We start from the raw sequence: 57,012 nt of genomic DNA, 5'->3' as shown, positions 1-57,012 counted from the left end.
GCCGCCACGGGCCTGCACCTCTTGAAGGTTCGATTTGAGCTTTTCCAGCAGTTCGTTGTTCGGCGCAACGGCCACAACCGGCATCTCGGCATCGATCAGAGCAAGGGGACCGTGTTTAAGCTCACCGGAAGGATAAGCCTCGGCGTGAATATAGGAGATTTCCTTCAGCTTCAGCGCGCCTTCCATCGCTACCGGATAGTGGGCGCCACGCCCCAAATAAAGCGCATGTCGTTTTTCGCCGAAACGCTCCGACCATTGTTGGATTTCATCTTCAAGGAGCAATACACGGGTAATCTGGTCCGGCAGACTTTCAAGCTCTTTGACGATTCGCGCTTCCTGCTCGGGAGGAAGCCCGTTACGCTTGCCTAAGGCAACGACCAGAAGGAGCAGGGCGGCCAACTGGGTGGTAAACGCTTTGGTGGAGGCGACGCCGACTTCCGGACCGGCTCGGGTCATCAGGGTTGATTCGGATTCCCGGACAATCGAGCTTTCCGGCACATTGCAGATCGCAAGAGTATGCGCATAGCCCAGCTTTTTAGCTTCCTTCAACGCCGCCAGAGTATCGGCAGTCTCACCGGATTGCGAAATACTGACAAACAAGGTCCCTGGGGGGACTACGTTTTTGCGGTAACGAAATTCGCTGGCTACTTCCACGCTGCACGGAAGACCGGCAATCGACTCCATCCAGTAACGCGCCACCATGCCGGCGTGGTAGCTCGTACCACAGGCGACGATTTGCACGGATTTGATGTGATCGAATGCTTTTTCGGCATACGGTCCGAAAGCCGCATCGAGCACTTTTCCGGCCCGTATCCGGCCATCTAAGGTTTTCTCAATAGCCACCGGCTGCTCGTGAATTTCCTTTTGCATGTAGTGGCGATAGTCGCCACGCTCCACGGCATCGGCCGCCAATTTCGTTTCATGGACTGGCCGCTGCACCGAGTTCCCGTGTTTGTCGTAGACGCTGACCGTTTCCGTGGATAAATCGGCAATATCGCCGTCTTCGAGGAACATAAAGCGCTGCGTTTCACCGACTAGGGCGAACACATCGGACGCGATAAAGTTCTCGCTCTCACCGAGGCCCACCACTAAAGGGCTGCCGTGACGCGCGGCTATCAGCCGCTTCGGTTCGTTGATACTGATAACGCCGATGGCATAAGCGCCATCCAAAATCTTGCAGGTTTCCTTGACGGCCTGGAAAAGAGACAGACCTTCTTCCAGGAATTCATGGATCTGGTGAACGATAACTTCGGTATCCGTTTCCGACAGAAAATCGTATCCCTTTTGCCGGAGCCTTCTTCTGAGGTCCTCGTGGTTCTCGATGATCCCGTTGTGAACCACGGCCACGGTTTCGCGGCAGATATGTGGGTGGGCATTGTGTTCCGAGGGAACGCCATGAGTCGCCCAGCGGGTATGGGCAATGCCGACCTTGCCTTCGACCAAAGACGTTTCTAAAGCATTTTCCAGCTCTTTGATTTTCCCTTTCCTCCGTACACGCTGGAGCTGCTCGGAATCGTCCAATACGACAAGCCCTGCCGAGTCGTAGCCGCGATATTCCAACCGGCGTAGGCCTTCCAAAAGGACGGGGGTAACGACTCTGTGTGCGATGGCACCAACAATACCACACATGTTTTCAACTCCTTTTCTTGGTGGGTCGTTGCCAACCCTCGATGGTAACTTGTTTGGCTCGGCTGAGGGTTAAAGCATTTTCGGGCGCATCTTTCGTGACGGTTGCCCCGGCACCAATGGTTGCATTCTTGCCGACTCTGACCGGCGCGACCAACTGGGTGTCGGAACCTATGAACGCGCCATCTTCGATGACGGTTTGATGTTTATTGGCGCCATCATAGTTGCACGTGATCGTACCGGCGCCAACATTAACATCCCGGCCTATGATCGTGTCGCCGATATAGCTGAGATGGTTGACCTTGGAACAACTGGCTATCGCGGATTTTTTGATCTCGACGAAATTGCCGATATGGACTTGGTCTTCGATCCGCGTTTCCGGCCGGATGCGTGCAAAGGGGCCGATACGGCAGCCCTGGCCGACGGAGGCGTCTTCGATTACACAGTTTGCGAGGACTTCCACATCGTTGCCTATCTCGCTATCCTTGATCAGGCAATTGGCGCCGATTCGGACATTATCGCCGAGTCTTATCCGGCCCTCCAGAATAACGTTTACGTCGATCTCTACGTCACGCCCGATCGACTCAATTTGTCCCCTTACATCGAAGCGAGACGGGTCACGCAAAGTGACTCCATTCCGCATCAAGGTTTCGGCGAGTTTTTTCTGGAAAACCCTTTCCAGATGAGCCAGCTGCTCGCGATTATTAACCCCCAACACTTCGTCCGAATCCCGCGGCTGAACCGTCTCAACCCTAACTCCATCCGCAACCGCCATGGCAATTACGTCCGTAAGGTAATACTCCCGTTGGGCATTGTTGTTTTCCAACCGGCTTAGCCAGGTTTTGAGATGGTTGCCCTTAATGGCAAGTATCCCGGTATTAACCTCACTGATATGACGCTCCTCCGGACTGGCGTCTTTTTCTTCCACGATCCTAACTACTCGGCCGGTGCTATCCCGTATGATGCGACCATAGCCGTAGGGATCGGCCAGGTTAACGGTGAGCAACCCCATTTGGTCTGCTTGTGCCAGGGGAATCAGCTTTTCGACCGTCTCATCGCCGAGTAAGGGCACGTCCCCATAAAGAATAAGGACCGTTCGTTCTTCATCGATATCATCGGCAACTTGCATTACAGCGTGGCCCGTGCCAAGTTGCTCCCGCTGCTCGACCCAGATTACGTTTAAGTGCTCGAGAGTCTGGAGAACCCTCTCACCTCCGTGCCCGTAAATCACCGTGACTTTATCGGGACGCAGCCGGGACGCCAAGGCATGCACGTGCTCGAGCAGCGTTCGATCGGCAATTTTGTGGAGAATTTTAGGAAGGGACGAACGCATTCGCGTTCCCTGGCCGGCGGCCAGGATGACGATTTCCAAAGGCATCTTCCGTTATTCCTGATTGAAGAAGCGGAAAACAAAGGCTCACACGATCCGGACGGCAGCGCTGGCCGAATCCTCGCGTTTATATTAGCCTGAAAAACTGAAAAACCCAGCAAAATACCAGAGCGTATGCTCCGTACTTTGCTGGGTTCGGAGAACCCCGGAGCTTACGCGCGGCCTTTCCGATACTTCTCCAAGGTTCTCAATTGCATGACGGCTTCGGCGAGCTGCGCCTGCGCCAGAGCGTAGTCGATTTTGCCGGATTTGTCCGACAGCATCTCTTCCGCACGCCGCTTAGCTTCCAGCGCTGCTGCTTCATCAATGTCTTTAGCGCGAATTGCGGTGTCGGCGAGTATGGTCACGACATGGGGTTGGACCTCAAGCATGCCACCCGAAATGAAAAACGGATGGATTTCGTGGTCGTTGACCTTTACCCGCACCTCGCCCGGCTTCAAGCGGGTAAGGAACGGCGCGTGCCGTGCGGCAATACCCACTTCGCCCATTTCGGCCGGAGCCACCACCAATTCCGCGAGCCCGGAATAAATCTCCGCTTCCGCGCTCACGATATCAACGTGGATCGTCATAGCCATAATGCTTTTTCTCTTTGAATTACGCGGCTATCCGCTTCGCTTTTTCCAAGGCTTCGTCGATGCTACCGACCATATAGAATGCCTGCTCGGGAACATCGTCGAATTCGCCTTCAACGATCCCTTTGAACCCCGAAATCGTATCCTTCAGAGATACGTATTTGCCCGGCGAACCGGTGAACACTTCGGCGACGAAGAAAGGCTGAGACAGGAACCGCTGTACTTTGCGCGCCCGCGAAACGGTGAGTTTATCCTCCTCGGAAAGTTCGTCCATGCCGAGGATCGCGATGATGTCGCGAAGCTCTTTGTAACGCTGCAAGGTACTTTGCACCTTGCGGGCCACCTGATAGTGATCCTGGCCGACAACCAGCGGGTCCAACTGGCGGCTGGTCGAATCGAGAGGATCTACGGCAGGGTAGATACCCAGTTCGGCGATCTGACGGGACAAAACCACGGTGGCATCCAAGTGAGCGAACGTGGTTGCCGGGGACGGGTCGGTCAAGTCGTCGGCCGGGACGTACACGGCCTGAATAGACGTGATGGATCCCACCTTCGTCGAAGTAATCCGCTCCTGGAGTACGCCCATTTCTTCGGCCAAGTTGGGCTGGTAACCCACCGCGGATGGCATGCGGCCCAGCAGCGCGGATACCTCGGTGCCCGCGAGCGTGTAGCGGTAGATGTTATCGATGAACAACAAAACATCGCGGCCTTCGTCACGGAAATACTCGGCCATGGTCAGGCCGGTCAGCGCCACGCGCAGGCGGTTGCCCGGCGGCTCGTTCATCTGGCCGTATACGAGGGACACTTTATCAAGAACGTTACTTTCGCTCATTTCGTGGTAAAAGTCGTTCCCCTCGCGGGTCCGCTCGCCGACGCCGGCGAACACCGAATAGCCGCTGTGCTCGATGGCGATGTTACGGATCAGCTCCATCATATTCACGGTCTTGCCGACGCCGGCCCCCCCGAAAAGGCCGACCTTACCGCCTTTGGCGAACGGACAGACCAAGTCGATTACCTTGATGCCGGTTTCCAGCAGCTCATTGGCCGCCGCTTGGTCCTGGAATGTCGGGGCTTTCCGGTGAATAGCCCAACGCTCCTTCTCACCGATAGCACCCTTTTCGTCGATCGGATCGCCCAAGACATTCATGATCCGGCCGAGCGTTTCCTTCCCTACGGGTACGGAAATCGGAGCGCCTGTATTCGTCACCTTCAAGCCGCGCATCAGCCCGTCGGTGCTGCCCATGGCGATCGTTCTGACAACACCATCTCCAAGCTGCTGCTGAACCTCAAGCACTATGTCTTTATCATCGACTTTCAGTGCGTCGTATACTTTGGGAAGAGTTTCCCGTGGGAATTCCGCGTCAACCACGGCGCCGATAATCTGAACGATTTTGCCCGAACTCATGACTGTCCTCGTAAAATCTCTTGAGTTTATTCTCTAACGATTCGATTAGACCGCAGCCGCGCCGCCAACGATTTCTGCGATCTCCTGGGTAATGGCTGCCTGCCGCGCTTTGTTGTAAATCAGTTGTAACTCTTTGATGAGCTTTCCGGCATTGTCGGAAGCGCTTTTCATAGCAACCATACGCGCGGCCTGCTCGCAAGCATTGTTCTCGACCAAACCCTGGAAAACGATGGACTCCACGTACCGGACCAATAACTGATCGAGCACTTCCTTGGCGTCAGGCTCGTAAATGTAGTCCCATAGTCCTTTCTGTTCCTCGCCAATATCTTCCGGTCGAACGGGAAGCAGCTGAACGAGACGCGGCTTCTGCGTCATCGTATTAAGAAACTCATTGTAAAGGACGTATAACTCGTCGATCTTCCCCTCGGAGTACTCATCGATCATCGTCTTTATGACGCCAATGATATCCTGCAAATGGGGACGATCGCCGAGCTTGGTGGCCTGCGCGACTACATCTGCACCGATTGCGCTGAAGAACGTGCTGCCTTTTTGGCCTATCGTGCTGAGACTTACAGCTTTATTTTCCTCATTCCAGCCGCGCATTCTACGCAAGGCCAATCGGAATAAGTTGGCATTGAGTCCACCGCACAATCCCCGATCGGACGAGATCAGAACGACCCCAACCCGGCTTACCGGCCGCTCGACGGTGAACGGATGCTTGTATTCCGGGTTGGCGTGAGCCAAGTGTTTAATGATTTGCGCAATCTTCCGGGAATACGGACGGGTTGCCTGCATTCTCTCTTGCGTCTTGCGCATCTTGCTGGCTGCCACCATTTCCATGGCCCGCGTGATCTTCTGAGTATTTTTGATACTCGTGATCTTTAGACGGATTTCTTTTCCGACGGCCATCGATTAGTCCCTACCAAGTGTGGGTTTCTTTATACTTCGTAACAGCCGCATGCAATGCCGATTGAATCTCGTCATTGTAATCACCGGTTGCGTTGATCTTTTCCATCAGATCGGCGTGTTCCGATTTCATGTAGTTTTGCAAGCCGTCTTCAAAATCTCGAACCTTGCCAACCTGAAGATCGTCCAAGAATCCTTCGTTGGCGGCAAACAAGGCCACGGCCATCTGCGCGACGCTGAGCGGCGAATACTGGCTCTGCTTCATGATCTCGGTAACGCGCTGACCGCGCTCGATCTGCTTCCTCGTGGCTTCGTCGAGATCCGACGCGAACTGCGCGAAAGCCGCCAACTCTCGGAACTGAGCCAAATCGAGACGTATGCCGCCGCCCAATTTCTTAATGATCTTCGTCTGGGCGGCACCACCGACACGCGATACCGAAAGACCGGCATTCACGGCCGGGCGGACGCCCGCGTTAAACAGGTTGGTCTCGAGGTAAATCTGACCATCGGTGATCGAAATGACGTTGGTGGGAACGAAAGCGGATACGTCCCCGGCCTGTGTCTCGATAATCGGCAACGCCGTAAGCGAACCGGTTTTGCCTTTGACTGCGCCTCCGGTCAGCTTCTCGACTTCAGTCGCATTGATTCGGGAGGCACGCTCCAGCAGACGCGAGTGCAGATAGAACACGTCACCCGGATATGCTTCGCGCCCCGGTGGCCGGCGGAGCAGCAGCGAAATCTGACGGTATGCCCAGGCTTGCTTGGTCAAGTCGTCATAGATGATCAGGGCGTCCTCGCCGCGGTCCCGGAAGAACTCGCCCATGGCGCATCCGGAATATGGGGCGATGAATTGCAGGGCGGCGGATTCGGAAGCGGAAGCGGCAACGATAATGGTGTGAGCCATTGCGCCGTGCTCCTCGAGTTTCCGGACCACGTTGGCGATCGAAGACTGCTTTTGCCCGATCGCGACGTAAATACACTTAACGCCGGTGCCTTTCTGATTGATGATCGTATCGATGGCGATGGCCGACTTTCCGGTCTGGCGGTCGCCGATGATCAATTCGCGCTGACCACGACCAATGGGGATCATCGAGTCGATAGCTTTCAGCCCGGTTTGCAATGGCTGGCTGACCGATTGCCGGGCAATAACCCCGGGAGCGATTTTCTCGATAGGTGAACGTTCTTTGGTTTCGATGGGGCCTTTACCGTCGATCGGCCGACCCAAGGCATCTACGACACGTCCGAGCAATGCTTCGCCCACCGGCACGTCGAGAATGCGCCCGGTGCATTTCACCGTATCGCCTTCCGCCAGATGCTCATAGGCTCCGAGCACTACCGCACCGACCGAATCGCGCTCCAGGTTCAAGGCCATACCAAAGGTATTTCCCTTGAACTCTACCATTTCGCCCTGCATCACGTCGGTTAAGCCGTGGACGCGAACAATGCCGTCGGTCACGCTGACGATCGTGCCTTCGGTGCGGGCCTCCGTGCCGATATCGAACTGCTCGATTCGCTTCTTGATTAGTTCACTGATTTCAGATGGGTTCAGCTGCATGATTCTTCTCGCTCTAATTCCAGAGTCTCTTTGCTAATCGTTCAACCTGGCCGCGGATGGATGCGTCTATTACCCGGTCTCCCGCCTTGACGTAGACACCACCGATCAAGGATGGTTCGACATTGACGCGCAAACGTGCTTTCTTCTGCAAGATGCGCTCGAGCACGGAAACCAGCCGGTTTTCCTCAGTTTGTTTCAAAGGAAAAGCCGTACTGACGTCTACCTCGACATAACCCTCATCGTCGGCCTTATATTGGTTAAATAGCGCGGCGATGTACTTAATCAAATCAAGCCGATGATTCTGGATCAACAGCCGGACGAAGTTTTGCGCCTCCGCATCCAGGTTATCCTCGCAGAGACCGAGAAAAGCCGCCGAGAATTGCTCGCGCTTAGCCATCGGATTAGCCGCGGCTCTAGCTAACTGCTCGTCTTCCATGAGCATAGTGACGAAAGCGAGCTCATCGCTCCACTTATCAGCCGTCCCCGTTTCTTTGGCCCTCTTGTAAACCGCGACGGCATAAGGCCTCGCCAACGTCGTAAACTCGACCATTATGATTGACCCAACTGCTTACCGAGGTTGTCGATAATGTCCCGGTGTTTTTTCTGATCCACTTCTTTCTGCAGGATTTGCTCGGCCGCAGAAATAGCCAGCACCGCTACTTGTTGACGCAAACCTTCTTTTGCCTGTTGTATCTCGCGGTCGATTTCGGCTTTGGCGGCGGCAACGATGCGCTCGCCTTCTTCCTTCGCCGATTGCTTGGATTCCTCGACCGCCTCGCTGGCTCGCTTTTGCGCGAGATTCACGATGTCCGCGGCCTGATCCTTGGCTTCCCGCAACAGTGCAGTCGCGCGTTTCTCAGCCAACTCCATCTCGTGCTTGCCTTTTTCAGCCGAAGCGAGACCGTCAGCAATCTTTTTCTTGCGCTCCTCTAGGGCTTGCATCAAAGGCGGCCACACGTACTTCATGGTGAACCACACCAGAAGCGCAAATGTGATCATTTGGCCGATCAGAGTGGCGTTAATACTCACAGCGCTTTCCTCTTTGATTATTTGCCGTTATTAGCGTCCGCAATCGCGGCTTCATTAGCCTTTGAGCGCCGACAGGAACGGGTTGGCGAAGGTGAAGAACAGGGCAAGACCTACGCCGATCATGGTTACGGCGTCGAGCAGACCGGCCACGATGAACATTTTCACCTGCAGCATCGGAACCATTTCAGGCTGACGCGCGGCGCCTTCCAGGAATTTACCGCCCAACAAACCGAAACCGATCGCGGTTCCCATAGCGCCGAGGCCCAGAATGATGCCCACGGCAATTGCGGTCATGCCAGATACAGATGCGATTTCCATTGTTCCTCCGAATTATCGAACGTTAGGGTTGATTGAAAGAGATTAATGATCTTCGTGGGCCAGACTCAGGTATACGATGGTCAGAACCATGAAGATAAAAGCTTGCAAAGTGATGATCAGAATATGGAAGACCGCCCACGGGAAGCTCAGCAAGGGTTGCACATACCAAGGCAGCAGCGCGATCAGGATGAAAATCAGCTCGCCGGCATACATGTTTCCGAAGAGACGAAGACCGAGCGATACAGGTTTCGCCAACTCCTCAACAAGCTTCAGGATCAGGTTGAACGGAATCATCCATACGCTGTGAAAAGGGGTCAGAACCATTTCTTTCCCGAAACCGATGGGTCCCTTCACTTTGAAGCTGTAGAAGAGGATTAGAAAGAACACCGAAATGGACATGGCAAAGGTGGCGTTCAAATCCGTGCTGGGAACTACGCGGAGATAGTCGAGACCGATAGCCTTGGCGATGTCCGGCAACAGATCGACCGGAATCAGGTCCATCGTGTTCATCAGGAAAACCCAGACAAAGATACTCAACGCCAAGGGTGCGATTAGTGCGCTACGCCCATGGAAACTGTCTTTGACCTGGGTGTCCACGAATTCGATGATCATCTCCGCAAAATTCTGCAGAGGGCCGGGCACGCCGGCAGTCGCCTTTTCAGCCGCCTTGCGGAATATGAGCAGAAAAACCGCACCTAAAAAAACGGAGAAAAACAGGGTATCCAGATGGAATGTCCAGAATCCTTCGCCGGTCGATAAAGGGGTCAGGTGGTGAACTATGTATCCTGTTGCCCCGCCAGAGCCGTGTTCTTCTGTCGCCATATTCTCTCTCGTTACCGTTCGATATCACGCATTAAAAGCGCAAACCAAAATACCATTAGTGCCGACACGAAGCCGACAAATAATGGTAGGAATAAAATGTTAGGCAATTGGAATATTAAAAAAAATAAACCGGCGGTTATGATTATTTTTATACTTTCGCCGATATAAAACGCTCTTACGATTTCCTTTGCCGTTCTTGTTTTATCGGAAAATCCGAATTTTGCGGCGAAATAGGCATTCGGCAGAAAGGCTATTAGCCCGCCGAACAACGCTGATCTGGCTTCCGGCCAACCCAAGAAGGTCAGCATGGAACCGGCGACCAGCGCAATCGCAAGAAGCTGCATCAGCAGAACCCGCTTGATGGCGAAAAACAGCTTTTTCGCACCCATTCAGGGCTCCAGGCCAAAACGCTTCGGAATGATAACAACCGAAATGCCGAAGATCAACGCTGCAGGTTTATTTCAGACGATCGAGCACGCCTTCCAATTGATCCAGGCTGTCGTAGTGAATGACAAGTTGCCCGGTGCCTTTTTTTCCGTGCTTGATCAGCACGGGAGCGCCGATTCGCGTGGCAATTCGCTCTTCGAGGCGGCGAATATCGGGGTCCTTTACACCCGGTTTTCGAGTCTTCTCCCCATCGCGCAGCCTTTGGATCAGCACCTCCGTCGTGCGAACGCTTAGCTTTGCCGCCGCAACTTTACGCGCGATTTCGGCCTGAAGCTGAAACTCCAGCGCGAGTATCGCTCGCGCGTGTCCCATTTCTATGGCGCCGGTAAGCAGCAGGCGCTTTGGTTCCGGGTGAAGTTCGTTCAGACGCAGCAAATTGGTGACGGTAGCTCGGGACTTGCCGACGGCATCCGCGACCTGCTGGTGAGTCATTTCGAACTCTTCGAGCAGACGCTTGAGGGCTTCTGCCTCCTCCAAGGGATTCAAGTCTTCCCGCTGGATATTCTCAATAAGGGCGATCGCCAGCGCGGTCTGATCCGTAACTTCGCGCACAACGACCGGTAAATTGTGCAGCCCGGCCAATTGAGCCGCTCGCCAGCGTCTTTCGCCCGCGATGATTTCATAATGACTATCCCCCATCGGCCGGACCACCACGGGTTGGACCACGCCCTGCGCACTGATCGAATCGGCCAACTCCTGGAGCCGCGCCGGATCGATGTCCTTACGCGGCTGGAAACGACTCGGCCTGAGCTGATCTATCGACAACGTTCTTAGCTTCTCGGTTTCGCTTTCCAGCTTAGCGCCGCCTAACAGGACATCGAGGCCTCGGCCGAGTCCGCGTCTTTTTGCCGTCATGTTTTAAATTTATGGAAGAAGTTAAGCGGTACTAAGCGACTTTTGATTGCGCCGCACGATTTCCCCGGCCAAGGCCAGATAAGCGATGGCTCCCCGAGAGGACTTATCGTACTTCATCACCGGCAAACCGTGACTCGGTGCCTCGGCCAGCCGAATATTGCGGGGAATGATGGTGCGGAATACCTTATCGCTGAAATGATCGACCAGTTGCGCGGAAACATCATTGGCGAGCCGGCTGCGAGTATCGTACATCGTACGAAGCAAGCCCTCGATACGAAGCTCCGGATTGACCGAGCCACGGATATTTCCCAGCGTGTCCATCAAATCCGAAAGCCCCTCCAAGGCGTAATATTCGCACTGCATGGGAATCAGAACGCTGTCCGCAGCAACCAAAGCATTGAGCGTCAGCACGTTAAGCGAAGGCGGGCAGTCGATGAGGATAAACTGGTAGTCGCCGCGGCAACTCTTGAGCGCCTCGGCAAGCGCGCGCTCTTTGCCCGGCTGCTGCATCAGTTCGACTTGGGCGGCGGTGAGATCGGCGTTACCCGGCAGAAGATCGAAGCCGAGCTCGGTTAAGGGTTTGATGGCCTCACGCGCTGTGACCTGACGAGTCAAAACGTCGTAAGACGAAATTTTTAGGCCTTTCTTGTCGATGCCGCACCCCATGGTCGTGTTGCCTTGCGGATCCAGATCCACAAGCAAGATGCGATGCCTGGTCGCCGCTAGAGACGCAGCCAAATTAATGCTGGTGGTCGTTTTACCCACGCCACCCTTTTGATTGGCTACTGCAATAATTTTGCCCATCGTTTCCTCAACCGATAGCTATTTCGATCAAATGACGTTCGACGTCCAGCCCTGGGATATTCAACATACGAGTCTCAACAGTGCAGTCTTTCAAGGTTTGGACTTCTTCTTCAGGTAGCTGCCCTTTCTGAGCCAATATCACGCCACGAGGAGCCAGCATTCTCCGCGTCGCGGCCAGTATTTCGGCGAGATTCGCGTAGGCCCGCGCCAATACCGTGTCGAAAGCGCGTTCCGGACGGTAGTTTTCCACCCGCGTCGTGACGACCTCTACGTTCGACAAGCCCAATTCGATCACGGCCTGCTGAACAAAGCGAGTCTTTTTCGCGTTGCTGTCCAATAGAACGAAATGCCTGTCATCACTCATGATAGCCAAGGGAATACCGGGTAAACCGGCGCCCGTTCCTATGTCGAGAACCCGGCCACCCCGCAAATACGGCCAGACGGTAAGGCTGTCGAGCAAATGCAAATCCACCCCTGTCCGTAAGTCGCGGATGGCCGTCAAGTTGTACACTCGGCTCCATTTCTGGATTAAACGCAGAAAGGCCAAAAGCCTTTCGTGTTGTTCCGAGGTAAAAGGTATTTTTAATGCGGTTATTCCGTCCGCCAGATGTCGGCCGAGTTCATTCACTTAGATCAGGCGCTTTTCTTTTTGAGGTGGACCAACAGCAATGAAATTGCTGCCGGCGTGACGCCTGGAATTCGTGCCGCCTGCCCGACGGTTTCGGGACGTTGTTGCTTGAGCTTTTCGCGGACCTCGTTGGACAACCCGATGACGTTTTGATAATCGAGTTTTTCCGGCAAACGCCAATGATCGTAACGTCGCGACCGCTCAATCTCCGCCTGTTGGCGATTGATGTAGCCCTGGTATTTCGCCTGGATTTCGACCTGATCGAGGACCTGCTCGTTTTCTTCCGCGGCCAACCGAGCGGATATCGCTTGCAGATGCTCGATGCGGATTTCCGGTCGCCGCAACAGCTCGACCAAGGATGAGTCGCGCAATAACGGCGTGCTCAGGAACTGGCCTAGGACTTCGGCTTCCGTCGTGTTCAGTTTGACATGCCGTTTCGCCAGGTCCGTTTGAATTTCCGCGATAGCCTGCTGCTTCATTTCGAACGCGCACCACCGTTCATCATCCACCAATCCTAGTTCGCGGCCTTTCCCGGTCAGCCGAAGATCGGCATTGTCCTCGCGAAGCAGCAATCGGTATTCGGCCCGGCTGGTGAACATACGGTACGGTTCGCTCGTGCCCCGAGTAATCAGATCGTCGATCAGTACCCCCATGTAAGCCTCGTCGCGCGTGGGCGACCAGGGTTCCAAATCCTTCGCCTTGCGTGCGGCGTTGAGTCCGGCGATCAAGCCTTGCGCGGCGGCTTCCTCGTACCCCGTCGTGCCGTTGATCTGGCCGGCGAAGAACAAGTTTTCAAGGTGCTTGGTTTCGAGAGAGGATTTCAAGTCGCGCGGGTCGAAGAAATCGTATTCGATGGCATAGCCCGGACGCGTAATATGGGCGTTTTCAAAACCGCGGATCGATCTCACGAGCTCGTACTGCACGTCGAAGGGCAGGCTGGTCGAAATGCCGTTCGGATAGATTTCATACGTATCGAGACCCTCCGGCTCGACGAAGATCTGGTGCGAATCCCTGTCCGCAAAACGCACGACCTTGTCTTCGATGGACGGACAATAGCGCGGCCCGACGCCTTCGATAACGCCCGCATACATCGGCGAGCGATCAAGGCCGGAGCGGATGACATCGTGAGTCCGCTCGTTGGTGCGGGTAATGAAGCAGGGCACTTGGCGGGGATGTTCCTCCCGCTTGCCGAGGAACGAGAATACCGGAACCGGTTCGTCGCCGGGCTGCTCCAGCATGACCGTATAATCGATGCTTCGCCCATCGATTCGCGGCGGCGTGCCGGTCTTCAGCCGCCCGACCCGGAACGGCAGTTCGCGCAATCGCGCCGCCAAAGCATTGGATGGCGGGTCGCCCGCCCGGCCGCCTTCGTAGTTTTCAAGACCGATGTGGATCCGGCCGGCCAGGAACGTGCCTACCGTAAGCACGACTGAACGCGCCCTGAATTTAAGCCCCATCTGCGTGATCACGCCGGCCGCGCGGTGGTTTTCCACGATCAGATCGGAAACCGCTTGCTGAAACAACGTCAAATTCGGCTGAGCTTCCAGCGCCCCACGTACGGCCTTTTTATAAAGCACACGATCGGCCTGGGCCCGAGTCGCCCGTACCGCCGGCCCTTTGCTGGCATTGAGCACGCGGAATTGAATACCGGCTCGATCCGCGGCGTGCGCCATCAGGCCGCCGAGGGCGTCGATTTCTTTAACCAAATGGCCTTTGCCGATCCCCCCGATGGCGGGATTGCAGCTCATCTGGCCAAGGGTTTCGATGTTTTGGGTAAGTAGCAGCGTCTTCGAGCCAGTCCGTGCGGCAGCCAACGCCGCTTCCGTACCAGCGTGTCCGCCACCGACCACGATGACGTCGAATTCGGTGGAAAAATCCATGAGAATTGAAAATTCAGGGAGATAGATCGATTTTGCACTTCATAGAAGTGAATCCATAGCTTACTACATCGAAAACCAAAATTGGCAGTGTGTTTAAGCCAAGGCCGGCCCGGTATTCCGATGCAGGGTCGAGCAATCGTTTTTCCTATACTATTGTTCAACACATTCTAAACAAAAATTTAACAATCGGACTCAGACAGCCCAATCAGTCCATATCGAAACTCCTATGACCACATTACTTTGGCTACAAACCGGCGCCTGCGGAGGCGACACCATGTCGATTCTGTGCGCCGACAGTCCGTCACTGGAAGAGATCGTGGATCAATATGGCATCGAGATCCTCTGGCAGCCGTCCCTGTCCATGGAGCCTAGAGGAAAACTGGACGCCTTGATCGATGCCATTCTCAAGGAGGAACTGAGACTCGATGTCTTGTGCATCGAAGGCAGCATCGTAACCGGACCCAACGGTTCCGGCCTGTACGATCCTTATCGCGGCCGTTCCAAAATGAGTTTGGTCAGGGAACTGGCGGAAAAATCCCATCACGTGGTTGCAATGGGCACCTGCGCGGCCTTCGGCGGTGTCCATGCTGCCCCACCCAATCCGACCGATTGTGTCGGCCTGCAGTTCGACAAGAAAACTCCCGGCGGCTTGTTGCCTGTGGAATGGCGATCGCGAGCCGGGCTGCCGGTCATCAATGTCTCAGGCTGCCCCGCGCATCCCAACGCGATGACCAAAACCCTGGCCATGCTCGCCTCCGGGCTCCCGGTGGAACTCGACCATCTCAACCGCCCCAAAGCCTTTTTCAACACCTTGGTGCATCAAGGCTGCACACGGAACGAATATCATGAATACGATGTCGAGGACAGCGCCTTCGGCGAAAAAGGCTGCCTGTTCTTCAACCTCGGCTGCCAAGGGCCGACTACTGTGGCTATCTGCAATACCGAACTTTGGAACGGCCGCAGCAGCAAAACCCGGGCAGGGGTGCCCTGTTTCGGCTGCACGTCGCCTGACTTCCCACTGGATCAGGATCTATTCCGCACCGAAAAGATCGGCGCCATTCCAGTACACCTGCCTTTGGGTGTGGAACGGGCCAATTATATGGCTTACAAAAGCCTGGCCCACGAGGCCGCGCCCGAACGGGTGCTGAACAAAAAAATGGATCCCTGATGTTTAGCCGGCATTTCTCACTCCCCTCCAATCGCAAACGGGCCTTTAGTCGGCCCCTTCCAATCGCAAACGGTCGCTTTAGTCGCGACCCTTCCAATCGCAAACGGCGTCTCTGGGAGTGCCAGAGCCGCCCTTCCACTCGCCGTGGCGCGCCGTACTTCCTCTCGCCGGCTCGACGTAGTATCGGCTACGCCTTCGCCGTCGCTCGGTCCGTGCGGCGCGCCACAACGGCGTCTCGACGCCCTCGTTTAGACGAAGGGGTGTGAGAAATGTCGGCTAAAAGAACTGTCCAAATCGATCTTAACCGCGTCGAGGGCGACCTCGAATTTCAACTGGAACTGGAAGGCCGCGAGGTGGTTGAGGCTCGCTGCATCGGCTCGCTCTACCGGGGATTCGAGCAAATCCTCATAGGCCGCAAGCCCAAGGATGGCTTGGTGATTACGCCGCGCATCTGCGGCATTTGCGGCACCGCCCATCTCTATTCGGCGGTTCTGGCCCTGGAGCAAATCGGCGGGATTTCCGTGCCGCCCAATGCTATCCGCATCCGCAATCTGTGTCTGATGGCCGAGACGGTACAAAGCGATCTGCGGCAATCCTTTCTGTTCTTTACCGCCGATTTTTGCCACCCCAAATACGCCGACCGGCCGCTTTACGATAAAGCACGCGACGCCTTCCTGCCCTTCAAGGGCCGGGCTCATCGCGGCACTCTCGAACATTCGCGCCACGTTCCCGGAATCGTTGCCATTTTCGGAGGCCAATGGCCGCATTCGTCCTATATGGTGCCGGGTGGCGTGACGGCGCCGCCCACCAGCCGGAGGATTCTCGACAGCTTGTCCATCCTCAACAATCTGACACGCTGGTTTGAGCAGGCGGTCATCGGAACGGATCTGGATTCCTGGCTGACACTCGAATCCAGCGACGAATTCTTTACCTGGCTCGAAGCCAAGGATGGTCACGCGAATTGCGCCATTGGCCTGCTCACACGGATGAGCCGCGACATCGGCCTGCACCGCTTAGGTTTCGGGACCCCACATATGCTGAGCTATGGCGCTTACTGCGATCCGACCGGCGGACAGCCTCTTTCCCAAAATCCCGAGCACTTGTTCAGATCAGGGTTCCTCAATGGCGACACGGGGGAGATCGAGCCTTTCGATCACACCGAAATCGCCGAACACGTGCGCTATTCCTGGTTCGAACCATACGAAGGCGGCCGCCACCCGTTCCGGGGACAAACCGTTCCGGACTATCAGCCTCATTCCGATCGTTATACCTGGTGCAAGGCGCCCCGCTATCGGAACAAGGTGGTGCAAACGGGTCCCATGGCCGAATTGCTGATCGATGGCGACCCGCTGATCGGCTCGTTGTACCGGGCGGAGGGCGGAAACGCCTGGCTGCGCCAGTTCGCCCGCCTGCGCCGCACGGCTTTGCTGCTGCAAAAGATGCGTGAAACCCTGCAAGAGCTGGCCGCTCATTTGGACGATCCGCATTTTATTTCGCCTGCCGAGGACGAAATCCCCGATGGGGAAGGCTTTGGGCTGGTGACGGCGGCACGCGGCGCCTTGGGCCATTGGGTGCAAGTCACCGACGGCGTCATTTCCCGTTATCAGGTCATCACGCCGACCGCCTGGAACGCATCCCCCAAGGACAGCGAAGGTCGGCACGGGCATTGGGAGAGCAGTTTGATCGGATTGACCGTTGACGATCCGGATGACCCGATGGAAATCGGCCATATCATCCGCTCTCACGATCCTTGCCTGGTTTGCACCGTACACCTGCTGGATACGGGCAAGCGGATGACGGTCTGGCCTTAGCCATGAGCGCCCGCCACATCGTTTGCTTCGGCAACGAATTGCACGGCGATGACGGGTTCGGCATCCGCGTGTACGAGCAGCTTCGCCGACTGACCTGGCCGAACGACGTCAAGCTGTTCAATGCGGGCATAGCCGGACTCAACGCCCTGGAATTCCTGGTGGATTGCCGTCAGGCGATTCTGGTTGACGCATTGGCCGATACCGGAAATGCCGGCGCTGTTTGCGTATTCAAACCCGATGATTCGGCCGGCCGGTGGGAAACACCCGTCGGTCACGGCCTGGGTATTCCGTACTTGTTGAAGGCCCTCGAGGTTGTCCGCGAATCGCCGCCGGACATTGTCATCGTGGGGGCCGAAGTCGAAAAAGAAGCTATCAAGCCTTTTTCGCCGGGCTTATCCGACAAATCGGAGCGGGCCGTCGAAAAAGCGATCCGCGCGATCCAAAGCCTTCTCCCGGTGTGAAGCCTTTAAACCCGCCCACCCGTTATATCACCGTCGAGTCGGTGACACTCGTCGAAACGGCTTGTCCGCCTCGGTGGACGGGACGCATGCTTTTTCCGGGCGAACGCCGTTTTACGGACATCCTGATTTTCAGCAATGAGGGCGAATTCTGGGCACTCCCCGCCCACTGTCCGCATGAAGGCCATGATTTGACGGATTGCCCCTTGTTCGACGGCGGCCAGCTGGTTTGTCCGGTCCACGGCCGGCGAATCGAATTGAACATGGCTGCGCTAAAGGTCGAGGTGGACAATGGCAGATTCAAGATTCCCCTGTCGGAGAACGGTCCCTATTGGATTTGTGATAATCAATACGAGCCGAATCGCGGGGACGAAGATTCCGAAGCCCTGCGGCAGATGCGGGAAGAAGCCGAAAAACTGCGGTTGGCCAATCTGAAACAGGAAAAACGTATCCTGGCCATCACCCAAAGCATGGACACCATGCTCAAAGAGTCCGAGCAGCAAAAGGCGAAACTCAAGGAAACCATGGGCCGCCAGCAGGCGCTCGGTCGCTTCATCCATCGCGTGCTGGATACCATGGACGATGTTTTGATCGTCATCGATGCGGAGGGTCGCATCCGTCAGATCAACAGGGCGGCGGAACGCCAGCTCGGGCTTTCCGAAGACACGTGGTCCGGCTCTCCGGCCGACGAACTGCTGTCTCCCGAGGACAGGCTATCCCTCGCCGCGCAATTGCCGCCTTTGCCATGGCCGTTGAAATCGGTGTTGTTGGAGACCATCCGTTTGCACAAATCCTATAGCGGCGAACACCGTTTTTCTGCTCCGCTTCGGGAGAATCCCGGCTCGATTTACTGGCTGAAGGGAAACCTGTTGCACTCGGAGCAGGGAAAACTGGAAGGCGCGGTCGTCACGGCGACCGATATCAGCGACATGAAAGAGAGGGAAACCCAGCTGCGGCTAAATGCCAAAGTGTTCCAGAACACCAGCGAAGCGATCTTCATCACGGATCTCGCGGGAACGATTTTGGATGTCAATGAGGCATTCTGTGCGATCAGCGGCTATCGGCGATCGGAGGTGGTGGGTCAAAACACCCGTCTGCTCAAATCGGGGCTGCAAGAGCAGGCGTTTTACGCCCGGATGTGGAAGACCCTTTTGACCGAGGGTTACTGGGAAGGGGAAATCTGGGATCGCCGGAAGAACGGCGAATACTTCCCGATGTTGCTGACCATCAATACCGTCACCGACGAGAAAAACAGGCCGACCCATTACGTCGCGATCGCCCGGGATATCAGCAGCTTGAAGCACGCCGAAAAGCAACTCGAACAAATGGCGTATTACGATTCGCTGACGGGTTTGCCCAACCGTTTTCTGTTCAAGGAGCGGTTCAAACACGAAAGCGTTCTGGCGCAACGCGACGGAAGCAAGCTGGCCGTATGTTTCATCGATCTCGATAACTTCAAGGACGTCAATGACACCTTGGGACACTGGGCCGGCGATTACCTGCTGAAGGAAGTCGCATTGCGCATCCAGAACTGTCTGCGCAAAACCGATACCGTGGCGCGGTTCGGCGGGGACGAATTCATCGTCATCCTGTCGAACATCGCCGAGCCCGCCGAACCTGCCGATATTGCGCAGAAGCTTATCGACGTGGTGGGAAACCCGATCCATATTCAAAATCATCAGATTTTCGTAGGCGCTAGCATCGGCATCGCGCTGTTCCCCGACGACGGCCGGGACTTCACGACCCTGACCAAACATGCCGACGCCGCCATGTACGTCTCCAAGGCAAAGGGGCGCCGGACGTTCCAGTATTTCGAGGCTCACATGAAGGAGGAGCCGCGCCAGCGTATTCTGATGGAAACCCAGTTGCGGCAAGCGATCGAGCAGGAACAGTTCGTACTCCATTATCAGCCCAAGGTTAACTGTGTTTCGAATCGGATCACCGGCGCCGAAGCGCTGATCCGTTGGCGACATCCCGAGCGCGGCATCGTATCACCCAATCAGTTCATTCCCATCGCGGAAGAAACCGCCTTGATCATTCCGCTCGGCCAATGGATCCTCAGGACAGCCTGTTTACAAGCCAAGGCTTGGGGGGACAGGCTTCCGGACTTCCGGATCGCGATCAATCTTTCGGCCAAGCAACTCCTGGCGGACAATTTCATCGATTTCCTGGACCGCATACTGGCCGAAACCCAGACCGATCCCCAGCTCATCGAATTGGAGATCACCGAAAGCCTGGTGATGCACGACATCGAAAAAGCGACCGAGCGGCTGAGTCGAATCCGGGACCGCGGTATCCATATCGCCATGGACGACTTCGGCACCGGCTACTCGTCCTTGTCCTATCTGCAAAAACTGCCCGTCCAAACCATCAAGATCGACCGTTCCTTCATCCACGCCTATGCCGGCGACATGACCTCGGAACAAGCGGCGCTGATCAAGACCATCGTGACTTTAGGGCAAATCCTCAATTTGAAGGTCGTGGCCGAAGGCGTGGAAACGCGGGAACAACTGGAACTTTTAAAGTTCTATGGCTGTCACGAAATCCAGGGTTATTACATATCGCCTCCTCTGCCGGAGGATGAATTCGGAAAACGCTTCATAGAGCAGCCGTACCGGTAATCTTCATTTATTCAAGCCGTCCAAGAAGTGCAGGGTAAAACGGTGTTTGCCGTCCAACCGCGTCTCGTTTTCCCGAGGCTATACTTCGTTGCGATAACAACTTCTCAGGCTCTTCATGCGCGACTCCCTAAACGCCCTCCTCCGGACGGCCAATACCGTGATACTCGGCAAACCGCGCCAAATCCGCCTGGCGATTTGTTGCCTGCTGGCGCGCGGGCATTTGCTCATCGAGGACGTGCCCGGCGTCGGTAAAACGACTTTGGCGCACACCCTGGCCAATCTGCTGGGCTTTAAATACCAGCGCATCCAGTTCACCAGCGATCTTTTGCCGGCCGATATCGTGGGTTCCTCCATCTTCGACGGAAAAACCCATACCTTTCACTTCCAACCGGGACCGATCTTTCACCAAATGATTCTCGCGGACGAGATCAACCGCTCGACGCCCAAAGCGCAGAGCGCGCTCCTGGAAGCGATGGAAGAACACCAGGTCACGGTCGAGGGGGAAACCCGCGCGCTGCCGGAGCCGTTTTTCGTCATCGCCACCCAAAATCCCGTTTGCCAAATCGGGACGTTCCCTTTACCCGAATCCCAGCTGGATCGTTTCCTGATGCGAATTACCTTGGGTTATCCGGACAGCCGTTCCGAACGCGCCTTGCTCAAAGGCGAAGACCGCTACGCTCTGCTCGAAAAACTCCCGGTCTGCCTGCAGGCCGACGCGTTGCAGGCCTTGCAAAAAGAAGCCAAGAACGTCCATGTTTCCGACGCGCTCTTCGATTACCTTCAAGCGCTGATCCGTTTCAGCCGCGAATCGGGCCACTACGAAAGCGGATTGTCGCCCCGCGCCGGTCTCGCCCTGTTGAATGCCGCCCGCGCCTGGACCTTCATCGAAGGGCGCGAAGCCGTCCTGCCCGAGGATGTGCAAGCCGTGTTGGCTTCGGTTTGCGGGCACCGGCTACGCCCCCTTTCGAGCAGCGCCACGAACGCCGACGTGATCGTGGCCCCGATGCTGGAACAGGTTCCGGCGGTTTGACATGGCCGCGCTCACGCTCCGGGAACGGCTGGATCCCCGGCGCTTCTTCCGCGGCGAAAAAGCGACCGATAGCTCAATCGTTTTATCCCATCGGCGGATCTTTATCGTGCCCAGCCGGCCCGGCTTCGCCCTTGCGCTGCTGCTACTGATCCAGTGGCTGACCGCCATCAACTATGGCAACAACCTGGCGTTCATCCTCACCTTCCTGTTGGCCGCCGCGGCCATGTCCTCGATGTTGTATAGCTACCGGAACCTTTCCGGGTTGAGCGTCGGCGCCGGAAAAACGAACCCCGTCTTCGCCGGCGATCAGGCTTGTTTCGAACTGCGGCTGAGCAATTCGGCAGCTTTGCCGCGCTACGCCATTGGGCTGAAGCTCAAAGACGCCCAGCCGGTACGACTGGATATACCCGCCGAGGGAAACGTACCGGCCCTCCTTCGCGTCAAAACCGAAAAGCGCGGCTGGCTCGATCTCGATACGGTAACCGTCAGCACCGCGTTTCCCTTGGGGCTCTTCTACGCCTGGTCGCCGATCAACCTGAAACACCGGGTTCTGGTCTACCCGAGACCTGCCAAGGATCGACCGCCCTTCCCGCTCTCCGAAGGGGATCACGCAAACAATCGGCCGCGTATTTCCTCCGACGATTTCCAAGGCTTTCGGGCCTATCAGTCCGGCGATCCGTTCAAGCATATTCATTGGAAAAGCCTGGCCAAAGGGCGTGACCCGCAGATCAAGCAGTATGCAAGCGGGGAAACGGAGGTGCTTCATTTGAACTGGGCGGACACGCCGGGAACGGATACGGAAGCGCGTTTGAGCCGGCTCTGCCGCTGGGTCTTGGATGCCGAACAGGCCGGGATGCGTTATTCCCTCAGCTTGCCCGGAACCGCCATAGCCCAGGATCACGGCGCCTCGCACTGCCGAAAGTGCCTCAAGTCGCTGGCGCTTTTCGACCTATGAAGACTCCCGCCACTTCGTTTATGCCGGACAGAACGCAGGAGAACCTGCTTTTGTTCAGCGTTTTCTTTATCGCCGCACCGCATATCCTCAATCTAGGCGAGGGAATCGTCCTTTATTTTTCCCTGCTGGCGGCTTGGCGGCTCGCTTTAGGATATCGGCCCGCCCTACAGCCCGGCCGTTTGTTGCTGTTTCTTCTGACCTTATCCGGCGCGGCGCTGGTCTATGTCGATTACCACCGCTTTTACGGACGCGAAGCCGGAGCCAGTCTTTTTCTCGTCGGCTTGGGGTTGAAATTGATGGAGATGCGGAATCGGCGCGACGTCTATCTCGTGGTCTATCTCACATTCTTCGTGGCTCTGACCCAGTACCTGTTCTCCCAAAGCATTCCTCTGGCCATCTATACGCTGGCTGCCGTCGGCTTGCTGATTTCCGTATTGATCGGGCTGAACGCCGGCCCGGTCTTGTCGCTCAAGACCCAGTTCAAGATGGCGGCGTCATTGGTGGCGCAGGCCCTGCCGGTCATGGTGGTCCTCTTTGTTTTCTTCCCGCGCATCGCGGGGCCTTTGTGGAAGCTTCCGGACGATCCCATCAGTGGGAAGACAGGTCTCAGCGACACGATCGAGCCGGGCAGCGTCAGCCGTCTAGCCTTATCCGCCGAGCCAGCTTTTCGAGCGGATTTCGAAGGCGAGCCCCCGCCGCCCGCCGAGCGCTACTGGAGAGGCCCCGTGTTCTGGCGCACCGACGGCAAACGTTGGAGCTTGCCATCAGAACAAAGGCGGAATGATGCGCAGATGCCGGAATTCTCCGGATCGGCTTACCGCTATACGGTGACCCTGGAGCCGCACCAAAAAAAATGGGTTTTCGCGCTGGATCTGCCCAAGGCTTTTCCGGGCGACCTCGTTCAAACTCCCGAATACCTGTTGCTGACGCAACAAAGCATCAATGAGCGCCGACAGTACACGATCACGTCTTATCCAAACTACCGAACCGGCGGACTAAGCCCCACCGAGCTCGAACAAGGTCTACAACTGCCCGAAAAGCCGTCGACGCGCGTGCTCCGGCTGGTCGAGCGTTGGCAGCTATCGTCGCCTGACCCGCGAGACATCGTGAACAAGGCGCTCCTCCATTTCCAAGAGGAGCCTTTCGTATACACGCTCAACCCGCCGCCGATCCGCGATAAATTGGTGGATACCTTTCTTTTCGAAACCCGCAAGGGCTTTTGCGAGCATTACGCCACGGCCTTCGTTTATCTAATGCGTGTGGCGGCGATTCCGGCGAGGGTGGTGACGGGTTATCAGGGAGGACAATGGAATCCGGTCGGAAAATTTCTGGAAGTGCGGCAGGCCGATGCCCATGCCTGGGCCGAAGTGTGGCTAGCCGGGCAAGGTTGGACACGGGTCGACCCGACCGCCGCCGTGGCGCCGCACCGAATCGAGCAGGGAATCAACCTGGATCAGCAAGTAACCGACGGCGAGGTCAGTTTCAACCCGGTGGAACGGGCATTGGCCGATGCCGCTTTCGATTTCCGAGATTGGTACGACCGGGCGCGTCTCGTCTGGGCCAGTGTCGATCATGCCTGGAATCAATGGGTCCTGAGCTATAACCCGGAAAATCAAAAACGGTTCTGGGAAGCTCTGGGGATCGTCGATTGGCGAGGGGTGATCTCTTGGCTGGCAGCACTGCTCGCCCTCTGCGGACTACTCGTCGGACTTTGGCTGCTGCCTCGCCGGAAGCCGAAGTCCGATCCCGCCGTGGCGGCTTACGACCGGTTCCTTAAAAAATTGGCAAGAGGCGGACTGACCAAACGGACGGGCGAAGGACCCAGAGATTTCGCTGTACGCGCCGCGTCCGAACGGCCAGAGGCGAAAGAAGCCATCGGCGCCATTACCACGCTGTTCTTGCGAATCCGTTACGGGCGGCAAGCGGATCCGCTCGATCTCGACCAACTCCGGCAGATGGTGAAGTCGTTCAGAATCTAAACCGGAGTGTACACAGAGTACATGAGGAGTCTGAGCAACGCGCAATTCCCCAATCGGGCCGCGCAGTAGGATTTAAAACGCGCTCAAACGGTTCACCCGGCTTTTTCCACCTTGAGAATCACCCCTTCGGCGGCCACGACCCGAACTTTTTTTCCCGGCTCGCAGTCCTCTCCTTGCACCTTCCACGTGGAATCATCCACGCGTATCCGTCCCTGGCCGTTAATAATCGGATATTCCAGGGTGAACATCCGTCCCACGTACTGCGCGGCCCGCTGGTTCAACAAGGGTCGATCGGTCTCGATGGGGTGTTTTTTGAGAAATAGCCGGAACACGGCGATGCTGACGATCGACAGCACCGAAAAGAGTATCAACTGATACTCCCAGCCGAGCGTCGGCACGATCAGCTTGATCAAGCCGACCACAAAAGCCGACTCGGCCATCCACAGGAAAAACATCCCCGGTGCGAGGAGTTCGACGATGAGGAGAAATACGCCGAAGGCCCACCAGTGCCAAAAAACGATTTCGAATCCCATTTAGCTTGCCCTTTTGGAAAACGCCTCTTTGGTGATTTCGCCGATGCCGCTCAGCGCGCCGATAACGCTCGATGCCTCCAAAGGCATGAGAATGACCTTGCTGTTCTCGGCCGCCGCAAGGTTTTGCAGGGCTTCGACGTACTTTTGCGCGACGAAGTAGTTGATCGCCTGAACATCGCCCTTGCCGATGGCTTCGGACACCATCAGGGTGGCTCGCGCCTCCGCCTGGGCCAGACGCTCCCTAGCTTCGGCTTCACGAAATGCGGCTTCCTTGCGGCCCTCGGCTTCAAGAATCGCCGCTTGCTTTTCGCCGTCGGCACGCAAAATCGCTGCCTGTTTTAAACCTTCAGCCTCCAGGACGGCGGCGCGTTTATCCCGTTCCGCCTTCATCTGCCGCGCCATGGAATCCACCAGATCCTGCGGAGGCGTGATGTCCTTGATTTCGATGCGCGTCACCTTGACACCCCAAGGCGTGGTGGCATCGTCCACCACCGAGAGCAGGCGGGCGTTGATCTCGTCCCGCTTCGACAACAACTCGTCAAGGTCCATGGAACCCATGACGGTACGGATGTTGGTCATGGTGAGCTGCATGATGGCAAGCTGCAAGTTGCTGACCTCGTACGCTGCTTTGGCGGCGTCGGCGACCTGATAAAACACCACGCCATCCACTCGGACCATAGCGTTGTCCTTAGTGATGACCTCCTGCGACGGCACGTCGAACACCTGTTCCATCATATTGATCCGTGCCCCGATCTGGTCGATGACCGGCATGATGACATTAAGACCCGGCGTGAGCGTCGTGGTGTACTTTCCGAACCGCTGCACCGTGAATTCCGAGCCTTGAGGAACGAACTTGACGCTCAATACAACCAAAATGATGGACAGTACCAACAAAAACAATACGAAAACGCCAAACGCGGACATTTCTTCCCCCCTATTGATTTCTTTTTTTACGTAAATCAGTCACGGCCATGATTTTGAAATCGCTTAAAGCTTAGCCGTTAACGTCGAGTTTCGGCCACGTAGGCTGCCTATCAATTGTAAATAGATTAAAAGAATTTTTTAGTTTAGTTATAACGACCCATCAACCTTGTTAACACTCTTGCTTTTTGTTTTTAAAACAAACATATATGAAGCATGTAAAGGTGTGCTAAAAACCGTGTACGCCTGTGGCGGAGTTGTGGATAATTTTGCTTCCGGTTTTTTCGCATTGGTTCAACACACCCTATCCACAGGCTTTAGCAAGGTTTTTCAAAAACAAGTTCCAACATTTCCGGCCGAATGGATTCGGGAGACCTATGTGGAAATTGATGACTTGGAAGAAGAATTACCGGAACATGGCGTCGTCAGCGGAGACGAGCGCGGCGTGAGCGATTCAAAGCGCGTGAGAATAACGACTATAAGCGCTATAAAATTACCGAAACCACGAGAAGTAGGCTGATTGCCAGCAGCACGGAATGTGCGCCGGGCGTTTGATCGAAGCGTAAATACGTTAGCTAATACTAATAGGGCGGTCGCCTAAGGGGAAAAAATGTACCGGCTGCAAAATAACGGGTCCGAGGATGAAGCGGATGATGCGCAATACAAATATTATTCGCGCCGAGGCAAGCATCGTCACTCGTCCCGAACGAGGCTAATTTTTTTCCTGTCCATTGCATTGGTCATCGAAACGGCGGTGCTCCTGATCTTATTTATCCAGCTAACCGTGAACGAACAGGAAAACCTGGATTTGACTGTCGCAGAGAAGAAACAAGCTCAGGAACTCCAGGCACTAAAACCCGAAGTCGAAAAATTGCGGGCTGACATCGCGGCATTAACCGTTTCCCGGCTGCCGAACTTAACCAAACTTGAATTCGACAAAGTGATTCCGCTCGATCTGGACTATGTGAAAAACATCGTTTTCACAGTCGCCGGCAAAGACTCGGATAAGCATTACGAGTATAAGATCGTCACGCACAACTCAGGCCTGTCGCTTATCCATCCGGAGGTGGATATCCTCTTCTTCGACCGCGTCGGCATTCAGGTCGGTTTGTCGCAGATAGGATTTCATCAAGACGGCACCCCGAATTTAGACATGCTGGAACGAGGCGAGGTCCGCTCTTTCTCGTCGAAGGTGGATTTGACCGATGACTCCAATCCGGAATATTTCCGGATCAAAATCCGCAAATAAGAAGCTATTTAAAAACGTCGCGAGCCCGTTCAGGACAAGGCGCGAAAGGCCGACCCGAAGCGCGGGACCCGCGGAGGGAACAGCCGCAAGGCTGGGGCGAGTAGCAACCGGAGTGTACACGGCGTAGATGAGGATTTTGAGGCCTTGAGCAACGCCGTCATGGACGGGCACAGCAGTTTTTTAACAGCTCCTAAGCTTCTGCCGCCGGATCAAACGTATAGCGCGCTGGCGAGACGTCCGCGATACTCTCGGGTTAGCTCGTGATCGTCGCCGAGAAATTTGAAGATGGCTAGACAGGCTTTCCTGGCACCGTCGTCGTCATAATGACGCGTACCTTTAACCACCTCGATAAAGGCCGATAAAGCCTTTTCGAAGTCGGCGTTTTTCAAATGCCCGATAGCCGATAAGTAGATAGGCTTGATCGAGGCTTCTGGTAAAGTCTCGGGCTTTTCGGCATAGGCGAACAATCGTGAAAACGTACGGATACTTTCGGCCAGCGGATATGAATCCGAATCCGGGCCGATTCGTTCGACGACTGCCATAGCCCTCTTGTAGTCCGAAGCTAGAAGCAAGCGAGCCAGCATGACAGCGGCTTGCGCGTTATCCGGTTCCACGGCAAGCACTTCTTCCAATATCGCAGCAGCCTTGTCGAAATGGCCGCCGATGGCTTCGGTTTCCGCCTGCTTGATTCGGTCCCGCAACGGACTCGGCAGGATACGGTTCAACCAATCCTGAATAACGGCCTCCGGCAGCGCGCCGGTGAATTCATCGATGACCTGTCCGTCGACGAAGAGCTTAACGGCGGGAATACTGCGCACCTGATAGCGAGCGCTGACTTCCGGCAATTCCTCGGTATTGATCTTAACCAGCACGAAGCGCTCCGGGTTTCTTTGAGCGAGCCGCTCCAAGATCGGACCTAACGCGCGGCAGGGTGCGCACCAAGGCGCCCAGAAATCTACCAGAACGGGTGTTGTGTGGCTGCGATGAAGAACATCGGTATCAAAATCACGGAAAGTCTCGGACATGGTTGTTGCGGTCGGAATGCGTGAAGTGATGGGGAAGAGTATCAAATCTCCATTGCCATTGGGTAAATCGCCCGAATTGCCGAGCGTCTTTCTCAGTTTTCGCTAAACTTCTAATACTCCGGACGTACGAGTTGCTTGTCTGACGGCATTGCCGGTAAGTCGGGCGTAGATTCGTAATCGCAACAAAATAACCAGTCTCCGCCGCGTGATATCCCAAAGCGCCCCAAACTTTAGATACAAGGACCGTTCATCGTGACGAAAGATTTTCTCATTGGACGGCAACAAATCTTCGATCGCGATTTACGCGTTTTTGCCTATGAATTGTTATTCCGCGACATAAACGGAAATGCGGCAGAAACATTCGGGCCGACGGCCGCCAGCAATCAAATCATCGTGGACAGCTTGCTTGAATACGGCCTGGATCAAGTCGTCGGAACGCAGTTGGCTTTTGTTAATTTCACTCGGGAAAACTTGCTCTCCGAAACCCCTTTTCTGCTTCCCAAAGACAAGGTGGTTATCGAGGTACTGGAAGACGTCCATATCGACGAGGCTTTGATTCAAGCCCTGCAAGACCTGGTACAAAAAGGTTATAGGATTGCGCTCGATGATTTTGTGTTCGACGAGCGTTGGCTGCCTTTGATCGAGATGGCTCATCTCATTAAGTTCGACATCCAAAAGGTCACACCGGCCGCCAGCGGATGGGTTATGGAGAGACTGAAGGAACTCCCCGTCCGCTTCTTGGCCGAAAAGGTGGAAACGCAGGAGCAGTACCGCGAATATCGGGCACTTGGCTGCGATTACTTCCAAGGATTCCTGTTCAGCAAACCCAACGTAGTGCGGGGAAAACGGCTGGAAACCAGCCAACATGCGGTTTTGCAGTTGTTGGCGAAAATCAACCAGCCGAAAGTCTCGATACCCGACCTGGCGCGCACTGTGTCGATGGACGTGGGACTCAGCTACAAGCTTCTCCGCTATATCAACTCGGCCTTCTTTGCGCTGCCGAAACAAATCGATTCGCTAAATTTCGCCATTACCTATTTGGGCATCCGGGAAATTCAACGCTGGACGTCATTGATCAGCCTGGCGAGTTTCCCCGATCAACCGAAAGAGATCGTCAAAATCGCTTTGATTCGGGCGAGAATGTGTGAATCACTCGCCGCGTACCTTAAGTTGCCGGGCACCGAGCAATTCTTCCTTGTGGGCCTCATGTCTACCATCGACCAACTGCTGGAAATCGCCTTGGATGATGTGGTCGCCAGCTTGCCGCTGTCGCGCGAAGTGAAAAACGCATTAGTGTCCCGCGCGGGATTGGCTGGAGAAGCCTTGAATTGCGCCATCAATTACGAATGCTGGAACCTGGATGCGGTGAAATTCGAAAATCTTAGCTTACCTGAAATAGGCAAGATTCATCTCGAGAGTGTCAGTTGGGCGAACAAGATTTGCCGGGTCTTGGAAAACTAGCGGTTTTGATGCCCCAAGGCCGGCCTCAATGCGGGTAACAGGATTGAGTTCCGTTTATTTCTCCTCCCCCTGTTTCAGCTCGCAATGCTCCAGTTCGGGCAGCGGCGCTTCCGAAACGTTTATACCCTGCTGTTTGAGCGCTCGCTTTAACGCTTCGATCTGCTCGTCCAGCGCTTGTATGTGATCGAGCATATGATTGATCGCGTGAGCAACCGGATCGGGCATGTCGGGCGTCATGCCATAAGCGTCGAAACGCAGCTTACTGGCGATCGCCTGCCGGCGTGCTTCTTGAGCCTGGCGATCGGTGCTCACCACATGACCCGGAATTCCAACCACGGTGGCACCGGCCGGGACATTCTTCAGCACCACTGAATTGGAGCCGATACGGGCGCCGTCGGCTACCGTGATCGGACCGAGTATTTTCGCTCCGGCGCCGATCACCACGCCGTTACCCAGCGTCGGGTGCCTTTTGCCCTTTTTCCACGACGTCCCCCCCAGCGTCACGCCGTGATATAGCGTGCAATCGTCTCCGATCACCGCCGTTTCGCCTATCACGACGCCCATGCCGTGGTCGATGAAAAAACGCCGTCCAATCTGAGCCCCCGGGTGGATCTCAATACCCGTCCACCAGCGAGCCAAGGTCGCGATGGCGCGAGCCGGCCACTTCAACCCATAATTCCACAGCCGATGGCTCAATCGGTGAACCAGCACGGCGTGCACGCCCGGGTAGGTGGTAAAGATTTCGAAATAAGACTGCGCCGCCGGATCCCGGTCGAAAATGCAGCCGAATTCTTCTTTCAATCGTTGCCACATAAGGTTCATGCCTGGGGTCGTATCCGGAGCTGAACGGCGGTCAGTATGCCGCGCAGAAGATGGATTTCCTTTTTCTCCAGCACGGAGCGGTTAAAGATTCGCCTAAGCCGGCGCATCACCGATGGTCCCAGCTTTCGTTCGTGGAGAAATCGGAGGTCGTACAAAGTCTTTTCCAAGTGCCCGTAAAAGGATTCCATTTCGCCGGCCGTTGCCAGCAATGGGCGGTTGGCGTCATCGTGAGGCTGTTGCTGAGCGACGAGGAAAAGCTCATACGCCACGACTTGAACCGCGGCGGCTATGTTCAGCGAGCTGAATTCGGGATCGCAGGGAATATGCAGTAAATAATGGCACCGCTCCAACTCCTCATTGGTAAGACCGGAATGTTCGCGGCCGAATAAAATCGCAGTCTTCGCGTTGCCTGCGGTGACTTGTCTCGCGCATTCCCGGGGATCGAGCTGCGGCCAGGAAATCGTGCGGAGCCGTGCGCTGGCTCCGATAACCAAGGCACAATCGCGGATGGCTTCCTGCAAGTCAGGGCAAATCCGTGCCTCGGCCAGAATATCGTCGGCGCCGGATGCCCTTGCGGTCGCTTCTTCACTGGGGAAGACCTTGGGCGTGACCAGGACCAAGTCGCGCAGCCCCATGTTCTTCATGGCGCGCGCCGCCGCACCGATGTTGCCCGGATGCGTGGTTCCGACGAGCACGATCCTGACATGGGACAAGCGATTCATGCGTCAGCGAGGGCTATAACCAAAAAAGGTAAAATACTATCAGAAATTTGATACCCTAAACCGCTTTTTAACCAGCGCCGATTCAAATATGGATCCCATGCTCACTATTGCGGTTCGCGCGGCTCGGACGGCGGGCGATATCATCGTTCGCTCGATGGACCGGGTGAACCTTCTCACGATCACGCCCAAGGGACGCAACGACTTCGTCAGCGAAGTGGATCGCCAGGCGGAACGGGAAATTATTTACACCTTGCAGAAAGCTTATCCCACCCATGCTTTTCTGGGAGAAGAAAGCGGTCGGCAAGGCCCGGCCAAGACCGATTTCATCTGGGTCATCGATCCTTTGGACGGAACCACTAATTTTCTGCACGGGTTTCCTCAATTCTGCGTATCCATCGCCCTGCTCTACCGCGGGCGAATCGAAAAGGGCGTGATCTACGATCCGTTGCGCCAGGAGCTGTTCACGGCCGGCCGAGGCGCCGGAGCATCGCTCAACAACCGGCGGCTCCGGGTGAGCAAGCAAAACGGCCTGAAGGGGGCGTTGTTGGGTACCGGTTTCCCGTTCAAGGATCAGCGTCACGTCGATGCCTATCTCGGCATGATGCGCGATCTTATGAAAGACACGGCCGGGATCCGCCGCGCGGGATCGGCTGCCCTTGACCTCGCCTATGTGGCAGCGGGGCGGTTGGACGGCTTTTGGGAAATCGGCTTGAAAAAGTGGGATATGGCCGCGGGTCTGCTCATGATTCAGGAAGCGGGCGGCATCGTTACCGATTTGGAAGGAAAAGACAAATACTTCGAGTCCGGAAACGTGCTGACGGCGAATCCCAAGCTACATCAAGTCATGGCAAGCGTCATCGAGCCCCACTTAACCGAGGCGCTCCGCTATTCGGACAGTTCGGGAAGCGAGCAGTCCGAGTAAAGAATCTCAGAGAGGTTGCGGCGGCGTTTTCTCAGACCGCGCCGCCGCCAGGATCTGCTGCAACTGATCGCCGTTAAGGTTGAGGTTCAAATCCCGATGCGGGAACGGAATGGGGATTCCCTCCTTGCGGAATAGCTCATCGATTTCAAAACAGAGATCGCTGGTCACGGAACCGACTTTATCCGCATCATGAAGGAACGCGGTCAGTTCGAAGTTCAGCGTACTTTCGGCAAACCCCTTGAATAATACGACAGGCGACGGGTTGTGGCGGATTTCCGGATGGTCGAGTGCGATTTTCAACAGAAGATCCCGCACCCGCTTGGCATCCGTATCGTGAGATAAGCCAAGCGGCAGTACGACACGCCCCACCACCTTGTCGGCATAGGTTCGGTTCGTCAGCGCACCGGAAATCAGAGTGGAATTCGGAATGAATACGGAGGCGCGATCGAAGGTCGTAATTTCCGTCGCGCGCACGCTGATCTTCTTGACATAACCTTGATGATCGCCCACCACGACCCAGTCACCGGTCTTGATCGGACGTTCGATCAACAGAATCAGCCCGGATACGAAATTGTTGACGATGTTCTGCAAGCCGAAACCGATACCCACGGATAAGGCGCCGGCAATGATGGCCAAGTTGGACAGGTCTATGCCCAAGGTGGAGATCGCGAGCATTGCCGCGATCGTAAATCCCACGTAGCCGGTTGCCGAACGGACCGAATGCCGGATGCCGACGTCCAGTCGCGTCTTCGGGAAGATACGGTGATCCAGCGCCTTCTGAATCATCCGGGTGGCTGCGAGCAATCCCGCGAAAAGCACCAGCGCCAGCAGTACATCGGCCAGGGATAAGGTGATGTTGCCGACCTTGAAACCGAAAAATATGCTGTGAAGCCAGGCGGTGAGGTCTTTCCCTGCGGCGCCCCACAATGTCAACAACACGACCAAGCCAATCGACAGGATGAGCAGGCCCACGGTTCCACTGAGCCAAAACTTGAGCATATCGGCGCCATCATCGCTCAGGGCCAGGCTGGCTCGGAGCCTCATGCCCATTGGGGAGGTTTTGCTCAGAGCGTCTTCGATGAACTCGGCGCTGATTTTGCGCAGCAATACCACGCATACATAAAGTCCCGCGGTCAGAACCAGTTGCGTCGCCAGCAAGCGCGATAACACCACGTAGCCGAGCAATCCGGATAGAGGAATCGCATAGACCAAGATCGCCAGAAAGTAACGCAAACGCCGCCAGCTCGGGCTCAGCGGTATCCCATCCTCCGAAAACCATATCTTGGGACGCAACAAGCTCAGCAATAAAGCGGCAATGAGCAAGCCGAACATGAACTTTTGCAGAAGCGTCGACTCGACCGAGGCATTGAACTGCACCCCCAACTCGCTCAACACCCGATCCAAGGCAAATACCACGGCTAGCCCGTTCACGGTACGGCTGATGGCCCGCGCACCCTCGTCGTGGATCCGAACCAACCGCCACTCGGGCTCGAACGGCGCCAAAGCGGCTCGGGAAAAACCCGCCACAAGAAAGACAAAAATCAGCGACACCAGGGCCGTTCGCGCAACCGCGAGCAACGGCTCTGTCAGCAATTCGGCATAAACCAAGCTTAGGTATAGCGCCAATACGGCCGTAGATGGCAACAGAGCCCGGATAAATCCGGTGAACAACGCTGTCCTCAGACGTTGGCCGTAAGTAGGCTCGGCCTCGACTTCGATATAACCGAATCTTCGGATTAATTTCCTTCGAAACGGAAACGCCAACAGAATCGCCGCGCCTATGCCCAAAGCCAAACGCCAACCAACAGCCCGAGCATCTTGCGCAAAAGTATCGCTGGACCGCCACAGTTGAAGATTTTGCGCGATCACCGTAAATCCGGTGCTCAACTCGGACCAGGCTTTTCGCCAAACCGTCGGCGAAAGCGGCGACACGCCCCGCGTCAAGATACGTTCGGTGAAACGGGTGCGCCGCAATGTCTTGACGTCGCTCGCGAGCCGGCCGGCGCGAGCCATAATGAGTTCGGCCTCTTTGATCGCGCCTTCCGCGGCGGCCAGTCGTTCGTTCATGGCCTTGCGCTTGGCCGCTACGGTCGGCGCTTCGGGCGGCGCGCCTTCGGCCGGCGGCGGCCCCAACGCGGCGAGCTCGTCCCGAATCACTTGTACTTCGGGCAGAGCCTCGTCCGCCGCCGTGCGAGCCTCGAGCTGAATATTCGTCAATTCGTCGCGCAGAGCCGCAAGCCGGCGATCCGTGATGTCGGGCTTGGCCAACTCCTTTTCGGCCCCGTCCAGGGTTTTTTGCCAATCCTTTACCAACACATCCAATGAGCGCGGCTGTCCGAGGTCGGCCGACTGGGTGATCCCGAATTGGAATAGCAGCACCATAAGGAGCGTAACCGGTCCAAGAAAACGCGGTATGAAACCGTAACCGGAAAGATTTTTAATCATCGTGAAACGTCGAGAGATAACGGCGGCGCCGATTGTCGATTTACTGTCCGCAGAGGGTTCGCCTAAATCCCCAAGCTGTCCCAAAGCCGATCGATCTTCAGCCGCACGGCTTCGGTCATCTTAATGGGTTGACCCCATTCCCGAGCCGTCTCGCCGGCCCATTTATTGGTTGCGTCGAAGCCTACTTTCGAGCCGAGGCCCGAAACGGGGGAGGCGAAATCCAGGTAGTCGATCGGCGTGTTTTCAATGAGCGCGATATCGCGTGCCGGATCCATGCGAGTCGTGATCGCCCAGATCACGTCCTGCCAATTGCGGGCGTCTACGTCCTCATCCACCACGATAACGAACTTCGTGTACATGAACTGCCGCAGGAACGACCAAACCCCGAACATCACCCGTTTCGCATGCCCTGGGTATTGTTTCTTCATGCTTACCACGGCGAGGCGGTAAGAACAGCCTTCCGGCGGCAGATAAAAGTCGACGATTTCCGGAAACTGTCTCTGCAGGATAGGCACGAAGACCTCGTTGAGGGCTACGCCCAGAATTGCGGGCTCATCCGGCGGCCGCCCGGTATAGGTGCTGTGGTAGATGGGATTTTCCCGCTGCGTGATGCGCTCGATGGTGAAAACGGGAAATTCCTCCACCTCGTTGTAATAGCCGGTATGGTCGCCGAACGGGCCCTCCGGCGCCGTTTCGCCGGGATGGATGAAGCCTTCCAGCACGATTTCGGCACTGGCCGGCACTTGCAGATCGCTCAAAAGACAATTGGCGACTTCCGTCTTGGCGCCGCGCAAGAGCCCCGCGAAGGCATACTCCGAGAGCGTATCCGGCACCGGCGTCACGGCTCCGAGAATGGTGGCGGGATCGGCTCCCAAAGCGACGGCGACTGGGAAAGGCTGGCCGGGACGAGCTTCCTGCCAGTCCTTGAAATCCAGCGCTCCGCCCCGATGCGCCAGCCAGCGCATGATGACCTTGTTCTTGCCGATCACCTGCTGGCGGTAAATTCCCAAATTCTGCCGTTCCTTGCGCGGGCCGCGAGTGACGACTAGCGCCCACGTGATCAAGGGCCCGGCATCGCCCGGCCAGCACGTTTGAATGGGATAACGGCCGAGATCGATATCCGACCCGGCATAAATAATCTCCTGGCACGGGGCATTCTTCACTTCCTTGGCCGGCATGTTCAGAACCTGCTTGAACAGCGGCAGCTTGTCGAACATGTCGCGCATGCCCTTCGGCGGTTCCGGCTCCTTGAGGAAGGCCAGGAGTTTTCCAACCTCCCGAAGCGCTTCAACCGATTCTTGGCCCATGCCCAGCGCGACACGGCGGGGCGTTCCGAACAGGTTGGCGAGCACCCGGATATCCGAACCGGTCGGCCGTTCGAACAACAGCGCGGGACCGCCGGCTTTAAGTGTCCGGTCGCAGATTTCGGTCATCTCGAGATTCGGATCGATTTCGACGCCTATGCGTTTGAGCTCATCGACCGCCTCCAAATGGGCGATGAATTCGCGGAGATCGCGGTATTTCATGAAATGAAGATTCGGACAATGGTAAGGCCGGTTATTGTACCGGCGCTCAAAGATTCGGCTGGACTTTTTTGGGCTAGATCGGCTGAAAACGGTTCAAGTAAAGGAATCATTGTATTTTCCGTTTCCCGGTTGGAAAAGCTTCACGTCCCACCGCCGTCGAACGGTCGCGCTAGCGGGCGCACGCTGATTTGAACGATGCCGGGCTTTTGTGAGAACTCATCGGAGACCTTGTGCTCGCTTGCACCGCCTGTGCAGAACACAGCAAAAAGCCTGTGGGCAAACTGGACCAAATCGATTGAACTCCGGGGAAAGGGCAATTATCCACAGTCTTTACCCGTGCGGGCGGTAATCTTTATCCACAGCGAATAATCCGTTAGGCGGTTGTTTTTTAAATCAAACATGTGTTATTTCAACAAATGCACCTAGCTTGTTACTAACTTAAAAAGAAATTCTTTTCTATTTACAGTAAGCGCGGTTCATTCGTAGTAAATCGGCAACCTGTAGTATCCGTCCAGGATACTCTTGTTGCGAATGTGCTCCCGACCCAAGCTAAACTTTGTTAATCGCCCATGTTAGTTAGCCGTTTCACTCTATAGGGGGCGGGTTCCAAATCCGCTACAAACACAGCTATGAACAACCCTAAGTTAGATGATCCGCAGTATTGGAAAGCGAAATACGCGACACTTGCCGATGAACTAAAGGAAAGTAAGGAAAAGACGGATGAGCGGGAGAAATTGCTCTGCCGGACCATTATTCGCCTGACGCTGGCAACCAACGGGCTGGATCCTGCGATCGATCCTCATCTTATCCATATTCGTGACCTGCTAAGGAAAGGGGTTTCCAGCGAAAAGCTCCGCACGGAGTTGAATGCCGTATCGGAAACCTTATTACGCGAGGTGAAAGGTAAGGACGGAAACAACAAGTCCCTCAAGCGGGACGGAGGGATGCTATTTCGCTTTGTAAAGCAACTCGCAACAAACGACGAGGAAAGAAAAGCGATAGCGTTACTCGAGCAAAGAGTCGACCGAGGCGAAATCGCGGATTGGAAATGGCTGTTTTCGGAATTACAGGAGATTTTGCGCTGTCACACGTTGTTTTCAGCCTCCTTGGAAACGGAAGCACCGAAACCCGGATTCTTTGGCAGATTGCTTCAGACAAATAAAAGGCCGGTAGAAGAGAAGGTTGAAATGGGCCCTGTCCGTGACCGGCTGCTTCTCTTGCTGGATGTCATCGAGCTTCCCTTGAATTTCAGCCAGCAGGCGGAAGGCATCAAAAGCCGGTTGAAATCGGAGGCCGATGCGGAAGAACTGCAGGCTTTGCTTAACGAGGCTATCGATTTCCTGAGCGATGTGAAGTCTTTTATTCAAAAAGAACAGCTGGAAATTGAGTACTTTTTGGCGGGTTTGACCGGCAGGCTGAACGAATTGGAGCATGATGCGGTTGGAATGGACGCCAACGCTCAGAGCTTCGCTCGCAATCGCGTAGCGGAAGACTCTTCCTTCGCGGACCAGTTTGAGGACTTGCGATCGAGGATGGAGGTGGTCACCGATGTGGATCAGCTCAAATTGCTGGTGAACAGCGGATTGAACGGCTTGCTGGAACGGTTGCACACCAGTCGGAACAAGGAATTGAACCAGTTGCGGGACTCGACCGGGCGATTGGGTGAGTTGGCCCGTAGACTTCAGGAATTGGAGCTTGAAGCCAATGATTTGCGTTCCAAATTGAGGCTGGCGCATGACATGGCACTACGGGATTCCCTGACGAGCTTGCCCAATCGCATGGCTTACGAGGATCGAATCACCCAGGAGATTACGCGATCCCAGCGTTTTCAGCAGCCCATGTCGCTGTTGCTATGGGATATCGATCATTTCAAGAGTATCAACGATCGTTTCGGACATTCGGCCGGGGATAAAGTATTGGTGACCGTTGCCCAGGAATTGGACAAATCCATACGGCAGACGGATTTTGTAGCTCGTCTCGGCGGCGAGGAATTCGCGATGATCCTGTGCGGCGCCGACGTGGATGCGGCGCGCCGGATTGCTGATCAAATTCGGCAGAGAATCAGTCGCTGCGGTTTCAATTCGCAAGGCCGGCCGGTTCAAGTTACCGTGTCGTGCGGGGTGAGCCAAGTGCGGAACGGCGATACGCCGGAATCTCTCTTCGAACGGGCGGATAAAGGCCTTTACGAGGCCAAAAAAACGGGACGCGATCGATGTGTTATGAGCTAGTTGAGAGATTTGAGCGGATCTGAAACATTCTCTCGACATCAACGGTCAAAAGGTACGCCGATAGTCAATAACTGATCAGAATAACGACGAGGAGGTGTGCCATGACCTTCAAAAAGCTAGGTACATGGGTTTTTGTCGTTTTTAGCCTGCTTATCGGCAGCGCCGTGTGGGCTGAAGCCGGTCGGTACGACATCGATTCCCACCAAGGATCCGGTCCTGGGCTTATTTACATGGACAAAGCTTTCAACAACGCGATCCATAGTTATTTAAGTCTGGAAAGCGTTGTCGTCGAAGCAAGAAATCCGCAAATCATTTATGTAAATAAAGCTTATGGCCAATCCGTGTACAGCTATCCCAGAGTCGGACCCGATACGGTAACGGCTTTCAACGTGGAGTACGTGAGCCCCGCATATGGTCAAGCGATCTACAGCTATCCGGGTAACTATGACTTCCAAGGTCAAGTAGTGCTGTTACCTTTAATGGTTGATAAACCTTAGTCGTAGTGGATAGGGACGAAGCTGGCTTTTTTGCCTCCGCTTTTGTTCTTTTTGCTGTCGGGTAGGCGACAGTCGTATTTTCACGCATAGACCGGGAATTTTTCGGGGATGACACTGAGATGTGGCTTCAATTGCGCACTCCGGTGTCTCTAAGCTCCGAAACAGGCGTATCTATTCAGTCGATGGCCGGTTTACTAAGCGCGTCGCCGATTCTATCGGCATGCACGGACCTGCAGCCCCGGCATAAGTTAGTTGCTTCCAATCAGATTCGAGGGTTTCACGATGAGAGAATCTAGGGAAGGATTGCATTATTCGGACTATTTGAGGCTCGACATGCTTCTTAATGCCCAGTTTCCCGAAAGTGGGCGGGACGATCGAGAGGTTCACGACGAGACCTTGTTCATTATCGCTCATCAGGTTCACGAACTATGGTTCAAGGAAATCTTGCACGAGCTGAAGTCGGTACTTGAATTATTCTCATCCTGTCCTTCGGATGAACGGAAAATCGGCCTAATCGCCACCCGTCTCGGTCGTCTCGTTGCGATCCAGAAAATTATTAATCGCCAAATCGATGTCCTTGAAACGATCTCTCCGCTCGATTTTCTCGATTTCCGCGATTATCTGTTTTCCGACTCGGTATTCCAAAGCAGCCAGTTCCGCGAGATAGAGCTTCGCCTTGGCTTGGCGATGCAGGTTCCTCCGGAATCGTTCAATCGCTTTCGGCCCGAAGAACGTGAAGTTCTGCGGAAAGCTTCCGAGGAAAAGAGCTTATTCGAGGCGGTTGATGACTGGCTGGTAAATATGCCTTTCCGGAGTTTAGAGGAGGTTGAGTTTTGGCCGAGTTATCGCCGCATAGTTCATGACATGCTGCAGAGGGATTATCAGCTGGTACAGAACCGTCGGCTATCCGCTTGGGAACGTCAAAGCCAGCTCAGCAAGCTGGAAAATGCCCGTTACCGATTCGATGCCTTGTTTAAGCCGGATGAATTCGAGGTGCTGCGGGACGACGGATTGTTCCAGCTCCGCCGAGCAGCCGTCCTATCGGCCCTGTTTATCCTCCTTTATCGGGATGAGCCTATCCTGCAAGTTCCTTTTCGTGTTCTCAAACGATTAATGGACGTTGACGACCAATTGATCGGTTGGCGCATCAACCGAACGTTATTTGAACAACGCATGCTGGGAAATAAAGTCGGGGCCGGAGGCAGCATTACCCATGATTATGTTCGGGAAATGATGGAAGAGAAAAGAATCTTCAGGGATTTGTTTATTCTTTCGACTTTTCTGGTGCCGCATTCGTCTTTGCCGGTATTGCCCCAAAAATTTAAACAAAGCCTCGATATTTATTTTAACAATCGATCAGTCGGGTAACGACAGCGGCGACCGGTTAGGCACCGCACCCATGTGATCTCCGGGCTTTCAGTGCCTGGTCTAAGTCTTCGTTTTCAAGTTCCGCTTTCCCCTTCGTAAAAATCTCGCCGCTAAGCGAAATAATTACGCACAGCGGCTTCGATCAGGTTCCACGGAACAATAAACGGCTTTTTGGAAATCTGGATACAAAGGGTATCGCCGCTAATCTGGTAATGGCCCTCGATCCCATTACCGGCAAAGCGCCCCTTTTCCTCATCGCCGACAAAATGGACGCCCTTGTCGCGCGCCGCTTCTTTTGCCTTGGCCACTATTTCGTCTGCCGATAGGCTTAGCTTAACCTGTACTAATTTGCTCATGATTGGATTGCCTAAAGCCGCAATGAAATTTTATGAAGCTATATTAAACGAACTCGATAGGCCTGACACGGCAGCCTCGACGGAAAGTGTCGATTGATTGCATTCGAAGTTGATCGGATTCCCATGTCCTTGGTTAACCTTTATTATCAACACGGACGCGGAACGTGACGCCCAAGTTTCAACCCGGTGTTAGCCGGGCGGAATGCCAAGCGGAAACTTTTCTAGAAAAACAATAAGAAGTCTCGTCAATAATGCTATCGGACGGGAGGAGAGGACAACACAATGCAATTGGAATACATCCTGAAATCGTATGCACGCTATGCGCCGGTTTACGATCAGACTTTTGGTTGGATGCTGAGCTTCCGCGGCCGCTCGATGGCGGCCGGCGTAACCAACAAGCGGCCGGGCAAGGTACTGGAAGTCGGGGTCGGCACGGGTATAAGTCTTTCCTATTACCGCAAGGAGCACGAGGTACACGGTATCGATATTTCTCCCGACATGCTGGAGAGAGCCCAGCAGCGTGTATCGAGAGGGAAGCTTACTCATGTTTCCAGCCTCCGCATCATGGATGCCCGCGAGCTGGAATTTTCCGACGATACCTTCGATTCCGTGGTTGCGGCGTACGTGATGTCGGTGGTTCCCGATCCGGAAAAGGTTATCCGGGAAATCGAACGGGTCTGCAAGCCCGGCGGCGACGTGATTATCGTGAATCACTTTGCGGCAGAAAAAGGCGTTAGACGGGACGTCGAAAAATTGTTGGCGCCGCTGTCCAACAAACTGGGCTGGCGTCCCGACATGCCCGTTCAGGAGATCCTGGGAAATACGTCCTTGCGTGAGGTGAAGCGGCATACCTTACCGCCGCTCGGTATGTTTACCATGTTGCATCTTCGGAAGGATCTCGACTTGATGCTGCAATAGCGTGCAAAAATCACCTGCTTCGGTGGAAAGAGCAGGGACATAAAAAAGGTGACCGAAAGTCACCTTTTTTAGTTGCTTCAAGACTGTTGAAACTGGCCTGGGCTCAAGCTTCGGCGAGGGAGTTCCTCAGCTTTTTCATAGCGGTATTCTCCAACTGGCGAATGCGCTCGGCAGACACGTGATACCGTGTGGCCAGATCGTGCAAGGTGAGTTTTTCCTCGCTCAGCCATCGGCTGGTAACGATGTCCCGGCTACGCTCGTCCAGTTGCTCGATAGCGGCTACTAGCCGCTGCTGCTTATGCTGTCCCCAGTCGTTATCTTCCAGCAAATCGGCGGGATCGGCGTTTTCTTGCTGGAGGTAATAGACCGGTGCCGACGTCTCTCTCTCGTCCCCGTCGCTATCGCTGGGTTCGAAGGCGATATCCTGACTGTTCAGGCGGTTCTCCATTTCATAGACGGTTGCGACGTCCACGCCCAATTCACTGGCTAGGATATGAGCCTCGTCGCGACTCAGCCATCCCAAGTGATTCTTGAACTTGCGTAAATTGAAGAACAGTTTTCGCTGTGCTTTAGTGGTGGCGACTTTAACGATGCGCCAATTCTGAATGATGAATTCGTGGATTTCCGCCCTGATCCAATGGACGGCAAAGGAAACCAGCCGCACGCCCACGGCAGGGTCGTAACGCTTTACGGCTTTCATCAGGCCGATATTTCCTTCTTGGATCAAATCGGGCAGCGGCAAACCATAGCCCATATATCCCCGGGCAATGTGGATGACGAAGCGCAAATTGCCGAGCACTAACTGCCGTGCCGCTTCCAGGTCGTTATGTTCCCGAAAGCGCACTGCCAATGCGCGTTCCTGATCGGCGCTATAACGTGGCATCGCGTTTACAGCGGAGACATATTCTTCAATGGAGCCGAGCGAGAGATTAACCGGCAGAGTTAATGCGTTGCTCATAGGTGTCCTCAGTTTTAATACCCGGCTTAATGTTAGCACTCTCAGATAACGAGTGCTAATAGTATGTCGGGAAGAATCCGGCAATCAAGTGGGATCGAGTTCCCGTAAATGATAGGAGACCACTATCCAGGCTCCGACTATGCCTAATAGGACCGACGCCCCAATTAGGAGTTCGGTTTCCGACAGGCTGAGAAACGAAAGCGTATAAGGGCTGCCATACAGTTCCGCCAACTGCCGGGAAGGGCTCCGGAGAAATAACAGGAAGAAGCTGACCAACAGCCAGGCGAGAGATCCACCTAAGAAGCCGTACCAAAAGCCGGCGTACAGGAACGGACGGCGGATAAAGCGGTCGGTGGCGCCAATCAGTTTGGCCACGACGATTTCCTCCCGTCGATTCTGCAGCTCGAGGCGGATGGTATTGCCGACGATGAACAGTACGCCAAGGCTCAATAGCACGCTGAACACGACCACGCTGCGTTGAGCGATGGTCAGAATGGAGTGCAGCTTGTGCATCCATTGGGTGTCGAGCTGAACGAAATCGGTTTCCGGCAGAGCCCGGAGTTCGGCAAGCAGCTTTTCCACATCATCCGGATGGGTGAGCGAATCCTTGGGTTTGATGCTGACGACCGCCGGCAGGGGATTGAAATCCAGAGCCCTTAGCGCGTCGCCGAAACCGCTGAAGGTTCTGAGTTCCTGTAATCCGGCTTCTTTGGTAATCAGCTCGGCCGCGGCGATTTGCGGATGTTTCTTGAGTCTTTCCGCGACTTTGCCGCCGGTTTCGTTGGCCAATTCGGGTTTCAGGAAGAGAGAAACTTGGTTCGTCGCCTCGAGGGTTGAACTGGCTTGCCGGGCATTCTTGATAAAAACATGGAAGCTCGCCGGTATGGTCAGCGCAATGGCAATCACCAGCACCGTCATGATGCTGGCGAGAGGAGTCCGACGAAGGCGAATAAAACTGGATTTAAGCGTTCCGACGTGCAGGTCGACATAGGGTTGCAGTCGGCTTGCAGGCCTGATGGTACGCCGAGTATGAAAGGCGTTAGTTTCGCGTCTGCGTTCGGGTTTTCGTTTTAATCTTGAAATCGGCACGTTTCAGCCGCCTTCGATCAATTTGCCTTGCTGTAACCTGAGCGTTCGACGGCCAAGCCGCGAAATCAGGTCGAGATCGTGACTCGCAATCAATAACGTCACCCCGACCTGATTGAATTCCTTGAACAAATCCATAATCTCCGCCGACAAGCCAGGGTCCAAATTGCCGGTCGGCTCGTCGGCCAAAATCATGGGGGGTTTATGCACGATAGCTCGGGCGATGCCGACCCGCTGCTGTTCGCCCCCGGACAATGCAAGGGGATATCGCTTTTCCTTGCGCAGCAGACCGACTTTATCCAAGGCCGCTCTAACCCGCCTCGCCATTTCTTGCTCGCTATAGCCCGCGATGAGCAAGGGCAGGGCTACGTTGTCGAATACGGTACGATCGTGCAGCAACCGATAATCCTGGAAAATCAGTCCTAACTTGCGGCGCAGATACGGCACCTCCCGCTTGGAGATCCGGTTTATAGGTCTGCCGTCGAAGAGAATCTGCCCCCGGTTCGGCCGTTCGATAACCGGAATCAGCTTGAGCAAGGTGCTCTTACCGGCCCCCGAGTGGCCGGTCAGGAAAGCCATCTCACCCTTTTCCAGGCGAAAGCAGATGTCCGATAGGACTTCTCCGCTATCTGAATAGCGTTTGCTGACGTTGATAAACTGCAGCATGCGAAAACAGACGGATTAAGACGGGGAAACCAAATCGCGGAAAGGACAGATAATGTCGCTGCTCAAGATCGCAACGCTCCGCCGCAACTGCTGCCGGCCCCGGCGGTGCAACCATAGCAATGGTCGGCCACGGTAATGGGTTGCCCCTTCCAGGAAAGGAGCAGGGCTTCGCGCAAGTGGATGCGCAGCCTCACGCCTGCGCCCAGCGACAAACCGAGCATCTGGTTGAAATCGCAGTCATACACATAACCTTGCCAATCGACACTGATCAAACTACGGCACATGACCTCTTCAAGGTTTTTCGAATTGTGGCTGTTCCTCAATAAAGTCATGTACCCGTCGAACCTCCCCTGCGTGATGAGTGTGCTGCCGAAACGCCGGATGGGCATGTTGGCAAGCGTATACAGTCGGTTGAACATGATGCCGTAACGGCTTTTCAGCTCAAGCTTATAGGCATTTTCCAGCTCGACTTGCGGCGGCGGCAGAGTCGCCCCTTGAGGATTGTAGACCAGATTTAGAATCAGTCCGGAATCGGGGCAGCCGTATCCGAGACGATTCAGTCTGTGCAAAGCCTTAAGGCTCGTGTCGAATACCCCCTCGCCGCGCTGAGCGTCCACGTTCTCCTCGAGGTAACAAGGCAGCGAAGCAACAATTTCGGCTCGATGTGCCGCAAGGAATTGGGCCAGGTCTTCATAACCCGGCTCTTCCAAGATCGTCAGGTTACAACGGTCGATTATTTTTACGCCAAGGTTGCTGGCGGATTCCACCAAATACCGGAAGTGCGGATTCATCTCGGGTGCCCCGCCGGTTAGATCGAGAGTGCTTACTCCGGAGGCACGGACGAATTCGACAACCAGCTCCGCCGTCTCGAGGTCCATTATCTCCTTGCGCTTCGGACTCGCGTTGACATGGCAGTGGAAGCACTGCTGATTGCAGCGATAGCCCAAATTGACTTGTAGAGTCTCCAGCTGTTTCCGGGTAATACGCGGGAAATCGGTATCGAGCAGCAAGGGCAACGTGTCGTGCATGGCTCAAAATGCGTCCTGTAATCAGCTTACACCAGTCGATCCGTATGGAGAGTACCGCTTTCGGTCCGGGATTGGCAAAGGCCGGGAGATATCGCTTCGGATTATGTTAAATTCCGGCAACGGGGTTACGCCACTGGCAAGCTTCGGCTTAAAATCTGCCGGGCGAAAAAGTTTTAAGCGCTGGAATAAATACGGGAGGTTGTGATGCACAGATTCGGATTGGTGGCCGCAGGTGCGGCGATGCTCTTTGGGTTCTCGGTTCATGCCGAAGAGATCAGGGTGGAGATCAACAAAATCAACGAAACCGGAATCGCGGAGCCCGTCGGCGTCATCGTCGCGGCGGAAACGGCTGCCGGATTGACGCTGACACCGGATCTTAAAGGCTTGCCGCCCGGACCGCACGGCTTTCACGTTCATGAATTTCCCGACTGCGGCGCCAAGGAGAAAGACGGAAAACCCGTGGCGGGATTGGCGGCGGGCAACCATTTCGATCCGAAGAATACCGGAAAGCATGCAGGTCCTGCCGGCGACGGCCACGTCGGGGATCTGCCGGTATTGAGTGTGGCTCCCGACGGTACGGCTAAGGAAGCGGTCATCGCCAAGCGTTTGCGCGTGGCCGATTTGCGGGGACATTCATTGATGATTCACGCGGAGAACGATAATTATGCCGATAAGCCGGGCGGCGCCCGCATCGCGTGCGGTGTGGCGAAGTAAGAGGTTCGGTCACCGGCTTCAAAAAGAAGCTCAGCGCCTTATCGCCGGTTTGGTTGGAGTTCGAAAACCACCCGGCCGTCCAAAAGCGTGCGGGTCACTCGGCCTTTGACGGTTTGTCCCCAGTACGGTGTATTCCGGCCGCTGCTTTGCCAGGTCGACCCGTCGACCATCCACGTGGACTCGGGGTCAAAGATACAGATATCGGCCGGTACGCCGGCACTGAGCGTGCCTGTTTCGATGCCCATGACCGCAGCCGGGCCTTGGGTCAGCAGAGCGATGGCTTGTCTTAGGGAAAGCACGTCTTCGTCGACCAGCTTCAGGGTCAAGGGAAGCAGCATTTCCAACGAAGCCATGCCGGGTTCGGTGGACGGAAAGGCGTCCAGCTTGGCGTCGGGTTCGTGGGGTTGGTGGTCCGAACAAATGGCCGTTATCACGCCGTTCTTGAGCGCCGTGCGCAGGGCGTCCCGGTCGGCAGAACTGCGTAACGGGGGTCTGACGTGGCACATGGCGTTAAACCCGTCGATGTCCATTTCGGTCAGATGCAACTGATGAGCAGCCACATCGGCGCTTACGAGCGCGCCTTTTTCCTGGGCCCTGGCAATCATCCGAGCGGTACGTGCGCAGCTCAACTGCGCGAAGTGGACCCGGGTTTCGGTGTGTTCGATCAGCGCCAAAACTTGGGCGACAGCCACCGTTTCGGCCGCATCCGGTATGCCCGGCAAGCCCAGCCGGGTACCGGTCGTCCCCTCGTGGACGCAGCCTTGGTCGGCGAGCCAGGGATCTTCGGGGCGGATCACGACTAGGAGATCATGACTGGCGGCGTATTCCAGCGCCCGGCGCAACACCAACGTATTCGCCATCGGCGCATGGGCATTGCTGACCGCGACACAGCCGGCGCGCTTCAACGCGCTCATTTGGCTCAAATCCTTCCCCTTCAGACCGCGCGTCAAAGCGCCTACCGGCAAGACCTTCGTTTTGCCGACCTGCTGGGCCCTTTCCCGAATCAGGTTGACTACGGCGGGCGTATCGATGACCGGATCGGTATCGGGCGGACAGCAAAGGGTGGTGATGCCTCCGGTGGCGGCGGCTTCGCTTTCGCCGGCGATGGCCGCCTTATGCTCGTAACCGGGTTCGCGCAAACGCGCACAAAGATCGACGAAGCCCGGACACACGATCTGCCCTTCCGCGGAAATCACTCGATCTGCCGTGAAACCGTCGGGCGCTGTTCCCAGCGACACCACGCGCCCTTCGGCCAGGTAGAGGTCGTGCCTTCCCTCGATTCCATTCGAGGGGTCAATGACGTGTCCACCACGGATGGCGATGCGTTCGCTCATAGTGCCTTGTCTCCGGGCGAACTTTCGAGATCGGGGCGCATGGTCATGGACATGATGGCCATGCGAACGGCGATCCCGTGGTTAACCTGCTGAAGTATCACGGAATGCGACCCGTCGGCCACTTGGGAGTCGATTTCAACACCCCGGTTAATGGGTCCCGGATGCATCACGATGACATCTGGCTTGGCGCGGGCCAGTCGTTTTTCGGTCAGTCCGAAGCAAGCGAAATATTCGTGCTCGCTCGGAATGAAAGCCCCGCTCATGCGCTCCTTCTGCAAGCGCAGCATGATGACCACATCAACGTTCTCGAGCCCCTCTTCCAGATCATGGAATGTGGTGACGCCGAGGGTTTTGACGGCGGCCGGCAAGAGGGTCTTGGGACCGATGACGCGCACTTCGGCGGCGCCCAGGGTATTCAGGGCGTGAATCTCGGAGCGGGCGACGCGGGAATGCAGGATGTCGCCTACAATCGCCACTTTTAGGTTTCCGAAATCGCCTTTGTGTTTGCGGATGGTGAACACATCCAGCATCGCCTGGGTCGGATGGGCATGCCGGCCGTCTCCGCCGTTGATCACGCTGATATGCGGCGCCACGTGGCGGGCGATGAAGTGAGCCGCGCCGCTTTCCGCGTGCCGCACGACGAACATGTCCACGTGCATGGCTTCCAGGTTGCGGATGGTATCCAGCAGGCTTTCTCCCTTGGACGTCGCGGAGGTGGCGATATTGATATTGAGTACGTCGGCGGACAGCCTTTTGGCGGCTAGTTCAAAGGTTGTGCGCGTGCGGGTGCTGTTCTCGAAGAACAGGTTGACCACGGTCTTGCCCCGCAGTAAGGGCACTTTCTTGACGGTTTGCTCGGTCACGCTGGCGAAGGATTCCGCCGTGTCCATGATCTTTACCAGCAAGTCGCGGCTCAATCCCTCGACCGTCAAGAAGTGCTTCAGCTGCCCAGCAGGGTCTAGTTGAAGATTGTAGGCCTGGGTTGGATTCATGATTGCGGCGAGACCGAATGGATGCTCAGCTTTAACGGGCTCGGCCCGCTAAGCGTGATGCGCTGATCGGCGGCGAGCGTCATTTTGCTCCCTATGCAATCCGGTCGAATGGGAATTTGCCGGCCGTTTCGCTCGATCAGCACGCCCAACAAAACCTGGGCGGGACGGCCGTAGTCGAAGATCTCGTTCAGTGCCGCGCGGATCGTCCGGCCGGTATAGAACACGTCATCGATCAGCAGTATGTTTCGGCCCTCGACGCGAAAGGGCAGCATGCTCGGTTTAACCTGGGGGTGAATGCCGGTCTGTGAAAAGTCGTCTCGGTAAAACGAAATATTCAGCAGGCCCAAAGGCTCCGTCAGACCAAGCCTGGCATGCAGCCGCTCGGCGATCCAAGCCCCGCCCGTATGAATGCCGATCATCGCCGGCTCCGATAACTCGCGCCGCGCCATTTCCTCGCGCAAAGCGGCTTCCAGGCGGTCGAGCAGTTGGTCCACTTGCAAAACGGTGTCAGGCATTCCAGATATCCCGCTCCGTCGTATGCGCCAGCCAGGTTTGCAGAATCAGTTTAGCGGCGAGTTGATCTTTGACATCGGCGAAGTGCGTTGATCGTTTAGAGCGCTTGCGATAAAAGATCTCGCGGGATTCGCTGGTCGACAAGGTTTCGTCCATCGTATGGACCGGCAGATGATAACGGCCTTCCAATTGACGGCAGAAGCGCAAAATGGGCTGGACGATGGGATTTTCTTCACCCTCAGGATGATAAGGAAAACCTACGACGAACGCCGACGGCTGCCAAGTCTGAACCAAACGCGATACGGCATCCCACAGGGCTTCCCGACTGGTCACGCGTATCGTTTCGAGAGCCGTTGCCGTACCGGTGACGCGCTGCCCGACGGCCACCCCGATGTTTCTCTCCCCGAAATCGAAGCCGAGATAAGTGGGCTTATTCGTCTCGCGCCGCACTGAGTCGACATCCATGAATTAGCCGTGCCCTGCTTGAGAGGTCAGAAGTGAAATATCCACGCCCATCAGTTCGGCGGCAGCCTTCCAGCGATGGGCCGGCGCGTGATCGAACAGGATGGAGTCGTCGGCCGGGGCGCTCAACCAGGAATTTTCGACGATTTCACGCTCCAGCTGCCCTTTTCCCCAGCCGGCATAGCCAAGCGCCACCAAAACCTTCTGAGGCCCTTCGCCAATGCTCAGGGCTTCCAAGATGTCGCGGGACGTCGTCAGGGAGATGGAGTCCGACACGCGCAAGGTGGAATTCCAGTCGCGGCCCGGTTCGTGGAGAACGAAGCCCCGCTCGGCTTGCACCGGACCGCCGAAGTAAACCGGAAGTTGGCCGATAGCGGATTCGCGGACGTGGATTTCCATTTGCTGCATGACATCGCCCAAGGTTAGTTCGGACGGGCGGTTGACGATGATGCCTAATGCGCCTTCCGGGCTGTGCTGACACAGGTAAGTGACGGTGCGGGCGAAGAAAGGGTCCGCCATCCCGGGCATGGCGATCAGAAAATTGTTGGTGAGGTTCGCGATCGCTTCAATCATGGCCATAGTATCCGGATAGACCGGCGGGGCTGCAAGTCGGTTCACGGAAGCGGCGAAATTTATCGAGGTTCGCGGATTAAGGGTGGCAAAACGCGGATGAGCACCTTGAGCGATAGGGAGGAAGCGGCGCTGTTCAAAAATCTAAACAGCTTCTAGGCGGTCGAGCCGAGAGCCGACCGCGCCGGGAACCCGCTCTTCCGGTTGGATGTCAAAGCGATCACGTAACAAAGGTATCCATGAGATCGATCATAAATTCCATTTCTTCGTCCTCGACTTTTTCCCACCGGGAGATTTTTAGCGCTGCGAGAGCGCTTCTGCCCTTGTCGTTTTCGGACATGGCCAACAGCGCATCGAGCAGCCGGTCGCGGCGATCCGCGAGTCTCGGGCTTATCATCAGCGCGTGATGGACGACCTGGATCTGGCTGCTGACCAATGCTCGAAGCTGTTTGCGTATGACCGAGGAAAGGTCGTTGAATGCCTCCGCGAGAAAAACGCCGGCATCGCAGTTGCCTTTAAGCAATTCCTTGGCAACCAGCACGTAGGAATCGCAGGTTTTTATCGCGACGGACGAGGCATCGAGATCGGCCGGTTCCAGCATGATCATGCCCATCATGTGTACGTCGGGATCGTCGGTGGTCGCCAGCTTGATCGAGCTCGGCAAATCTTCCACCCGAAGAAAGGGGCGTTCGGCGCTCACCGCGATAATCGCCTCGTCCGCCTTGCCTTCGGGTTTGACCAGGGGTTTGAAGCCTTTTTCGCGAACCAGCATGGCGGCGTCGTAAGGGTTGGCGTAGATCAGGTCGATCCGGTCGGACTTGATGGCCTCCCGCTGACTGTGGAAGTCGTCGTAAAGTTGCAAATGGAAAGGTTCGTCCAGGGCCTTTTGCAGCCAAGTATTGAAAATGAACCAGCCGGACAGGTGTTCGGGCGTGAAATCCGGGCTCACGGTGAAGGTATGGGTCATGTCGGTAGTCCTCGCAGGATCGAGACGCCTAAAACAGCGTGGGATAGAGTCGCATGCATTCGGCGATTCTCTGCCGTGACGGTTTGCGCCGAACCGAGGTGTAGCCGATGACCCGGTCGTTCCGGATGTTCGGGATAACGGTGGCCTTGACCCAGTAGAAACCGCCGTCCTTGCGCAGATTCTTGACGTAGCCCTGCCATTTCTCGCCGCGCCGCACGGTGTCCCAAAGATCCTTGAAAGCTGCCGGCGGCATATCGGGGTGGCGCAGAATGAAGTGCGGCGTGCCGATCAGTTCATCTCTGGAATAACCCGACATCTCGACGAAGGATTGGTTGACGTGGGTGATGATGCCGGCCGGATCGGTGCGCGACACGATCAAGCGCCCGTCCGGATAGGGCGACTCGATATCGGTCACCAGAACTTTCCGGCGAGTCCCGTCGAAGTAGGTAAGGGTGTGTTCGCGATAGGTTCCGACGATGTCTTCGGGCTTCATGTCTTGCATGGCGGCCTCCTGGAAGAGCGGTTTAGTGGGCTGGGCGCGGGTCAGATCAGGCCGGCTATGCTTTCGGCCGCGCGTTTTACGTCGAGAAAGATCAGACCCAGTTTGGCATTGGGCTTGGCCATCACGGTCAGCACCGCTTCCTTGCCGGCATAGGTCATCAGCACGTAGCCCCTGTCGCCTTTGATCAGCACCTGCTCGAGAGTGCCCCGCGACAGCTCCTGGGCGGTCCGATCGCCCAGGGACAGCATGGCGGCGCTCATGGCGCCCACCCGATCCTCGTCCAGGTTCTGGGGCAATACCGCCGCCATCATCAAGCCGTCGGTCGAAATGATGCCGGAGGCTTCAATATCGGCCGACGTGCCGTTCAACTCGCTGAGGATGGAAGTCAACATTTCTGCGCGCATAACTGAACCTCGGTAGCAGTCTCGGAATGATTCGGGAAAGTTAGTGTCATCTGCATCAGGTGCCAACGCCGGCGTAGCGTCGGCTCAATATCCAGATCAGCGTGGCGAATTCCGGACAGTTGAACCGCGGCATTCCTGTGGCGGCCAGCACGAACCGCTCTTCGCCCAGGTATAGCGGCCAAAATCCCATCTTGCTGTTGCCCGCCGCGTCCACTACGGACCAGGCGCTCGAGTTGAGCCCCAGGTTGTGGAGCAGCAGCCCGGAGCGGCGCTCGTGCAAATTGGCCAGGTCGGCACTGAGCGCCGAGAGTTCCTCGGCCACCTCGTGGGGAAAACCGTGGCTCGCAAGATAAAACCCTTGGCTGTCGGCCAACAGAACCTTGGCTTGGCTGCTCAGCCGGCCCAGGAGTTCGGGCAGGATTTCGGAAAGGGGCTGATTCGGGCATTTCAGCGGTGCCATCAGCCCTTGCAGCCATTTGGCTTCTTGTGCGTGGTGGAGTACCGCATAGGCCTTTTCGGTGTCCTCGAAAGTCGACCAATCCTTCAGGCCCGCCAAAGTGAGCGCGGGGCTCGACTCCATCTGCAGCAAGGTTCTGATGAGTTGTTTGGCTGGGGTGTGCGCCTTGGTCGCGACCGCATGGTAGGCCCCACCCGGAGTTGGGTGGAGATAGAGATGCTCCGCGAGCGCATACTCCTTCATCAACCTTCCAGCCCCGGAGCGATGGTGTAAAGCAGAGCCTGCACCAGCAGCGAGACATCCTTTCTGCGCCGGGCGTCCACCTCGAAGATCGGCGGATTCAGACCGGTTCCTTGCAACTGGCGGTGGTATTCCGACAAGAGCGGCGTCGCGCGGATATCGGTCTGCGTGACGCCTATGACTAGACTGGTCGCCTCGATGAAGCCGGCGAATTTGTTCAGGAAAAAGCGCAGATCCTGGAAAGGGTCGGCGCGGGTATTGTCCAGCAGCAGCACCAGGCCGATTCCGCCGGTGGTCAGGATATCCCACATGAAATCGAACCGCTCCTGGCCCGGCGTTCCGTACAAATGGATCTTGTCGCCGCCGGGCAAAGTCATCATCCCGTAGTCGAGCGCGACCGTGGTCGAGGCTTTTCGGCTCTTGGTCATATCGCTGGCCGTTTCGTCGGTTTTGACCGGCGGAACATCGCTGAGCGAGGTGATGGCGGTCGTTTTCCCGGCGCCTACGGGTCCGGTGAAAATGATTTTGTTGTACTGAATCACGATTCGGCCCCGCTCCCGTCAAGACATTTTCAAGTGTTTCAAAATCTTCCCGAGAAAGGATGTACGCTCCGGCTCCGGTTTGGCCGACGGCTGAAATTCCGCTCGGGCAATCTGCTGCTTTGGCTGCTGCTCGATCAGCCCCAGCGCATGGGTGGCGCTGATAAACGCAAAAACGTACTGCTGCCGAATGCCCAGAATCCGGGCCGCCTCGCATGCGGTATGGGGACTGTGATGCAGCAGTGCGGCGATCCGCATGGTGTGGGGAATGAGCAGGAAGCGGGTCAGGTTGGGCCAGTATTTGAGGGTCACCTCGTGTTCCAACGATACGTCTGCGGGAAGCTTGCCTTTCGACGTCCAAATCGCCATTTTCCATAAGAACGCATCCAGCGGGATCAGCCGGTCCGGATCGAGCTGCTCTTCGGCGGCGTCGATGGCCATTGCTTTCAGGTCCGTGGCCGCACGCGACCCGCCGATGTCCATGTGTGCGAGGTTGGTCATGGGAATCGCGCAGGCGGCGCGCAGTTGCGCCTCATCGGCATTGATCCATATCCGGCGGGTTTGCGGAAAGACGACGAGCGGCTTCCACGGCGTTTCCACCCGCAGCGCTTGCTGCCGCGATAGCGCGAGCGCGCAGGCCGATTGGAAGCGGCCCTGCAGGAAATCCTTGGGGTTGTAGTGGGCGGCCGCGGCCTGTTTGGGATCGGCGGGATCGATATCGTCCCGGACGCCCAGATAGCTCATGAAGCTCTGCTCGTCTAATAACGCAGCCACCTTGGACACCGAACCATCCGATTTCTCAGGCACGGCGACAGTCCGCAGCGAGGCCGGCTGGGTTTCCGCATCCGCCTTTTCGGTTTTTCGGGATTTGCGGCCTTCCAGGATTTGCCGGGCACGCCCGATCGCATGCAGCATGCCTTGGGCTTGAACGGGTTTTTTTACGAAGACCGCTTCGGGCGAAGACGCACAGTCGTTTAAGGAAAGGAGGACGAGCACCCGTTCCGGATGGGTTTGCCGTTCCCGATCGAACAGCTCGGTCGCCCTCCGTGCGTCCATGTCGATCATACAGGCTTCCGCCTCTTCTCCATCCTCGACGATGACGGCCTGCCTTCGGCAAGGGCCTTGCAGAAACATTTTGAACAGTTTCGCGGTTCGCTCGTCCATGCCTAGAACCGCCAGCCGCAATGGCGTCATGGTTAAATCGGTCATGGGGTATGTTCCTTTCGCAGATATCGCTCGCAGTCGTCCCAAATCGCCGGCAGGGTGTCGACGACCTGTTCAAGCTTCTCGCGAGCGCGCAAGAAATTGTCGAGATCGCCGGTCGCCCGGTACAGCAGCAGCAGTTCCGCATGCAGATCGGCCCGACCCGGTTGCCGGGGCAGCGCATCTTCCAATACCGCTCGCGCTTGATCGAGTTGGCTGTACTCGATATGTTCCCGCGCCTCCAAAAGCGGGTCCCTCTCTTCGCCCGGGGTGCCGTTCGACACCTGGACCAAGCTTAGCGAACCGGTAATTCCGGGCGCCAGCACCGATTGCGGGGCCTGGGGCAAGTCGGCCCAGTCGGGCGCGCGTCCGGAACCGAGCCACCGGTCCAGCCGGGCATAGCAATCCTTCCTCAGCCGATTCCGCGCACCGGTCAGCAGCCGCCTGCGGAGGGCGTATCCCTTGTCTTCCGAGGCAATGAAGAGATCCAACAACGCGGCGTACAGGCCGTCGTGGTCGTTTTGGCCATAGTGGTGGAATATCCGCTGGGTGTGTCGCAGCAAGTTGTCGGGAGCGGCCGCGACGGAATGGGCCAAATAATCCGCGACTTCGTTTTTCATGCCGGGGCATGGCGGGTTTAGCGCCGGGGAACCCTCGATCAGGAAAGCCGGTTCGGCAAAATTTTCCTGCTCGATGCCGTACTCCGCCTCGACGCATTGCGACAAGGCCGGTCGCTGATTTTGAGAAAGATGGTCGGCCATCAATGCTCTTGGAAGAAACGGCTAGAACAATTAATTGGATGAGGCCAACGGAGCGCTACGGAGTTGGCGGACCTATGGCTTGGTGAAGATTAGTCAGCGGACCGCGGTGTACCGGCCCGATACAGGATCAAGAATAGTCCGTTTTCTTCAGAAGGCTAGGCAGCAGCCGGCTGCCCTGTGCGCCGTACGGACGTTATGGAAACTCTGAACAAGTCGATTCCGTTCATGGTTCGAAAAGCTCACCACGAACGGAATCAATACGTTACCGTTCGTCCTGAGCCTGTCGAAGGACTTAATCAGAGCTTCCTTATGGAGTGAGGTCGAGCTTGCGGGAAAACAAAGTCAGGGGCCGGTTTCCAGGCGGTGATTGTTTTCGAACCTCCACGTACGCGTAATGATCAAAACATCCGCTTCTTGTCTCAGTTCTTGGGGAAAGGGTGCGAAGGGACCGGCAAGTTGTACGATGTTCGTTGCGGCGTCATCCAAAACTTGATGGCCGGAAGAATGCCGGACCTTTACGCTGTACACGGTTCCGTCCGGGTTGATGCCGACGCTCAGGAGCAGGCTTCCGGAAAGATTCCGGCGGCGGGCCTCGTCGGGATAGTTGAGGTTGCCGATGCGTTCGACTTTTTCCTGCCAGGCTTTCTCGTAAGCGGCCGCCTTGTATTTATGGGCGTTGACCGAGTTGATGTATACGAGTCGGGGATGGCGGGCATAGTTTTCCCGGGATTTGTTTATCTCGGCGCTCAACTGGGCAATCTGCTGGCTGAGAGCCGCAGCCGTGAGTTTCGCAGGCTGAAGTTCCGGCTGTTTCTCCTCGCCTTCATCCGCGGTGACCTTCTTGTCGGATTTATCCTGTTTCAGGACGCGTTTGAGCTTGGCTTCTTGAACGTGGGCGCGATCGGGCGCGTTTTCGGCTTGCTGGCCCTGTCCTTCTTGCGGTGTGGGTTCGCTCCGGGGAATCGCCTTTTCGGTGTGGGTGCCGCTGCCTATCTGGTTGTCCGGAGCGAGAAAATCAGCCTTTTCCGGTGCCTTCTGGGAGGGATTTCGCACCAGAGCGATGGTCAAGGATTTCTTGATTTCCGGGAGCTTGGGCATCTCGAAGCTGACGCCCAGAATCAGAATGGCATGGGCGATGCCGGCAAGAACTAGGGCCAGAAGGAAGCGGTCGGAAAACACCCTATCGGTACTCATGCAGCTACTTTACTTAACGCGTACGACGGACTCGATATGATTCATCAGCAAGGCGCTGATATTCAACCCGAACAGCGTATCCAATTCCTGCACGCAAGTCGGGCTGGTAACGTTCACCTCGGTCAGATAGTTTCCGATCACGTCCAGTCCGGTAAATATCAGCCCTCGTTCCCGGAGGGTAGGACCCACTTGGTCCACGATCCAGTGATCCCTCGGCGTCAGCTCGCGTCCTTCGGCGCGTCCGCCGGCCGCCAAATTCCCGCGGCTCTCGCCCTGGGCCGGGATGCGCGCCAGCGCATAGGGAACCGCCACGCCGTTCACCACCAGGATGCGCTTGTCGCCGTCGACGATCTCCGGCAGATAGCGCTGCGCCATGACGAAGCGCGAGTTGTGCCGGGTCATGGTTTCCAGGATGACGCTGAGGTTCGGGTCTTTTTCCGCGACGCGGAAAATCGAGGCGCCGCCCATGCCGTCCAAGGGTTTCAGGATGATTTCACCCTGTTCGTGCAGGAATTCGCGGATCTTGTGCCCTTCCCTGGCCACGAGGGTCGGCGGGCAACATTGCGGAAACCAGGCGGTAAAAAGCTTCTCGTTGGCGTCGCGCAGGGAGCGGGGCTTGTTGACTACGTAAAGTCCTTGGTTTTCCGCGCATTCCAGGAGATAGGTGGCGTAGATGTATTCCTGGTCGAAAGGCGGGTCTTTGCGCATCAACACCACGTCCATCGAGTCCAGCGGCGCGTCCGTCTCACCTAGAAAGCTGAACCAGGAGAGTTCGTTGCGCTCGACGCTCAGACGGCGCATCCGCGCGTAGGTGCGCCCGTCCCGCAAATAAAGATCGTTGAGCTCCATGTAAAAGAGCTCGTAACCCCGGGTTTGGGCCTCCAGCAGCATGGCGAAGCTGGTGTCCTTGTGGATTTTGATTTTGCCGATGGGATCCATGACGATCCCGAGCTTTAGACTCATAGCGTTTTTTCCGTAATAAAACAAGCGCGGCTTGACTTAAAAACCTTGAATCATATATAAAGCCTGGTTTCCGTTCCAGCTAGGCGAGTTAGAGGTCAACCATGTCCAGAGTATGCCAGGTGACGGGCAAGCGCCGTATTGTAGGCAATAACGTCTCGCACGCTAACAATAAGACGAAGCGCCTGTTCAATCCGAATCTGCACCAGC

58 protein-coding genes (1 of these 58 only partly in view) are annotated in these 57,012 nt (G+C 56.0%); 17 read left to right on the top strand and 41 right to left on the bottom strand.

All coding sequences use genetic code 11. The features are described 5' to 3' along the window. From glmS to mnmG, 15 genes are all read right to left on the bottom strand, one after another. Positions 1-1,629, bottom strand: partial view of a glutamine--fructose-6-phosphate transaminase (isomerizing) gene (glmS, locus tag VEB01_RS20295; protein WP_324878670.1) — the 5' portion only. It extends 204 nt beyond the left edge of the window; the window shows 1,629 of its 1,833 coding nt (coding positions 1-1,629); its start codon is at positions 1,627-1,629; its stop codon lies beyond the left edge, outside the window. Positions 1,630-1,633: 4 nt separating this feature from the next. Continuing rightward, the gene (glmU, locus tag VEB01_RS20290) at positions 1,634-3,004 is read right to left on the bottom strand and encodes a bifunctional UDP-N-acetylglucosamine diphosphorylase/glucosamine-1-phosphate N-acetyltransferase GlmU (protein ID WP_324878668.1); all 1,371 of its coding nucleotides are present in this window, start codon (positions 3,002-3,004) and stop codon (positions 1,634-1,636) included. 164 nt (positions 3,005-3,168) lie between these two features. Beyond that, entirely contained in the window at positions 3,169-3,591 is a 423-nt protein-coding gene (locus tag VEB01_RS20285; RefSeq protein WP_324878667.1) for a F0F1 ATP synthase subunit epsilon, read from the bottom strand. A gap of 19 nt (positions 3,592-3,610) precedes the next feature. Continuing rightward, positions 3,611-4,993 carry a F0F1 ATP synthase subunit beta gene (gene atpD / locus VEB01_RS20280; protein WP_324878665.1) on the bottom strand — a complete coding sequence of 461 codons (1,383 nt, stop codon included), beginning with the start codon at positions 4,991-4,993 and terminating at the stop codon, positions 3,611-3,613. A 45-nt stretch (positions 4,994-5,038) separates the two neighbouring features. Then, positions 5,039-5,902, bottom strand: coding sequence for a F0F1 ATP synthase subunit gamma (gene atpG / locus VEB01_RS20275; protein ID WP_324878663.1), 864 nt, complete (start codon positions 5,900-5,902; stop codon positions 5,039-5,041). A gap of 10 nt (positions 5,903-5,912) precedes the next feature. Next, on the bottom strand, positions 5,913-7,454 hold the full coding sequence (gene atpA / locus VEB01_RS20270) for a F0F1 ATP synthase subunit alpha (protein ID WP_475442339.1): 1,542 nt from the start codon (positions 7,452-7,454) through the stop codon (positions 5,913-5,915). A gap of 13 nt (positions 7,455-7,467) precedes the next feature. Beyond that, positions 7,468-8,004 (bottom strand): F0F1 ATP synthase subunit delta, encoded by a 537-nt coding sequence (locus tag VEB01_RS20265; RefSeq protein WP_324878661.1) that lies wholly within the window; start codon positions 8,002-8,004, stop codon positions 7,468-7,470. Next, positions 8,004-8,483 carry a F0F1 ATP synthase subunit B gene (locus VEB01_RS20260; protein ID WP_324878659.1) on the bottom strand — a complete coding sequence of 160 codons (480 nt, stop codon included), beginning with the start codon at positions 8,481-8,483 and terminating at the stop codon, positions 8,004-8,006. The genes VEB01_RS20265 and VEB01_RS20260 overlap by 1 nt, the downstream gene beginning before the upstream one ends. 54 nt (positions 8,484-8,537) lie before the next feature. After that, positions 8,538-8,801 (bottom strand): F0F1 ATP synthase subunit C, encoded by a 264-nt coding sequence (gene atpE, locus VEB01_RS20255; protein WP_026611179.1) that lies wholly within the window; start codon positions 8,799-8,801, stop codon positions 8,538-8,540. Between the two features lie 42 nt (positions 8,802-8,843). Beyond that, positions 8,844-9,623 (bottom strand): F0F1 ATP synthase subunit A, encoded by a 780-nt coding sequence (atpB, locus tag VEB01_RS20250; protein ID WP_324878657.1) that lies wholly within the window; start codon positions 9,621-9,623, stop codon positions 8,844-8,846. Between the two features lie 11 nt (positions 9,624-9,634). Beyond that, positions 9,635-10,012: an ATP synthase subunit I gene (locus VEB01_RS20245; RefSeq protein WP_324878655.1), complete on the bottom strand. Its 378-nt coding sequence runs from the start codon at positions 10,010-10,012 to the stop codon at positions 9,635-9,637. Positions 10,013-10,079: 67 nt separating this feature from the next. Then, positions 10,080-10,925 carry a ParB/RepB/Spo0J family partition protein gene (locus tag VEB01_RS20240; protein ID WP_324878653.1) on the bottom strand — a complete coding sequence of 282 codons (846 nt, stop codon included), beginning with the start codon at positions 10,923-10,925 and terminating at the stop codon, positions 10,080-10,082. 21 nt (positions 10,926-10,946) lie between these two features. Beyond that, complete coding sequence (locus VEB01_RS20235; protein WP_324878651.1) at positions 10,947-11,729, bottom strand: ParA family protein; 783 nt, start codon at positions 11,727-11,729, stop codon at positions 10,947-10,949. Between the two features lie 7 nt (positions 11,730-11,736). After that, positions 11,737-12,357 (bottom strand): 16S rRNA (guanine(527)-N(7))-methyltransferase RsmG, encoded by a 621-nt coding sequence (gene rsmG / locus VEB01_RS20230; RefSeq protein ID WP_324878649.1) that lies wholly within the window; start codon positions 12,355-12,357, stop codon positions 11,737-11,739. A 5-nt stretch (positions 12,358-12,362) separates the two neighbouring features. Beyond that, positions 12,363-14,237, bottom strand: a complete 1,875-nt coding sequence (gene mnmG / locus VEB01_RS20225; protein WP_324878648.1) for a tRNA uridine-5-carboxymethylaminomethyl(34) synthesis enzyme MnmG — start codon at positions 14,235-14,237, stop codon at positions 12,363-12,365. Between the two features lie 226 nt (positions 14,238-14,463). Here mnmG and VEB01_RS20220 point away from each other — a divergent pair, with 226 nt between their 5' ends. From VEB01_RS20220 to VEB01_RS20190, 7 genes are all read left to right on the top strand, one after another. Beyond that, on the top strand, positions 14,464-15,405 hold the full coding sequence (locus tag VEB01_RS20220) for an NADH-quinone oxidoreductase subunit B family protein (RefSeq protein WP_324878645.1): 942 nt from the start codon (positions 14,464-14,466) through the stop codon (positions 15,403-15,405). Positions 15,406-15,674: 269 nt separating this feature from the next. Continuing rightward, positions 15,675-17,216, top strand: a complete 1,542-nt coding sequence (locus VEB01_RS20215; RefSeq protein ID WP_324878643.1) for a nickel-dependent hydrogenase large subunit — start codon at positions 15,675-15,677, stop codon at positions 17,214-17,216. A gap of 2 nt (positions 17,217-17,218) precedes the next feature. After that, entirely contained in the window at positions 17,219-17,677 is a 459-nt protein-coding gene (locus tag VEB01_RS20210; RefSeq protein ID WP_324878640.1) for a hydrogenase maturation protease, read from the top strand. Further along, complete coding sequence (locus VEB01_RS20205; RefSeq protein WP_324878638.1) at positions 17,674-20,295, top strand: EAL domain-containing protein; 2,622 nt, start codon at positions 17,674-17,676, stop codon at positions 20,293-20,295. The genes VEB01_RS20210 and VEB01_RS20205 overlap by 4 nt, the downstream gene beginning before the upstream one ends. Positions 20,296-20,410: 115 nt before the next feature. Continuing rightward, on the top strand, positions 20,411-21,325 hold the full coding sequence (locus VEB01_RS20200; protein ID WP_324878637.1) for an AAA family ATPase: 915 nt from the start codon (positions 20,411-20,413) through the stop codon (positions 21,323-21,325). Between the two features lies 1 nt (position 21,326). Further along, a complete protein-coding gene (locus VEB01_RS20195) occupies positions 21,327-22,280 on the top strand; it encodes a DUF58 domain-containing protein (RefSeq protein WP_324878635.1) in 954 nt (317 codons plus the stop codon). Beyond that, positions 22,277-24,259: a transglutaminase TgpA family protein gene (locus VEB01_RS20190; RefSeq protein WP_324878633.1), complete on the top strand. Its 1,983-nt coding sequence runs from the start codon at positions 22,277-22,279 to the stop codon at positions 24,257-24,259. Before VEB01_RS20195 ends, VEB01_RS20190 begins: the two co-directional genes overlap by 4 nt. 92 nt (positions 24,260-24,351) lie before the next feature. Here VEB01_RS20190 and VEB01_RS20185 read toward each other — a convergent pair whose 3' ends face one another. Together VEB01_RS20185 and VEB01_RS20180 are read right to left on the bottom strand one after the other, a co-directional pair. Then, on the bottom strand, positions 24,352-24,792 hold the full coding sequence (locus tag VEB01_RS20185) for an NfeD family protein (protein ID WP_324878630.1): 441 nt from the start codon (positions 24,790-24,792) through the stop codon (positions 24,352-24,354). Beyond that, positions 24,793-25,716 (bottom strand): SPFH domain-containing protein, encoded by a 924-nt coding sequence (locus tag VEB01_RS20180; RefSeq protein WP_324878628.1) that lies wholly within the window; start codon positions 25,714-25,716, stop codon positions 24,793-24,795. Positions 25,717-25,882: 166 nt separating this feature from the next. Between VEB01_RS20180 and VEB01_RS20175 the strand changes: the two genes are divergently transcribed. Beyond that, positions 25,883-26,233 (top strand): hypothetical protein, encoded by a 351-nt coding sequence (locus VEB01_RS20175; RefSeq protein ID WP_324878626.1) that lies wholly within the window; start codon positions 25,883-25,885, stop codon positions 26,231-26,233. A gap of 90 nt (positions 26,234-26,323) precedes the next feature. After that, the gene (locus VEB01_RS20170) at positions 26,324-26,962 is read left to right on the top strand and encodes a hypothetical protein (protein WP_324878624.1); all 639 of its coding nucleotides are present in this window, start codon (positions 26,324-26,326) and stop codon (positions 26,960-26,962) included. Positions 26,963-27,171: 209 nt separating this feature from the next. On the opposite strand, the gene VEB01_RS20165 is transcribed toward VEB01_RS20170, so the two are convergent. Next, positions 27,172-27,987, bottom strand: coding sequence for a tetratricopeptide repeat protein (locus tag VEB01_RS20165; protein WP_324878622.1), 816 nt, complete (start codon positions 27,985-27,987; stop codon positions 27,172-27,174). A gap of 252 nt (positions 27,988-28,239) precedes the next feature. On the opposite strand from VEB01_RS20165, the gene VEB01_RS20160 reads away from it, so the two are divergent. Further along, on the top strand, positions 28,240-29,448 hold the full coding sequence (locus VEB01_RS20160; protein ID WP_324878620.1) for an EAL and HDOD domain-containing protein: 1,209 nt from the start codon (positions 28,240-28,242) through the stop codon (positions 29,446-29,448). 54 nt (positions 29,449-29,502) lie between these two features. Here VEB01_RS20160 and cysE read toward each other — a convergent pair whose 3' ends face one another. Next, a complete protein-coding gene (gene cysE / locus VEB01_RS20155) occupies positions 29,503-30,261 on the bottom strand; it encodes a serine O-acetyltransferase (protein ID WP_324878618.1) in 759 nt (252 codons plus the stop codon). Between the two features lie 5 nt (positions 30,262-30,266). Beyond that, a complete protein-coding gene (locus tag VEB01_RS20150) occupies positions 30,267-30,992 on the bottom strand; it encodes an RNA methyltransferase (RefSeq protein ID WP_324878615.1) in 726 nt (241 codons plus the stop codon). A gap of 88 nt (positions 30,993-31,080) precedes the next feature. Here VEB01_RS20150 and VEB01_RS20145 point away from each other — a divergent pair, with 88 nt between their 5' ends. Next, a complete protein-coding gene (locus VEB01_RS20145; RefSeq protein WP_324878613.1) occupies positions 31,081-31,914 on the top strand; it encodes an inositol monophosphatase family protein in 834 nt (277 codons plus the stop codon). A 6-nt stretch (positions 31,915-31,920) separates the two neighbouring features. Here VEB01_RS20145 and VEB01_RS20140 read toward each other — a convergent pair whose 3' ends face one another. After that, complete coding sequence (locus tag VEB01_RS20140; protein ID WP_324878611.1) at positions 31,921-34,359, bottom strand: DUF3772 domain-containing protein; 2,439 nt, start codon at positions 34,357-34,359, stop codon at positions 31,921-31,923. Positions 34,360-34,421: 62 nt separating this feature from the next. Then, positions 34,422-35,885, bottom strand: coding sequence for a 4-hydroxy-3-polyprenylbenzoate decarboxylase (gene ubiD / locus VEB01_RS20135; protein ID WP_324878609.1), 1,464 nt, complete (start codon positions 35,883-35,885; stop codon positions 34,422-34,424). 629 nt (positions 35,886-36,514) lie between these two features. Between ubiD and VEB01_RS20130 the strand changes: the two genes are divergently transcribed. The 3 genes from VEB01_RS20130 to VEB01_RS20120 all read left to right on the top strand — a co-directional run bounded on the left by VEB01_RS20130 (position 36,515) and on the right by VEB01_RS20120 (position 39,978). Continuing rightward, the gene (locus tag VEB01_RS20130; RefSeq protein WP_324878607.1) at positions 36,515-38,113 is read left to right on the top strand and encodes a GGDEF domain-containing protein; all 1,599 of its coding nucleotides are present in this window, start codon (positions 36,515-36,517) and stop codon (positions 38,111-38,113) included. A 101-nt stretch (positions 38,114-38,214) separates the two neighbouring features. Further along, positions 38,215-38,610, top strand: a complete 396-nt coding sequence (locus VEB01_RS20125) for a hypothetical protein (protein WP_324878606.1) — start codon at positions 38,215-38,217, stop codon at positions 38,608-38,610. Between the two features lie 282 nt (positions 38,611-38,892). Continuing rightward, positions 38,893-39,978 (top strand): tryptophan 2,3-dioxygenase family protein, encoded by a 1,086-nt coding sequence (locus tag VEB01_RS20120; protein WP_324878604.1) that lies wholly within the window; start codon positions 38,893-38,895, stop codon positions 39,976-39,978. 110 nt (positions 39,979-40,088) lie between these two features. Here VEB01_RS20120 and VEB01_RS20115 read toward each other — a convergent pair whose 3' ends face one another. After that, positions 40,089-40,286: a hypothetical protein gene (locus VEB01_RS20115; RefSeq protein WP_324878602.1), complete on the bottom strand. Its 198-nt coding sequence runs from the start codon at positions 40,284-40,286 to the stop codon at positions 40,089-40,091. A gap of 330 nt (positions 40,287-40,616) precedes the next feature. On the opposite strand from VEB01_RS20115, the gene VEB01_RS20110 reads away from it, so the two are divergent. Further along, positions 40,617-41,252: a class I SAM-dependent methyltransferase gene (locus tag VEB01_RS20110; protein ID WP_324878600.1), complete on the top strand. Its 636-nt coding sequence runs from the start codon at positions 40,617-40,619 to the stop codon at positions 41,250-41,252. 103 nt (positions 41,253-41,355) lie between these two features. Here the strand turns inward: VEB01_RS20110 and rpoH are convergent, their stop codons facing one another. The 4 genes from rpoH to arsS form a co-directional block, all read right to left on the bottom strand. Further along, a complete protein-coding gene (gene rpoH, locus VEB01_RS20105) occupies positions 41,356-42,210 on the bottom strand; it encodes an RNA polymerase sigma factor RpoH (protein WP_324878598.1) in 855 nt (284 codons plus the stop codon). Positions 42,211-42,294: 84 nt separating this feature from the next. Continuing rightward, a complete protein-coding gene (gene ftsX / locus VEB01_RS20100) occupies positions 42,295-43,299 on the bottom strand; it encodes a permease-like cell division protein FtsX (protein ID WP_324878596.1) in 1,005 nt (334 codons plus the stop codon). Positions 43,300-43,302: 3 nt separating this feature from the next. Then, positions 43,303-43,962 (bottom strand): cell division ATP-binding protein FtsE, encoded by a 660-nt coding sequence (gene ftsE, locus VEB01_RS20095; RefSeq protein WP_324878594.1) that lies wholly within the window; start codon positions 43,960-43,962, stop codon positions 43,303-43,305. A 62-nt stretch (positions 43,963-44,024) separates the two neighbouring features. Further along, entirely contained in the window at positions 44,025-44,990 is a 966-nt protein-coding gene (gene arsS / locus VEB01_RS20090; protein WP_324878592.1) for an arsenosugar biosynthesis radical SAM (seleno)protein ArsS, read from the bottom strand. Positions 44,991-45,194: 204 nt separating this feature from the next. Here arsS and VEB01_RS20085 point away from each other — a divergent pair, with 204 nt between their 5' ends. Then, the gene (locus VEB01_RS20085; protein ID WP_324878590.1) at positions 45,195-45,704 is read left to right on the top strand and encodes a superoxide dismutase family protein; all 510 of its coding nucleotides are present in this window, start codon (positions 45,195-45,197) and stop codon (positions 45,702-45,704) included. 38 nt (positions 45,705-45,742) lie between these two features. Here the strand turns inward: VEB01_RS20085 and VEB01_RS20080 are convergent, their stop codons facing one another. The 14 genes from VEB01_RS20080 to gshB form a co-directional block, all read right to left on the bottom strand. Beyond that, entirely contained in the window at positions 45,743-47,038 is a 1,296-nt protein-coding gene (locus VEB01_RS20080) for a dihydroorotase (protein ID WP_324878589.1), read from the bottom strand. Next, positions 47,035-48,030, bottom strand: a complete 996-nt coding sequence (locus VEB01_RS20075; RefSeq protein ID WP_324878587.1) for an aspartate carbamoyltransferase catalytic subunit — start codon at positions 48,028-48,030, stop codon at positions 47,035-47,037. Before VEB01_RS20075 ends, VEB01_RS20080 begins: the two co-directional genes overlap by 4 nt. Continuing rightward, the gene (pyrR, locus tag VEB01_RS20070) at positions 48,027-48,545 is read right to left on the bottom strand and encodes a bifunctional pyr operon transcriptional regulator/uracil phosphoribosyltransferase PyrR (RefSeq protein ID WP_324878585.1); all 519 of its coding nucleotides are present in this window, start codon (positions 48,543-48,545) and stop codon (positions 48,027-48,029) included. Before pyrR ends, VEB01_RS20075 begins: the two co-directional genes overlap by 4 nt. Then, the gene (gene ruvX / locus VEB01_RS20065; protein WP_324878583.1) at positions 48,538-49,008 is read right to left on the bottom strand and encodes a Holliday junction resolvase RuvX; all 471 of its coding nucleotides are present in this window, start codon (positions 49,006-49,008) and stop codon (positions 48,538-48,540) included. The genes pyrR and ruvX overlap by 8 nt, the downstream gene beginning before the upstream one ends. Positions 49,009-49,011: 3 nt before the next feature. Further along, a complete protein-coding gene (locus tag VEB01_RS20060) occupies positions 49,012-49,578 on the bottom strand; it encodes a YqgE/AlgH family protein (protein ID WP_324878581.1) in 567 nt (188 codons plus the stop codon). Between the two features lie 217 nt (positions 49,579-49,795). Further along, positions 49,796-50,542: a phosphate/phosphite/phosphonate ABC transporter substrate-binding protein gene (locus VEB01_RS20055; RefSeq protein ID WP_324878579.1), complete on the bottom strand. Its 747-nt coding sequence runs from the start codon at positions 50,540-50,542 to the stop codon at positions 49,796-49,798. 28 nt (positions 50,543-50,570) lie between these two features. Continuing rightward, complete coding sequence (locus tag VEB01_RS20050) at positions 50,571-51,044, bottom strand: PAS domain-containing protein (RefSeq protein WP_324878578.1); 474 nt, start codon at positions 51,042-51,044, stop codon at positions 50,571-50,573. A gap of 41 nt (positions 51,045-51,085) precedes the next feature. Then, positions 51,086-51,448, bottom strand: coding sequence for a roadblock/LC7 domain-containing protein (locus VEB01_RS20045; protein WP_324878576.1), 363 nt, complete (start codon positions 51,446-51,448; stop codon positions 51,086-51,088). Positions 51,449-51,503: 55 nt separating this feature from the next. After that, entirely contained in the window at positions 51,504-52,148 is a 645-nt protein-coding gene (locus VEB01_RS20040) for a hypothetical protein (RefSeq protein ID WP_324878574.1), read from the bottom strand. Further along, a complete protein-coding gene (locus tag VEB01_RS20035; protein WP_324878572.1) occupies positions 52,148-52,687 on the bottom strand; it encodes a GTP-binding protein in 540 nt (179 codons plus the stop codon). Before VEB01_RS20035 ends, VEB01_RS20040 begins: the two co-directional genes overlap by 1 nt. Positions 52,688-52,705: 18 nt before the next feature. Next, positions 52,706-53,893 carry a hypothetical protein gene (locus VEB01_RS20030; protein WP_324878570.1) on the bottom strand — a complete coding sequence of 396 codons (1,188 nt, stop codon included), beginning with the start codon at positions 53,891-53,893 and terminating at the stop codon, positions 52,706-52,708. Continuing rightward, on the bottom strand, positions 53,890-54,648 hold the full coding sequence (locus VEB01_RS20025) for a type IV pilus assembly protein FimV (protein WP_324878569.1): 759 nt from the start codon (positions 54,646-54,648) through the stop codon (positions 53,890-53,892). Before VEB01_RS20025 ends, VEB01_RS20030 begins: the two co-directional genes overlap by 4 nt. Positions 54,649-54,990: 342 nt before the next feature. Then, positions 54,991-55,842 (bottom strand): energy transducer TonB, encoded by an 852-nt coding sequence (locus tag VEB01_RS20020; RefSeq protein ID WP_324878567.1) that lies wholly within the window; start codon positions 55,840-55,842, stop codon positions 54,991-54,993. Positions 55,843-55,851: 9 nt separating this feature from the next. Further along, entirely contained in the window at positions 55,852-56,805 is a 954-nt protein-coding gene (gene gshB, locus VEB01_RS20015; protein ID WP_324878566.1) for a glutathione synthase, read from the bottom strand. Between the two features lie 101 nt (positions 56,806-56,906). Here gshB and rpmB point away from each other — a divergent pair. Beyond that, positions 56,907-57,012 (top strand): 50S ribosomal protein L28 (rpmB, locus tag VEB01_RS20010; protein WP_324878673.1); only part of this gene is annotated, 106 nt, incomplete at its 3' end.

It is taken from the genome of Methylocaldum sp. (assembly GCF_035627495.1).
Lineage (GTDB): Bacteria > Pseudomonadota > Gammaproteobacteria > Methylococcales > Methylococcaceae > Methylocaldum.
The sequence above is the reverse complement of the archived record's forward strand: the minus strand, read 5'-3'. Positions and strand labels throughout refer to the sequence as shown.

Excerpts from the sequence above, each read along its gene's own strand:
- glmU (WP_324878668.1), bottom strand. The coding sequence starts at position 3,004 with ATGCCTTTGGAAATCGTCATCCTGGCCGCCGGCCAGGGAACGCGAATG.
- VEB01_RS20285 (WP_324878667.1), bottom strand. The coding sequence starts at position 3,591 with ATGGCTATGACGATCCACGTTGATATCGTGAGCGCGGAAGCGGAGATT.
- atpD (WP_324878665.1), bottom strand. The coding sequence starts at position 4,993 with ATGAGTTCGGGCAAAATCGTTCAGATTATCGGCGCCGTGGTTGACGCG.
- atpG (WP_324878663.1), bottom strand. The coding sequence starts at position 5,902 with ATGGCCGTCGGAAAAGAAATCCGTCTAAAGATCACGAGTATCAAAAAT.
- atpA (WP_475442339.1), bottom strand. The coding sequence starts at position 7,454 with ATGCAGCTGAACCCATCTGAAATCAGTGAACTAATCAAGAAGCGAATC.
- VEB01_RS20265 (WP_324878661.1), bottom strand. The coding sequence starts at position 8,004 with ATGGTCGAGTTTACGACGTTGGCGAGGCCTTATGCCGTCGCGGTTTAC.
- atpE (WP_026611179.1), bottom strand. The coding sequence starts at position 8,801 with ATGGAAATCGCATCTGTATCTGGCATGACCGCAATTGCCGTGGGCATC.
- atpB (WP_324878657.1), bottom strand. The coding sequence starts at position 9,623 with ATGGCGACAGAAGAACACGGCTCTGGCGGGGCAACAGGATACATAGTT.
- VEB01_RS20245 (WP_324878655.1), bottom strand. The coding sequence starts at position 10,012 with ATGGGTGCGAAAAAGCTGTTTTTCGCCATCAAGCGGGTTCTGCTGATG.
- VEB01_RS20240 (WP_324878653.1), bottom strand. The coding sequence starts at position 10,925 with ATGACGGCAAAAAGACGCGGACTCGGCCGAGGCCTCGATGTCCTGTTA.
- VEB01_RS20235 (WP_324878651.1), bottom strand. The coding sequence starts at position 11,729 with ATGGGCAAAATTATTGCAGTAGCCAATCAAAAGGGTGGCGTGGGTAAA.
- mnmG (WP_324878648.1), bottom strand. The coding sequence starts at position 14,237 with ATGGATTTTTCCACCGAATTCGACGTCATCGTGGTCGGTGGCGGACAC.
- VEB01_RS20220 (WP_324878645.1), top strand. The coding sequence starts at position 14,464 with ATGACCACATTACTTTGGCTACAAACCGGCGCCTGCGGAGGCGACACC.
- VEB01_RS20215 (WP_324878643.1), top strand. The coding sequence starts at position 15,675 with ATGTCGGCTAAAAGAACTGTCCAAATCGATCTTAACCGCGTCGAGGGC.
- VEB01_RS20210 (WP_324878640.1), top strand. The coding sequence starts at position 17,219 with ATGAGCGCCCGCCACATCGTTTGCTTCGGCAACGAATTGCACGGCGAT.
- VEB01_RS20200 (WP_324878637.1), top strand. The coding sequence starts at position 20,411 with ATGCGCGACTCCCTAAACGCCCTCCTCCGGACGGCCAATACCGTGATA.
- VEB01_RS20195 (WP_324878635.1), top strand. The coding sequence starts at position 21,327 with ATGGCCGCGCTCACGCTCCGGGAACGGCTGGATCCCCGGCGCTTCTTC.
- VEB01_RS20190 (WP_324878633.1), top strand. The coding sequence starts at position 22,277 with ATGAAGACTCCCGCCACTTCGTTTATGCCGGACAGAACGCAGGAGAAC.
- VEB01_RS20185 (WP_324878630.1), bottom strand. The coding sequence starts at position 24,792 with ATGGGATTCGAAATCGTTTTTTGGCACTGGTGGGCCTTCGGCGTATTT.
- VEB01_RS20180 (WP_324878628.1), bottom strand. The coding sequence starts at position 25,716 with ATGTCCGCGTTTGGCGTTTTCGTATTGTTTTTGTTGGTACTGTCCATC.
- VEB01_RS20170 (WP_324878624.1), top strand. The coding sequence starts at position 26,324 with ATGTACCGGCTGCAAAATAACGGGTCCGAGGATGAAGCGGATGATGCG.
- VEB01_RS20165 (WP_324878622.1), bottom strand. The coding sequence starts at position 27,987 with ATGTCCGAGACTTTCCGTGATTTTGATACCGATGTTCTTCATCGCAGC.
- cysE (WP_324878618.1), bottom strand. The coding sequence starts at position 30,261 with ATGTGGCAACGATTGAAAGAAGAATTCGGCTGCATTTTCGACCGGGAT.
- VEB01_RS20150 (WP_324878615.1), bottom strand. The coding sequence starts at position 30,992 with ATGAATCGCTTGTCCCATGTCAGGATCGTGCTCGTCGGAACCACGCAT.
- VEB01_RS20145 (WP_324878613.1), top strand. The coding sequence starts at position 31,081 with ATGGATCCCATGCTCACTATTGCGGTTCGCGCGGCTCGGACGGCGGGC.
- VEB01_RS20140 (WP_324878611.1), bottom strand. The coding sequence starts at position 34,359 with ATGATTAAAAATCTTTCCGGTTACGGTTTCATACCGCGTTTTCTTGGA.
- ubiD (WP_324878609.1), bottom strand. The coding sequence starts at position 35,885 with ATGAAATACCGCGATCTCCGCGAATTCATCGCCCATTTGGAGGCGGTC.
- VEB01_RS20130 (WP_324878607.1), top strand. The coding sequence starts at position 36,515 with ATGAACAACCCTAAGTTAGATGATCCGCAGTATTGGAAAGCGAAATAC.
- VEB01_RS20125 (WP_324878606.1), top strand. The coding sequence starts at position 38,215 with ATGACCTTCAAAAAGCTAGGTACATGGGTTTTTGTCGTTTTTAGCCTG.
- VEB01_RS20120 (WP_324878604.1), top strand. The coding sequence starts at position 38,893 with ATGAGAGAATCTAGGGAAGGATTGCATTATTCGGACTATTTGAGGCTC.
- VEB01_RS20110 (WP_324878600.1), top strand. The coding sequence starts at position 40,617 with ATGCAATTGGAATACATCCTGAAATCGTATGCACGCTATGCGCCGGTT.
- rpoH (WP_324878598.1), bottom strand. The coding sequence starts at position 42,210 with ATGAGCAACGCATTAACTCTGCCGGTTAATCTCTCGCTCGGCTCCATT.
- ftsE (WP_324878594.1), bottom strand. The coding sequence starts at position 43,962 with ATGCTGCAGTTTATCAACGTCAGCAAACGCTATTCAGATAGCGGAGAA.
- arsS (WP_324878592.1), bottom strand. The coding sequence starts at position 44,990 with ATGCACGACACGTTGCCCTTGCTGCTCGATACCGATTTCCCGCGTATT.
- VEB01_RS20085 (WP_324878590.1), top strand. The coding sequence starts at position 45,195 with ATGCACAGATTCGGATTGGTGGCCGCAGGTGCGGCGATGCTCTTTGGG.
- VEB01_RS20080 (WP_324878589.1), bottom strand. The coding sequence starts at position 47,038 with ATGAGCGAACGCATCGCCATCCGTGGTGGACACGTCATTGACCCCTCG.
- VEB01_RS20075 (WP_324878587.1), bottom strand. The coding sequence starts at position 48,030 with ATGAATCCAACCCAGGCCTACAATCTTCAACTAGACCCTGCTGGGCAG.
- pyrR (WP_324878585.1), bottom strand. The coding sequence starts at position 48,545 with ATGCCTGACACCGTTTTGCAAGTGGACCAACTGCTCGACCGCCTGGAA.
- ruvX (WP_324878583.1), bottom strand. The coding sequence starts at position 49,008 with ATGGATGTCGACTCAGTGCGGCGCGAGACGAATAAGCCCACTTATCTC.
- VEB01_RS20060 (WP_324878581.1), bottom strand. The coding sequence starts at position 49,578 with ATGATTGAAGCGATCGCGAACCTCACCAACAATTTTCTGATCGCCATG.
- VEB01_RS20055 (WP_324878579.1), bottom strand. The coding sequence starts at position 50,542 with ATGACCCATACCTTCACCGTGAGCCCGGATTTCACGCCCGAACACCTG.
- VEB01_RS20050 (WP_324878578.1), bottom strand. The coding sequence starts at position 51,044 with ATGCAAGACATGAAGCCCGAAGACATCGTCGGAACCTATCGCGAACAC.
- VEB01_RS20045 (WP_324878576.1), bottom strand. The coding sequence starts at position 51,448 with ATGCGCGCAGAAATGTTGACTTCCATCCTCAGCGAGTTGAACGGCACG.
- VEB01_RS20040 (WP_324878574.1), bottom strand. The coding sequence starts at position 52,148 with ATGAAGGAGTATGCGCTCGCGGAGCATCTCTATCTCCACCCAACTCCG.
- VEB01_RS20030 (WP_324878570.1), bottom strand. The coding sequence starts at position 53,893 with ATGACCGATTTAACCATGACGCCATTGCGGCTGGCGGTTCTAGGCATG.
- VEB01_RS20025 (WP_324878569.1), bottom strand. The coding sequence starts at position 54,648 with ATGGCCGACCATCTTTCTCAAAATCAGCGACCGGCCTTGTCGCAATGC.
- VEB01_RS20020 (WP_324878567.1), bottom strand. The coding sequence starts at position 55,842 with ATGAGTACCGATAGGGTGTTTTCCGACCGCTTCCTTCTGGCCCTAGTT.
- gshB (WP_324878566.1), bottom strand. The coding sequence starts at position 56,805 with ATGAGTCTAAAGCTCGGGATCGTCATGGATCCCATCGGCAAAATCAAA.